This is a genomic window from Aquiflexum sp. TKW24L (assembly GCF_023502205.1).
GTDB lineage: Bacteria > Bacteroidota > Bacteroidia > Cytophagales > Cyclobacteriaceae > Cognataquiflexum.
Genome location: NZ_JAMFLG010000029.1, coordinates 1 through 57671 on the forward strand (window position 1 = coordinate 1; position 57671 = coordinate 57671).

At 40.4% G+C, this 57671-nt stretch carries 49 protein-coding genes and 4 tRNA genes (1 of these 53 running past the window's edge); 23 read left to right on the plus strand and 30 right to left on the minus strand.

Annotated elements, in window-relative coordinates; all coding sequences use genetic code 11:
• From M3O96_RS16495 to M3O96_RS16505, 3 genes are all read right to left on the minus strand, one after another.
• Positions 1 to 2398 (minus strand): hypothetical protein (locus M3O96_RS16495; RefSeq protein ID WP_249722378.1); only part of this gene is annotated, 2398 nt, incomplete at its 3' end.
• Positions 2399 to 2622: 224 nt separating this feature from the next.
• A complete protein-coding gene (gene yaaA, locus M3O96_RS16500; protein ID WP_249722380.1) occupies positions 2623 to 3372 on the minus strand; it encodes a peroxide stress protein YaaA in 750 nt (249 codons plus the stop codon).
• Between the two features lie 14 nt (positions 3373 to 3386).
• On the minus strand, positions 3387 to 8882 hold the full coding sequence (locus tag M3O96_RS16505; RefSeq protein ID WP_249722381.1) for a hypothetical protein: 5496 nt from the start codon (positions 8880 to 8882) through the stop codon (positions 3387 to 3389).
• 82 nt (positions 8883 to 8964) lie between these two features.
• Here M3O96_RS16505 and M3O96_RS16510 point away from each other — a divergent pair, with 82 nt between their 5' ends.
• The 4 genes from M3O96_RS16510 (at position 8965) to M3O96_RS16525 (ending at position 12913) form a co-directional block, all read left to right on the plus strand.
• On the plus strand, positions 8965 to 10011 hold the full coding sequence (locus tag M3O96_RS16510) for a PorP/SprF family type IX secretion system membrane protein (protein ID WP_283774018.1): 1047 nt from the start codon (positions 8965 to 8967) through the stop codon (positions 10009 to 10011).
• A gap of 3 nt (positions 10012 to 10014) precedes the next feature.
• Entirely contained in the window at positions 10015 to 11247 is a 1233-nt protein-coding gene (locus M3O96_RS16515; protein ID WP_249722385.1) for a M48 family metallopeptidase, read from the plus strand.
• 225 nt (positions 11248 to 11472) lie between these two features.
• Positions 11473 to 12336, plus strand: a complete 864-nt coding sequence (locus M3O96_RS16520) for a phytanoyl-CoA dioxygenase family protein (protein WP_249722386.1) — start codon at positions 11473 to 11475, stop codon at positions 12334 to 12336.
• 244 nt (positions 12337 to 12580) lie between these two features.
• Complete coding sequence (locus tag M3O96_RS16525) at positions 12581 to 12913, plus strand: hypothetical protein (protein WP_249722388.1); 333 nt, start codon at positions 12581 to 12583, stop codon at positions 12911 to 12913.
• A 295-nt stretch (positions 12914 to 13208) separates the two neighbouring features.
• Here the strand turns inward: M3O96_RS16525 and M3O96_RS16530 are convergent, their stop codons facing one another.
• Together M3O96_RS16530 and M3O96_RS16535 are read right to left on the minus strand one after the other, a co-directional pair.
• Positions 13209 to 14903 carry a GMC oxidoreductase gene (locus M3O96_RS16530; RefSeq protein WP_249722390.1) on the minus strand — a complete coding sequence of 565 codons (1695 nt, stop codon included), beginning with the start codon at positions 14901 to 14903 and terminating at the stop codon, positions 13209 to 13211.
• A gap of 11 nt (positions 14904 to 14914) precedes the next feature.
• Entirely contained in the window at positions 14915 to 15472 is a 558-nt protein-coding gene (locus tag M3O96_RS16535) for a gluconate 2-dehydrogenase subunit 3 family protein (RefSeq protein ID WP_249722392.1), read from the minus strand.
• A 236-nt stretch (positions 15473 to 15708) separates the two neighbouring features.
• On the opposite strand from M3O96_RS16535, the gene M3O96_RS16540 reads away from it, so the two are divergent.
• From M3O96_RS16540 to M3O96_RS16560, 5 genes are all read left to right on the plus strand, one after another.
• A complete protein-coding gene (locus M3O96_RS16540; RefSeq protein ID WP_249722393.1) occupies positions 15709 to 16545 on the plus strand; it encodes a LytR/AlgR family response regulator transcription factor in 837 nt (278 codons plus the stop codon).
• A gap of 70 nt (positions 16546 to 16615) precedes the next feature.
• Positions 16616 to 17827: a dioxygenase family protein gene (locus M3O96_RS16545; protein WP_249722394.1), complete on the plus strand. Its 1212-nt coding sequence runs from the start codon at positions 16616 to 16618 to the stop codon at positions 17825 to 17827.
• 270 nt (positions 17828 to 18097) lie between these two features.
• Complete coding sequence (locus tag M3O96_RS16550; protein WP_249722395.1) at positions 18098 to 18688, plus strand: inorganic diphosphatase; 591 nt, start codon at positions 18098 to 18100, stop codon at positions 18686 to 18688.
• Between the two features lie 65 nt (positions 18689 to 18753).
• Positions 18754 to 20079 carry an MFS transporter gene (locus tag M3O96_RS16555; protein ID WP_249722396.1) on the plus strand — a complete coding sequence of 442 codons (1326 nt, stop codon included), beginning with the start codon at positions 18754 to 18756 and terminating at the stop codon, positions 20077 to 20079.
• 282 nt (positions 20080 to 20361) lie between these two features.
• Positions 20362 to 20646, plus strand: coding sequence for a hypothetical protein (locus M3O96_RS16560; RefSeq protein ID WP_249722397.1), 285 nt, complete (start codon positions 20362 to 20364; stop codon positions 20644 to 20646).
• A 94-nt stretch (positions 20647 to 20740) separates the two neighbouring features.
• Here the strand turns inward: M3O96_RS16560 and M3O96_RS16565 are convergent, their stop codons facing one another.
• The 4 genes from M3O96_RS16565 to M3O96_RS16580 form a co-directional block, all read right to left on the minus strand.
• The gene (locus M3O96_RS16565) at positions 20741 to 21484 is read right to left on the minus strand and encodes a 3-keto-disaccharide hydrolase (protein ID WP_249722398.1); all 744 of its coding nucleotides are present in this window, start codon (positions 21482 to 21484) and stop codon (positions 20741 to 20743) included.
• Positions 21485 to 21486: 2 nt separating this feature from the next.
• A complete protein-coding gene (locus tag M3O96_RS16570; protein WP_249722399.1) occupies positions 21487 to 21915 on the minus strand; it encodes a c-type cytochrome in 429 nt (142 codons plus the stop codon).
• Between the two features lie 22 nt (positions 21916 to 21937).
• Entirely contained in the window at positions 21938 to 22990 is a 1053-nt protein-coding gene (locus M3O96_RS16575) for a sugar phosphate isomerase/epimerase family protein (protein WP_249722400.1), read from the minus strand.
• A gap of 210 nt (positions 22991 to 23200) precedes the next feature.
• Entirely contained in the window at positions 23201 to 24367 is a 1167-nt protein-coding gene (locus tag M3O96_RS16580; protein WP_249722402.1) for a Gfo/Idh/MocA family protein, read from the minus strand.
• A gap of 274 nt (positions 24368 to 24641) precedes the next feature.
• Here M3O96_RS16580 and M3O96_RS16585 point away from each other — a divergent pair, with 274 nt between their 5' ends.
• From M3O96_RS16585 to M3O96_RS16605, 5 genes are all read left to right on the plus strand, one after another.
• A complete protein-coding gene (locus M3O96_RS16585; protein ID WP_249722404.1) occupies positions 24642 to 25892 on the plus strand; it encodes a nucleoside permease in 1251 nt (416 codons plus the stop codon).
• Positions 25889 to 26761 carry a hydroxypyruvate isomerase family protein gene (locus M3O96_RS16590; protein WP_249722406.1) on the plus strand — a complete coding sequence of 291 codons (873 nt, stop codon included), beginning with the start codon at positions 25889 to 25891 and terminating at the stop codon, positions 26759 to 26761. Before M3O96_RS16585 ends, M3O96_RS16590 begins: the two co-directional genes overlap by 4 nt.
• A gap of 27 nt (positions 26762 to 26788) precedes the next feature.
• The gene (locus M3O96_RS16595) at positions 26789 to 28468 is read left to right on the plus strand and encodes a GMC oxidoreductase (RefSeq protein WP_249722408.1); all 1680 of its coding nucleotides are present in this window, start codon (positions 26789 to 26791) and stop codon (positions 28466 to 28468) included.
• Positions 28469 to 28487: 19 nt separating this feature from the next.
• Positions 28488 to 29048 (plus strand): gluconate 2-dehydrogenase subunit 3 family protein, encoded by a 561-nt coding sequence (locus M3O96_RS16600; RefSeq protein ID WP_249722410.1) that lies wholly within the window; start codon positions 28488 to 28490, stop codon positions 29046 to 29048.
• 61 nt (positions 29049 to 29109) lie between these two features.
• The gene (locus tag M3O96_RS16605) at positions 29110 to 30009 is read left to right on the plus strand and encodes a sugar phosphate isomerase/epimerase family protein (protein ID WP_249722412.1); all 900 of its coding nucleotides are present in this window, start codon (positions 29110 to 29112) and stop codon (positions 30007 to 30009) included.
• Between the two features lie 38 nt (positions 30010 to 30047).
• On the opposite strand, the gene M3O96_RS16610 is transcribed toward M3O96_RS16605, so the two are convergent.
• From M3O96_RS16610 to M3O96_RS16630, 5 genes are all read right to left on the minus strand, one after another.
• Positions 30048 to 30701: an MCP four helix bundle domain-containing protein gene (locus M3O96_RS16610; RefSeq protein ID WP_249722414.1), complete on the minus strand. Its 654-nt coding sequence runs from the start codon at positions 30699 to 30701 to the stop codon at positions 30048 to 30050.
• A 204-nt stretch (positions 30702 to 30905) separates the two neighbouring features.
• A tRNA-Lys gene (locus M3O96_RS16615) sits at positions 30906 to 30981 on the minus strand.
• A gap of 121 nt (positions 30982 to 31102) precedes the next feature.
• A tRNA-Arg gene (locus M3O96_RS16620) sits at positions 31103 to 31176 on the minus strand.
• A gap of 10 nt (positions 31177 to 31186) precedes the next feature.
• Positions 31187 to 31260, minus strand: a tRNA-Pro gene (locus tag M3O96_RS16625).
• Between the two features lie 41 nt (positions 31261 to 31301).
• Positions 31302 to 31374: transfer RNA gene (locus M3O96_RS16630), tRNA-Lys, on the minus strand.
• Positions 31375 to 31381: 7 nt separating this feature from the next.
• On the opposite strand from M3O96_RS16630, the gene M3O96_RS16635 reads away from it, so the two are divergent.
• Both M3O96_RS16635 and M3O96_RS16640 read left to right on the plus strand, forming a co-directional pair.
• Complete coding sequence (locus M3O96_RS16635) at positions 31382 to 31564, plus strand: hypothetical protein (RefSeq protein WP_249722416.1); 183 nt, start codon at positions 31382 to 31384, stop codon at positions 31562 to 31564.
• A 171-nt stretch (positions 31565 to 31735) separates the two neighbouring features.
• On the plus strand, positions 31736 to 32353 hold the full coding sequence (locus M3O96_RS16640) for a tetratricopeptide repeat protein (RefSeq protein WP_349630854.1): 618 nt from the start codon (positions 31736 to 31738) through the stop codon (positions 32351 to 32353).
• A 2-nt stretch (positions 32354 to 32355) separates the two neighbouring features.
• Here the strand turns inward: M3O96_RS16640 and M3O96_RS16645 are convergent, their stop codons facing one another.
• From M3O96_RS16645 to M3O96_RS16675, 7 genes are all read right to left on the minus strand, one after another.
• A complete protein-coding gene (locus M3O96_RS16645) occupies positions 32356 to 32982 on the minus strand; it encodes an LON peptidase substrate-binding domain-containing protein (RefSeq protein ID WP_249722420.1) in 627 nt (208 codons plus the stop codon).
• Between the two features lie 150 nt (positions 32983 to 33132).
• The gene (gap, locus tag M3O96_RS16650; RefSeq protein ID WP_249722422.1) at positions 33133 to 34140 is read right to left on the minus strand and encodes a type I glyceraldehyde-3-phosphate dehydrogenase; all 1008 of its coding nucleotides are present in this window, start codon (positions 34138 to 34140) and stop codon (positions 33133 to 33135) included.
• Between the two features lie 330 nt (positions 34141 to 34470).
• Positions 34471 to 36699: an NADP-dependent isocitrate dehydrogenase gene (locus tag M3O96_RS16655; protein ID WP_249722424.1), complete on the minus strand. Its 2229-nt coding sequence runs from the start codon at positions 36697 to 36699 to the stop codon at positions 34471 to 34473.
• A gap of 235 nt (positions 36700 to 36934) precedes the next feature.
• Complete coding sequence (locus tag M3O96_RS16660) at positions 36935 to 37729, minus strand: amidohydrolase (protein WP_249722426.1); 795 nt, start codon at positions 37727 to 37729, stop codon at positions 36935 to 36937.
• Positions 37730 to 37751: 22 nt separating this feature from the next.
• On the minus strand, positions 37752 to 38306 hold the full coding sequence (def, locus tag M3O96_RS16665) for a peptide deformylase (protein ID WP_249722428.1): 555 nt from the start codon (positions 38304 to 38306) through the stop codon (positions 37752 to 37754).
• Positions 38303 to 38716 (minus strand): Holliday junction resolvase RuvX, encoded by a 414-nt coding sequence (ruvX, locus tag M3O96_RS16670; protein WP_249722430.1) that lies wholly within the window; start codon positions 38714 to 38716, stop codon positions 38303 to 38305. The genes def and ruvX overlap by 4 nt, the downstream gene beginning before the upstream one ends.
• Positions 38716 to 39477 carry a hemerythrin domain-containing protein gene (locus M3O96_RS16675; RefSeq protein WP_249722432.1) on the minus strand — a complete coding sequence of 254 codons (762 nt, stop codon included), beginning with the start codon at positions 39475 to 39477 and terminating at the stop codon, positions 38716 to 38718. The genes ruvX and M3O96_RS16675 overlap by 1 nt, the downstream gene beginning before the upstream one ends.
• Positions 39478 to 39639: 162 nt before the next feature.
• Here M3O96_RS16675 and M3O96_RS16680 point away from each other — a divergent pair, with 162 nt between their 5' ends.
• Together M3O96_RS16680 and M3O96_RS16685 are read left to right on the plus strand one after the other, a co-directional pair.
• The gene (locus M3O96_RS16680; protein ID WP_249722433.1) at positions 39640 to 41283 is read left to right on the plus strand and encodes a S41 family peptidase; all 1644 of its coding nucleotides are present in this window, start codon (positions 39640 to 39642) and stop codon (positions 41281 to 41283) included.
• Between the two features lie 128 nt (positions 41284 to 41411).
• Positions 41412 to 41861, plus strand: coding sequence for a VOC family protein (locus tag M3O96_RS16685; protein ID WP_249722435.1), 450 nt, complete (start codon positions 41412 to 41414; stop codon positions 41859 to 41861).
• Between the two features lie 234 nt (positions 41862 to 42095).
• Here the strand turns inward: M3O96_RS16685 and M3O96_RS16690 are convergent, their stop codons facing one another.
• From M3O96_RS16690 to M3O96_RS16720, 7 genes are all read right to left on the minus strand, one after another.
• Complete coding sequence (locus M3O96_RS16690; RefSeq protein WP_249722437.1) at positions 42096 to 42689, minus strand: porin family protein; 594 nt, start codon at positions 42687 to 42689, stop codon at positions 42096 to 42098.
• A gap of 85 nt (positions 42690 to 42774) precedes the next feature.
• The gene (locus M3O96_RS16695) at positions 42775 to 43848 is read right to left on the minus strand and encodes an alanine racemase (RefSeq protein WP_249722439.1); all 1074 of its coding nucleotides are present in this window, start codon (positions 43846 to 43848) and stop codon (positions 42775 to 42777) included.
• A gap of 1 nt (position 43849) precedes the next feature.
• Positions 43850 to 44290: a GNAT family N-acetyltransferase gene (locus M3O96_RS16700; protein WP_249722440.1), complete on the minus strand. Its 441-nt coding sequence runs from the start codon at positions 44288 to 44290 to the stop codon at positions 43850 to 43852.
• On the minus strand, positions 44283 to 45725 hold the full coding sequence (locus M3O96_RS16705) for a sodium:solute symporter family protein (RefSeq protein ID WP_249722441.1): 1443 nt from the start codon (positions 45723 to 45725) through the stop codon (positions 44283 to 44285). The genes M3O96_RS16700 and M3O96_RS16705 overlap by 8 nt, the downstream gene beginning before the upstream one ends.
• Before the next feature lie 170 nt (positions 45726 to 45895).
• Positions 45896 to 46645, minus strand: coding sequence for a succinate dehydrogenase/fumarate reductase iron-sulfur subunit (locus M3O96_RS16710; RefSeq protein WP_249722442.1), 750 nt, complete (start codon positions 46643 to 46645; stop codon positions 45896 to 45898).
• 25 nt (positions 46646 to 46670) lie between these two features.
• Positions 46671 to 48605, minus strand: coding sequence for a fumarate reductase/succinate dehydrogenase flavoprotein subunit (locus M3O96_RS16715; protein ID WP_249722443.1), 1935 nt, complete (start codon positions 48603 to 48605; stop codon positions 46671 to 46673).
• A 45-nt stretch (positions 48606 to 48650) separates the two neighbouring features.
• Positions 48651 to 49334, minus strand: coding sequence for a succinate dehydrogenase cytochrome b subunit (locus M3O96_RS16720; RefSeq protein WP_249722444.1), 684 nt, complete (start codon positions 49332 to 49334; stop codon positions 48651 to 48653).
• Positions 49335 to 49595: 261 nt separating this feature from the next.
• Here M3O96_RS16720 and M3O96_RS16725 point away from each other — a divergent pair, with 261 nt between their 5' ends.
• From M3O96_RS16725 to fabD, 4 genes are all read left to right on the plus strand, one after another.
• The gene (locus tag M3O96_RS16725; protein WP_249722445.1) at positions 49596 to 52373 is read left to right on the plus strand and encodes a T9SS type B sorting domain-containing protein; all 2778 of its coding nucleotides are present in this window, start codon (positions 49596 to 49598) and stop codon (positions 52371 to 52373) included.
• Entirely contained in the window at positions 52370 to 52777 is a 408-nt protein-coding gene (locus M3O96_RS16730; protein WP_249722446.1) for a thiol-disulfide oxidoreductase DCC family protein, read from the plus strand. Before M3O96_RS16725 ends, M3O96_RS16730 begins: the two co-directional genes overlap by 4 nt.
• Before the next feature lie 96 nt (positions 52778 to 52873).
• Positions 52874 to 53527, plus strand: coding sequence for a carbonic anhydrase (locus tag M3O96_RS16735; RefSeq protein WP_249722447.1), 654 nt, complete (start codon positions 52874 to 52876; stop codon positions 53525 to 53527).
• A 93-nt stretch (positions 53528 to 53620) separates the two neighbouring features.
• On the plus strand, positions 53621 to 54496 hold the full coding sequence (gene fabD, locus M3O96_RS16740; RefSeq protein WP_249722449.1) for an ACP S-malonyltransferase: 876 nt from the start codon (positions 53621 to 53623) through the stop codon (positions 54494 to 54496).
• Between the two features lie 121 nt (positions 54497 to 54617).
• Here fabD and folK read toward each other — a convergent pair whose 3' ends face one another.
• Positions 54618 to 55103, minus strand: a complete 486-nt coding sequence (gene folK, locus M3O96_RS16745) for a 2-amino-4-hydroxy-6-hydroxymethyldihydropteridine diphosphokinase (protein ID WP_249722451.1) — start codon at positions 55101 to 55103, stop codon at positions 54618 to 54620.
• Positions 55104 to 55174: 71 nt separating this feature from the next.
• Between folK and sppA the strand changes: the two genes are divergently transcribed.
• Entirely contained in the window at positions 55175 to 56938 is a 1764-nt protein-coding gene (sppA, locus tag M3O96_RS16750; RefSeq protein WP_249722453.1) for a signal peptide peptidase SppA, read from the plus strand.
• A gap of 25 nt (positions 56939 to 56963) precedes the next feature.
• Here the strand turns inward: sppA and M3O96_RS16755 are convergent, their stop codons facing one another.
• Positions 56964 to 57671, minus strand: partial view of a flavin reductase gene (locus M3O96_RS16755; protein ID WP_249722455.1) — the 3' portion only. 189 nt of this gene lie beyond the right edge of the window; the window shows 708 of its 897 coding nt (coding positions 190–897); the start codon falls outside the window, past its right edge — the gene reads right to left on this strand; it ends in the stop codon at positions 56964 to 56966.

The following is a 57671-nucleotide window of genomic DNA, read 5'->3' on the forward strand; positions in this document are numbered from 1 at the left end:
TAATTTTTTTCGATACGGGACACAATTGGATATTAGGATCTGTACTTTGGGATGTAATGGTATATTCTCCATTTTGGGAAATCAGGATTTTTTCGCCGGGTTGGAACATCCCAACCTCTCCGGTAGGACTCAGAGTGGTAAATATCAACTTTAATGCAGTGTCTGGAATCAATTCAAAATAATCACAGATTACAAATTGCTCCGGAACCTCAAAATCAGCCTTAGCATTGCTTTCTATTACAGTGATCAAGTTTCTTCCGATTTCACAAGCTAGGTCATTATAGACCACGGCTTCATAGGCACCCGGATTGTTGACAGTTATGCTGGTTTTATTTTTGAATTTATCCAAAAACATACTTTCTCCCGATGGACTGATGTATATCCAATTGATAGTTTCAACCTCTTGAAAGTCGGTGGATAAAGTTATTTCAGAATTGCCTCCTGCACAAAGAACTGATGCCGCTAAAGCTACATCCACAGCTAAGACAGGTGCCTCGATGATAAAAGACTTTGTTGGGATTGGACAAGCCTCTGAATTCACCGGCCGTACCTCAAGTTTGAATTCCCCTGATGAAACCGGGAATAAAAATTCCTCGGTGGCTACAACCTGGCCAATTTCATTGATCCATTTGATATAAAATCTACTAGGATCTGCCCCGAATAAATTCGCTCTATATTGTTTATTGCCAAAACAATCCCTGGAAATCAATTCAGGATCAAATTGGATTTGATTGGTAACAGTTACAAATATAGATGTCTCTCTTGGGCAAAACCCTCCTTGGGAATCTTTCTCCACTCCCAAAAGAAAATATTCTCCTGATTGATCCAATCTAAAAGACTCTGCGCTTGATCTGATTACTTGCGAGTTGTCAGGATAGGTAAGGGTGAATTCCAGATTTTGGCTTGTTACCGGAGTAAAATCAAAATATTCGCACACTGTCAACCTTTCTGGGGCGGTAAAAGCGACTTGTCCTTTGCTGCCAATCGTGATTCTCTGAGGTCGGGGAAACACGCAACCTTCATCATTATTTATTTCCAAGAAATAAATTCCTGCAGGAGCATAAATAGAAAAAATAATTTGACTGTCTACAGTTCCTGATTTTATAACCGCTCCATTGGTTCCCAATAATCTGAAGGATCCAATGAAACTTGGGTCATTCATTTTAATTTTTATCTGTCCATCGATTTTACCTGTATCGTTGCAGGTTTCACCAATAACTTCTACTAAATTAAATCTCATATCCGCAGGTGGATTTGCCAATGGAACAACTGCTGCTCTAGTCCTTGAACAACCACCAATTGCTGCAGATGCAGTATATAACCCTGGAGACAATCCCGGTATCCTCAGTTCCTGTCCCTGGACTAGGTTTTCAAATCTTGCAATTTCAATCCCATTTCTTCTAATCCTAAGTAGGTCCAAATCCGTCAATGCAACTACCAAAAGTACTCCGTCATTGGACACACAGCTTGTCGTTTGATTTTCAAAAACAACACTCACTTCTGCTGTTTGATTTACCTTAAGTCCAATCTTCTCAGAAACCTTACAGAAATTATTATCCGCATTATCTACTTCAAAAATGATGTCGTATTCTCCTACCCCGTCTAAATCTCCGGCACTTATGATTTCTATCTTACTACCTTGGCCAAGTAATACTTTTTGATTGACATCTCTCCTTTTGTAAAACCAATTTCCAAAAATTGAATTTCCAGCAGAAACAGTGACTACAGTCCCTCCATTACATACCTGTGGAGTACTTATTGTTAAACTGTAAGTTTTAGACTCATACACAAAGGTGGAAATAGAAAAGGGACAAACTTCCAAACCGATTTCATTCAGTGAAAAAAACTCAGCAGTATATTTTCCAGGTCGATCTACTTGAATACTATTTGTAGTACCAACTAATTGACCGGTACCATCAATCCATTTAACCTGATAAGCGTCAAGGTTTGGGATACTCGGATCAAGTAAAGTAAGTGTGGTATTGTTTCCTTTGCAAAGAAGGTAGGTGTTTTGAATAACCGGGTCGACCCCTTTGTTGATTATAATTTGCTTGGTTCCGTGATAAACCTCATTTAAACCCCTTCTAATATTAAGTTGAATTTCATAAATCCCTACCTCAGAAAAAGTATGGCTGAAAGACTGAAATCCACCCTCCCTTTCCACTATTAATCTTCCATCTGATGAAAGAATTTTCCATCTGAAAACATCAGAAATCAAACCTCCACCAAAAAATTCTCCAATGTTACTCCCATAATAAAGACAAAGCTCACCAGGTCCAACAATTCCAAACTCATTAATTTGGTTGAAAAAAAGCTCAGACTCAATTTTGGACTTCGGGGAAAGTTCATTTTCCAAACCCATTGCCAACGACATTTGGCCCATAGCAATGAGTATCATGAATAGGATCAGGTGATTAGGAAAACTTTTCATTTGCGAGATAGGGTAAAGAATCGTAAGAATCTTTGAACCAAATCTAATGCAAAGTTGAGTTAGAAAAAAATATTTATGTATTTAAAATACATTTTTTTTTATTTGAAAAACATTAAAAAGTATTTTATGCGTTTTTATGATCTTTTTTACCTGATTGTTAACTTTTCTTAATTGGATAAAAAATCAACATATTATCTGACAAATTTCCAGATTCCACCTTCCTCTTCCCCAATCCATTCGTATTTCCCTTCGTTGAAAGTCTTCAACATTTCCGGATCATCGATTCTATTGTGGATGATATGATTCACCATCATCCCCCTTGCTTTTTTGGCAAAAAGCCCAATCACTTCATATTTCCCATTTCTAAATTCCTGGAAAATCGGTGTAATTACTTTTGGTTTCAAAGCCCCGCGATCCACAGCTTTGAAGTATTCCTGAGAAGCCAAATTCACCAAAGTTTCACCTTTGGTTACTTCATTAATAGCTTTGGCAATTCTTGTTCCCCAAAACTCATATAGGTTCTTACCCTTTTTATTTTCTAATCTTATTCCCATTTCCAATCGGTAGGGTTGAATCAGATCCAAAGGCTTAAGCAGTCCATATAAACCAGAAAGTATTCTAAGTTTTTCTTGGGCAAAATCAAAATCCTCAGAAGTATAATTATCAACGTCCATTTGCATGTAAACATCTCCCTTGAATGCCAGCAATGCTTGTTTTGAATTTTCCAATTCAAAGCTTTTCTGAAAATCCATAAACCGCTGTTTATTCAACAATGCAAGGTTTTCACTGATTCCCATCAAATCCTGAATATCCTCAACTGATTTTTTTTTCAGGATTCTTACCAATTCAAAAGTCTCCTTTTGAAAGTCAGGTGAGGTATAAATAGGAAGTTCAGGGGTACTTAAATCAAGTGTTTTTGCAGGTGAAATGAGGGTAATCATACCGGGAAAATTATTTATTCTATAACTAAAATTGACTTTGTTATTCTTTTGGTTACGTTTTGCCTGTTGCTTTTTAAATTAACCACTACGGGATACACTCCAATAGGAACAAATGTACCATTGACACTACCATCCCAACTGCAAACAAAAGTTTCAGCGTTTATGTTTTTTTGCTCGCAATAGAAAATTAATTCTCCCCATCTATTATAAATGAATACTTCAAGCTCATCTACGAAATCATTTGTATACACCAAAAAGTGTCTGTCTGGTTTGCTTGGAACCATAGCTTCAGGGAATACCACCCTCAATGCACAATCCTCAACCACCAGGAAACTTACCGTAAACTCGCAACCCAAATTATCAGATACTGTCAATAGGTAGCTTCCAAGCAAAGTTGGTACAAAAACCGAATCAGTAGAAACTTCAGTTCCATCCAATATCCAAGAATAAAAATCAAAAGTACCTGGCCTGAGCTCCACCGTGACGTTCTCCACTGCACAAATCGTATAACTAGGCGCCAATACTGGAGGAACAATCACAGATCTAGAAATCTGCACTTGTTCTCTTGCTATTTCACAGCCATAAACACTCAATAAAACAACTTCATAAACCCCAACATCAAAAACTGTGACTGTTTCCTGATCTGTAGAGTTCGGTAATGGAGTCCTGACAGCATTCACTACAGTGAACCATTGGATGGCTGAAACATTGGTTAAGTCTGCCTCTACGCTGATGTTTGCGAAGGTATCTCCTTCGCAAAACTGCTGGGCAGTTACGTTAACTTCCAGATTTTCGAGAAACTCTTCAACCTCAAACTCAATTGTTTTTTCAGGACAAAGGCCACCGCTTCTAGGCTGAACTTCAACGGTGTAAATACCCGGGCTTGGTGGGAAGAATTCCTGATTTCTTCCAACAATTACTCCTGCGGCATTTCTCCATAAGAAATTGGCATTATTTGGGTTAAACCCAAATAGAACGACTTGGTAAGAAACTCCAAGGTCACAATCCACTATCGGAGAGGTCAACGAAAAGTCAATCGGGCTGTTGATCACCGCTTGGATCAAACTCAACTCACTTGGACACAACACTCCTTCAGGATCGAATCCCTTAACGGTATACACTCCGGTAAATTCAAACAGATAGCCACCATCTTGATCAGCGTTGATCAGCTGTCCGTTTGGACCTCTCACTTCATAATTAAGCGCTATTTGAGATTGGGGAACCAAGATATAAAGCCCGCATGCAGTCACATTGGTTGGGACTGAAAATACAACCTGATCGGCATTGTCAATTACATATGATACTGGATCTGGAAATGTACAATCGACCAAATCAACCATACTCAATGAGTATGTTCCATCCATCAGGGGAATGTTTATGGAATCTGCTAAAGTAAATGTCCCAGTAAATTCCTGTCCATCCTCTTGCCTGATCAAAATATAAGAACCGCTTTGCGGACCAAGGTTAAAAACAATATCAATAGAGCCTAAATCCACACCCGTCGCTGAACACGTCTCAGGGTTAGCTGTAACTTCATAATCAGAAATTCCAATAGGAGGGTTAAGATTTTGAACAACAACAGGAAGTAAAAATTGGCAACCGTTTTCACTTGTCGCCGCTACTGTATAGACACCCGGCTCGAGTCCGGTAATAACAGGCAGAACATCCCCTGCAAATACATTTGTAAATAACTGTCCCGTCTGACTTATCCTGACTTCATCGGCATCAGCTAACATTGTTATTTCAAAACTTCCGTTTACAGCATCACAATCATCTGCATCTGTCAATACAACCACTTCAAAAGCCGGAAAGGGAAAAATAATCAATTCCAATTGTTTTTCAACGATACATCCCGGCACGATAGGGTCTTCTGTTACGAAAATGATATCATAAACTCCCGGTGAAGGAAGGGTACTGGGCACAAGATTTAATTCAAAGAATTCGCCAAGTGGAACCCTATTTACTGTTCCTTGGACTTGATAAAACCATTGTCCTGAAATCGGAGTATTGGGTGCGAAAATGACAAGATTTTCATCATAACAAACCTGATCGTCTGTTTGGGTAAGGTCAAATTCAAACGCCGGACCCACAAAAACAGAAGCCTCAGAAGGACATGGGTTGAAAAACTCAAGATCATCATCTGCTGCTGGTCTGTAAGACACCACTACAGTGAATATACTTTCCTCATTTACAAAAATCGTATTTGAGTTTTGGTCGCCAAACAACTGCCCTGCGGCATTTCTCCATTCGAAATTATATAGCCCTTCGATAGGGTCGTAACCCTCAATCGCAGTAAGGCTGACTGGAGTTCCCAAGCATAAGATGATGGATTCAGGCAAGGTCAAAACAGGCGGGGCAATTACCATTACCTCGAGTCTTCCTTCATAAAAATCAGGATCGCCACATCTGCCAACCCTCAAATCAACTGTATAAAGTCCAGGTCTTGTAAATAGATGATCATAAAATTGAAATTGATCTCCTGGGCCTCCGAAGTTATTGAGCTCAACGGTCCCATCCTCATGGGTGATCGTCCAGAAATAACTGTCGATATCCGGTTCGCCTCCGCCTTCAAATGAACCCAATGTTCCATTTTGGAGATCCAGACATAAATCTATTGGGCCTGCCAACAATGGATCAGGAATGCTACTTCCGGATTGTTGGACAAAAGATGGCAATCCGAGGTTACTCGTTCCGGTCAATGGAGGTGAACCCATTTCATTGTAAATACTGACCACACAATCAGTACCCGCATTGATGGAGCCAAGCATATTCTGACCTGGACGGGCCACGTATATTTGTCCATCAGGGCCAATCTGCAATGCTCCAAAAGGACCTGATGTACTTAATACTCCCCTGACAGGAGAATTAAGGATACAGGCCTCCCGCTCGGATCTTGAGGTAGCATTTTCAAAACAAGTTGCACAGGCAAGTGCAGTCGTACCTGTTTGTTCGGGAGCCTGAATGAGAAATTCCTCCACTTTTCCGCTACCTCCCCTGTATGATACAAAAACCCTGCTTCCGTCGGGGGAAAACTCCAATCCATAAATCTGTTCATTGTTGCAGCCTAAATCTACCAAAGCATACTCGGTCATTACCCCTGTTTCCGGATCAAAGTCAAAAATCTCCATTTTGCTACAGGCGCCATCCTGCAAAGTGACTGCTACTTTTGTCCCATCAGGGCTAAATTTCATTGTTCCCACTCCGGTATTAAATCCATGATTGGATCCTACAGAAGAAAACACAGGACTGCCGATACCAAAAATCGATACAGGATATGCCCTAAAAGTATTATTGCCAAGCTCATGGAATAAAACCCATGTCGTGTCTCCGGCAGCCAAAGCTGCGGAATGTTCTGTACTTGGACTGAATAGAAAGTTATCCTTACTGACCACATTACCTACTCCGTTTGGATTTTCGACTTTGATATCTACCACAGAAAACTTGACTTGATTACTTCCATCCACCGCAGTCTGGGTAGTAAAAAGGTAAAAAATCGTTTCATCTTGTGGAACAGGTACTGCCAAGACACTTTGTGACGAGAGATTGCTTCCTCCGATGCTGTCCCCATTTTCCATCACATCCCCATTGAGGTCCCAGACAGTTTCTCCATCTGTGAAAAACAAAACCTGCCCAGTCCCATCTGAAATCGTGGTGGTACCTGCTGGAATATTTTGATTATGTCCAACTGCCCTCGGTGTTGGACCATTGGGATTGTTTGGGTCAGGGTTGAAATCCAATCCAGCTCCATCTCCAAAATACCAGATGTTATTGCTTTGGTCATTCAAATCCCAAATCTTAACCCTAACACTACCATAAGCATAGCACTCAGATCCAGGCTCTCTTACGAGTACCCAATACAAACCCGGCAAATCGACACAATTATCTTTGGTAGGTCTCCATTCTCTAATATTTGACCAGAAGTATTCATAAACTTCACCTCCGCCGCCGCCGCCACCTTGACCATCACCAGACTGTACGGTCAGCATGGAACCTATGTCCACACATCCTCCTTCACAGACTGTGGTGTCCTGCGCACTAAATTGCACTTGAAGATCATTGGGAAGTAAGGTGATGGTCTTGTCCACGGTCTGGGTGGTTCCATCAGCAAAAGTCACCGTCAAGGTTACGCTTATGCTTTCATTTGCAGTCGCTTCTTCAGGAATCAAAAGGTGCTCTTGGGTAAAATCAATGTCGATCTCCTGTCCATCTTCATCTGTCAATGGTGGATTAAAAGTCCATTCAAAACTAACCGGCTGAAAATTCTCAGGAGTAATCAAACTTGTCAGCTGGATAGGGTTATTGCTACAGGGTTCTTCGGGATTCCATTCAAAATCTACTGTGGCATCTATATTTTGATTGGGAGCAAACTGAGGAAAAATCCTTCCGCAAAAATCGGTTCCGTTAAATGGATCTTCCTCCAATTCTATCTCGGCTAAGTCGGCAACATCGGGATTTTCAACTCTTCCAATCAATTGAGGCCCACCATCTACTTCTTCATAGATATAATATAACCGGCCATCAGGACCGGTTTTGATGTCATAAATCTGAAAGATGTCATTTTCTAAAGGGACTATTTCGGGTGTTGCGGTAAGGTCGCTAGCCGGAACCCGTACCAATTCATTTCCTCTGGAGAAATAAATAAAATCACCGTCTTCCGAATATGCTGCACCTCCAAAAGCATTCCCGTTACTTGATTCCAAGATTGGAGTTATGTTGCTAAATGTTCCAGTCGCAGCATCAAAATCAAGTATGACAATATTCTCATTGGGATCTTCAGGGATTAGGATGATTTTTTGTGAATCTTCATCAAAAACCATGGACTTAGGTGTAAATGGAATTGCCACATTTGAGCTGACGATGAACTCACCTTCATTTTCTCCGATTCTTCTGGAAACAATTGTTCCTCCTTCAATACTGATGAGATAAGAGGGAGATTGAGGGGTTTTCACCACCATAATCGGACCCGAAACCGTGCCTGCTATTAACTGATCTTTGACAAGGATCTCGCCTAAAGGGGGTTCGTTACCAACTGCCTGCCCCGGTGCGTTCATATCAATCAAAGCATACTGCAAATCTCCTGTAGGACTTAGGTAAAATATGTAATACAACCTATCCCCGGCAGGGTCATAACTCAAAACCCCGATGGCCAATTCTTGTTGTCCATTAATATTTCCATTGATTCCCGGAGCGACTCCTTCAAGTATTTGATCATTCGCATCATAGACCAAAACCCCATTGGTGTAAAAAATAATGTTCCCAGAAATTGGATCGATGGCAACAGCATTGTTATTTTGTCCAACTATCACCCCACTCGGGAGATTCCTGACAATAGGATTTTCCCCTTTTCCAAATGAAAGAATGTTGTTTTGACCTGTACCGCAATCACCAAATATCCATTCATTATTGTTAAATCCTTGGGCAAAAAGGGGTGCGGAATTGAATACAAGGTTCAAAAAGATCAACGCACTAAAAAAAAAGAATATTTTTATGGAATTACTACGGCTTTTCATAATTTACACGTTGCGTTTAAAACAACAAAACGTTTTGGACGTTGCAAAGGTGAATCTAATTGCTAACATAACGAATTACAACTTGCAAAGGTCTCTAATACTCCGTCTTTTTTTTGTTTCCTTCATTTTTATGGAAACAATGACCTTACAAGCCCAAGACCCGCAATTTAGCCAATATTATGCTGCACCGCTTTATTTGAATCCTGCTTTTACGGGCTCTGAAATGCTCCCTAGAATCGGTGCAAACTACCGAAACCAATGGCCGGGATTAGATGCCCAATTCACAACTTTTGCCGCTTATTACGACACTTATCTGGATGATTACAACAGTGGAATAGGGATTATGGTTATGAACGATGTGGAAGGCGGAGCAAAATTAAGATCAACAACAATATCGGGTTTGTATTCTTATGAATTAAGAGTCGGAGAAAATGCTTATTTCCGTCCTGGGATCCAAGCTTCTTATATACGGAGAGATATTGGTTTTTATGAAAACCTCATATTTGCCAATCAGATTGATGAAACAAATCCTTTTGGTCCACTACTTCCAAGTACGGGCCTCCCAGGTTCAGGAGAGCCTGTCGATCTATTGTCTTTGTCTTTTGGTGGACTATTCTTTACTGACAAATTCTGGTTTGGATTATCTGCCCACCATGTCAATGAACCAAACCAATCATTCCTAGAGGGTGTCAGTCCCTTGCCCGCCAAATTTTCCTTCCACACAGGATACAGGATTTCATTAGGTACCGGCAGTTACCGTTCTGATTTTACCCACCAAAGAAAACAACGATATCTCTTACCTACCTTAAATTACAAACGTCAAGGTCCTTTTGAGCAATTGGATATCGGAGCATATCTTCATTTGGAGCCTTTGAATCTCGGACTTTGGTACCGAGGTCTTCCTTATAAGCCTGTAGAAAATCAAAGCAACCGTGATGCCATCGTGATGATGATAGGTTTTAACCTTCCCACTGGAATGAGTCTGGGTTACAGTTTCGATTACACCGTATCACAACTTGGTATTCAGTCCGGTGGAGCTCATGAGGTTAGCATCGCATTCCTTTTGGCTGACAAAAATCAGGCAAGAACACGGAAAAGAGATACCCTCCTACCTTGTCCAAAGTTCTAGGTGATGGAAGCTGAAGAGATCAAGTACCTCATTTTGGGGATTCTTGTTTTAGGGTTTTTGGCTGAAAAATTTCTCAGCTACCTCAACATCAAAAGACCTGTTCCTGCTATTCCGATAACTCTCGACCAATACATCAGTCAGCAAAAGCTTCTTGAATCCAAATCCTATCAATGGGCAAACTTCCGATTTGGACTTCTGACCAATTCGACTGTTTTCATTTTGACAATTGCTTTTATTTATTTCGGAGTTTTCGGGTGGCTCGATACATTTTTGAAAGTATATATCTCCCATCCAATTTTACTTTCTATCATATATTTTGGAGTTGTTTTCATTGGATCAGATTTGATGTCCTTACCTTTTGATTACTATCATACATTCGTGATTGAAGAAAAATTCGGATTCAACAAATCAACCAAAAAAACTTACTTCTCTGATAAAATTAAAGGTTACATCATATCTATTGCTATCGGGGGAATATTACTAGGGATACTTTTATGGTTGATCCATCAGATGGGGAAAGACTTTTGGTGGCAGTTTTGGATTATCTCAGCGGTTTTTATGGTAGTTGTCAATATGTTTTATACTGCCTGGTTTCTTCCGCTTTTCAATAAACTTACCCCACTTGAAGAGGGAGAACTCAAAAACAGCATTGTCAGGTATGCAAAATCTGTTGATTTCCCTTTGGACAATATCTTGGTCATGGATGGCAGCAAACGCTCAGCAAAAGCAAATGCATTCTTCTCGGGTTTTGGAAAAAGAAAAAAGGTAGTCCTTTTTGATACACTTATCGACCAACATACTCCAGATGAGCTGGTCGCGGTGCTTGCCCATGAAATCGGCCATTACAAGAAAAAGCACATCGTCTGGAGCATGGTGACTTCTGTGGTACAGGTTGGAATTCTACTATTTATTTTGGCACAGTTTATACACAGTGGACAGATGAGTCTTGCTCTTGGTGGTACAGAGATGGCCATTCATCTGAATATCATTGGGTTTACGATCCTTTTTTCGCCCATATCCAGCATTCTTGGAATAGGGATGAATATGATGAGCCGAAAAAATGAGTTTGAGGCAGACGCTTTTGCCAAGGAAACTTTTGATGGCAAACCTCTTGCGGAAGCCCTAAAAACCCTGTCCGTCAATAGCCTTAGCAATATCAATCCACATCCCTGGTATGTTTTTTTCAATTACAGCCATCCCCCCCTGCTTGAAAGATTGGAAAGGCTGGAGAAGTAGAGATGTAGAGTGTCCGATGACCGATGACCGATGTTGCGTCCTTTTTTGGAGCCACATTATTTCTTTTCTATAACATCTCTATCGGTATTTATTTTTTCAATTTTGCAATCTTCACAATTTTTCCAATTTTGTAATTTTCCAATCTTCACAATCTTCCAATTTTGTAATCTTCCAATTCTCCCTACTTTCTATTAACTTCAAGGATTGTCCCAAAATACTGTTCCTATGCAAGACCTATCGCTGATTCACAATCCCATTTCAGGACTATTCCACTATCCAAAAACCAAGGAAGATTGGGAACCATATCTCCTCAGCAAAGAGCAGGTTGATTTTTTTCATGAACAAGGTTACCTCAGTGGCATCAAACTCCTCGATGAAAAACAGATTGAAACTCTCAAAATAGAACTTGAAGAAGTAGCGGATCCAAAGCATCCACAACACCACCTTTTTCATGAATTTCACAGCAATGAATCGGATGATCCCAATACGGTTTTGTTTCACTCTTTGGGACATTGGAGGATTTCCAAAGCTTTTCATGATGTGATCTGGAATCCGGCTTTTGTCATGGCAGCGAGTCAGCTTCTTGGCAATCAGAAAGTCAGGTTTTGGCATGACCAATTGTTTTGCAAACCTGCCCATCATGGCGGTGTAGTGGCTTGGCATCAGGATTATTCCTACTGGACCCGCACGATCAAAATGCAGCACCTTACCTGTTGGTGTGGACTTGATGAAGCTACTACCGAAAACGGCTGCCTCTATTATGTTCCGGGAAGCCACAAATGGGGCCTGTTGGAAAAACCTGCCCTTGCAGGCAAAATGGACGGATTGATGGAGTTTATGACTGAAGAACAAAAAGCAGCATTCAAACCTGTCGCCATCGAACTTAAGGCTGGATATGGAACATTCCACCATCCGCTGATGGTACACGGAAGCTATGAAAACCGCTCCCCGCGAAGCCGAAGGGCTTTTGTTTTGAATGTATTTGCCGACGGCACCATCTCCAATACGGATGACGAGTTGCTCAAAGGTGTACCCGTAATAGCAAAAGGCCATAAAATGGAAGGGCAGTTTTTTCCATTGCTAAATTGAAAATCCACCTCACTTATTAAGCTACTCCTGACTATTATATATCTCAAATACAAGTATTTCCTGTCTCCGGAGAGAAAATTTTCATTTATAAATCTGGTGTGGGAAATCGGTAAAATTGCTGACAACTATTAAATCTATAATAGCCGTGAATTTTATATCATTTGTGAAAGGTCTTGTAACACAATGAGTTCATAGGTAGGGTAATTTTGGTGTAGAGTTTTTATCAACCTAAACCCAAGAAAATATGAACCGGCAAATAAATGAAAACCAAAATCCTCAAAATGAAGATAGGCCTAATCAGCAAAGTTCAACCCAGAGAACCAATCAAGAAAGGGGAAGATACGATTTGAATCCAACCGATCGCGATGAGAAAGGAATAGATCGTGAATTTGATCTTGATGAAGAAAAGGAAGAAAAACTTAAAGTTACTTCTAAAACCACGGACCCTGCTAAAGACAAACATGAAGACGAAGAAAATCCCGAAATAGAGCTACCGCCAAATGAGGATCCAAACGTAAATGCTGAAAATGAAAACCAGAAGGAAAAAACCGGCACCATGAGACCAATTGGTCATTAAAACAAACACGAAAAATATCTTATGAACAACCTGTTTAAAACATTGATCGCCGGCTATGGTGCAAAAAAATTAGGTGGCGGATGTATCAGCACCATCATTGTATTTGTTATCATTTACTTTTTGTTAGGTCAGTGCAGCTAGCTCAATCAAGAGGAAAAGACAAAAGGGACATATACTGCTTGTAAAATCTTCTAACCCAAAAACCGTCAGCCTCATCACTGACGGTTTTTTTTTATTTCCTTCTAAATCTAAAGACAATCACCTTCCATCAATGGAATTTTCTTTCCATACATACTTACAAATTCCCTTTATTCAATTCCTCCACCGCATGGTTTGCGGCACGGGCAGTAAAAGCCATAAACATCAGCGTAGGATTTTGCGTGCTTGTACTCGTAAAGCTGGCTCCGTCTGTCACGAATACATTTTTGCAGGTATGCAGCTGATTCCATTCATTCAATAAAGAGGTCATTGGATCTCTGCCCATGCGGACACCACCCATCTCATGGATATCCGATCCAGGAGGTGCTTTGCTGTCTTCAACTTTGATGTCCGTAAATCCGGCTTTTTCAAACATAGCCTGTTGCTGCTGTAGGAAATCAGCCGTCATCTTGTCGTCATTTTCAGTCCATTCGACAGAGAGGATTATTTTCGGGATACCGTATTTGTCTTTTTCTTCTGTGCTGAGTCGGATATGGTTGGTTTCGATGGGAATGGTTTCTCCCTGCATCCAAGCCGACATGCGCCAAGTACCATGTTTTTGATTAAGCAGACTGTCCCGAAGGTCGTGGCCAATGCCGCTTGTATCCGAACCGAGACCTCTTCCTCCTGCCATCCCGATAGAATAGCCTCGGAGAAAGTTTGTATCCTGTCGGAAAACATTCCTGAACCTCGGCACATAAGCATGACCTGCATGCCTGCCGTCGGTAGCTTTGTCTGCAAATCCCTCATAGGTCGCATTTCCTTTTCCTCTATAGTTATGACAAGCAAGGAACTTGCCCATCAAACCGTTGTCATTTCCGATCCCATTTGGAAACCTAGATGATTTGGAGTTGAGCAAAATGGCATTGCTGGCGATGGTCGATGCATTGACAAAGATGATCTTGGCATAAAATTCCATTGAATCAACCGTATTCCTGTCAATGATTCTCACGCCTGAGGCTTTTCCATTTGCTTCATCATAGATAATGGATTCTACTACCGAGTCAGGACGGATAGTCAAGTTTCCGGTCTTTTCTGCCCAAGGCAAAGTAGAAGCATTGGCAGAAAAATAACCTCCATATACACAACCTCGGTTACACATTCCCTGATTTTGACACTTGTAGCGTCCCTGCTTTTGGTGAATTTCCTGTGGGTCCGTGAGGTGTGCACACCTGCCTTGAATCAGGTGTCGGTCACCGTAATTTTGCTTTAGCTGTTCTTTATAATATTGCTCGATACAATTCAACTCAAATCCCGGCTGCACGATGGAATCAGGTAATTCAGGCAATCCATCCCTGCCTCCGGCAATTCCTGCAAATGTCTCTACATAATCCAGCCATGGCTCGAGGTCCTTGTATCTGACAGGCCAATCAACCGCAAAGCCATCCCGCGCAGGACCTTCGAAATCATAGTCAGACCAGCGCTGTGTTGCCCTTGCCCAAAGCAACGACTTACCTCCGACATGGTATCCACGAAACCATCGGAAGGGTTTTTCTTCAATAATCGGTTGCTCATCTTCGGCCAAAGCCCAATGCATGGTCTCTTCTCTCGCCCACCTTGCGGCACCGATTCCGGATCGCTTATCCACAGGCACTGCACCGCGGAACTCAAACTCCCAAGGTGCTTTGGAGGCGGTGGGGTAATCTTCCACATGACGGACCATCCTGCCCCTTTCGAGCACAAGAGTCTTTAGTCCTTTTTCTGTGAGTTCCTTTGCTGCCCAGCCTCCGCTGGCACCTGAACCAATCACGATCGCATCATAGGTGCGCTTATCTTTTGAATCCTGTAACATGTCTCTTGGGTTTAAGCTTGGGAAGGAACATCGACACAACCATTGAAATAACCCGGAGCTACCTTGTAGCCGCGGTAATCAGCCATCACCTCTTTGACTGTGGTGAATCCTGTGATGGTCTGTGATTTTATAAGGTCAAAAAACTTTTTCTCCTCCTCATTTTCTGAGGAAGCAAAGGAAAGTAAAAGTCCTTCTCGCTCTTCTTGGGAAGCTTTGTCAAAGGATTTTCCGAGGGTTGATTTTGACTTTACTGCGAGGGATGCCAACTGTGCTTTGATCATGTCCTGATCTTCCTTTTCGTAGCAATGCTCAAAAAGCCTGATCAAATACTTATCCGTGCCGGTACTCAGCGCACCTATGGGTTGTGCATCTGGTGTAGGAACTCTGGGTGGCAATCCTGCGGGAATGATCGTGTCGGCGATGGCAGTGATCAGTTGCTCTTCATCGAAAGAGAAAAAACCCTTGTGTGTCAACAGGTCCACGAGTTGCCATTTCCAGTCTACAAGGACTAGCCCTGCGATACCGACTGCTGTACCACCAAGGATTTTAAGCGATTTTCTTCTGTCCATAATTGTTATTTCGGGGTGCAATACTGCTGTAATATAGGGCATTGACTTTTAAAATAACAGCCTCGAAACCCCAAAATCTACCAATGGAAAATGAAAGGGATCGGTGGAGAATAAGAGAACAACCACCTTTAAAAGGTAGCGTAATTAGCTTTATAGAAAATTTACCTGAAATTTTTTGGTTGGTGTTTATTTTATAAACTTGATGATATTCTGTTGCTCAATATCAAAATTTTAAAATGAAACAGTTTTTTAAAAAAGGACTATTTGAATTTTCGTTGTGGAAACCAATCATTTTGTTGGGGTTTTTGGTCACCTGTATTTTGCTGACAGTAGTGATTGATTTGATTGAATCCAGATTCCAAAACTCTGGCTTTTACATTTCCGAATCTTTGTTGTTTAGTTCATATTGGTGGATTTTCTTTCCGCTTTGGTATTTGCAATTACTTTTTGTGGAAGCCTCCAAAACCAAGTTTAAATTTGCACTGCTCATTATCATTCCGATCATCCTCCACCTTTTTGCTTTTCCGGGATTGGTATGGCTCATTTCTTCGGTCTTTTATAATCATACATTTAAGTTTGGCCAGACCTTTCAGTTTGGCCTTACCCAACATTTCTTCAAAGTTTTTATTTTATATACCGTTCCAATTATTCTGTATTCCTTTTTTAAAGACAGATTGAACAATTTCCAAAGCCAATACAAATCAAAAATCAATGGTCAAAATGAATTTTTGACCAGTCTCACAATCAAGGAAGGAAACAAGCAACTTCATATTCCAACCCAGGAGGTTCTCTATTTTTCTGCCAATACTCCCTATGTCAATGTCTATTATCAAGGGAGTAAATTCCTTTATAGCCAAACTTTAAAGTTCTTATCAGAAAAATTAGACAACAGGTCTTTTGTGAGGATTCACAAATCTGAGGTTGTGAACTTATTTCATGTGCAATCTTATAAATCGCGACAAAACGGGGATTATGATGTAACGATGAGAGATGGAACTGTCCTGCGGTTAAGCAGGAATTTTGCAAAGGACTTCAAAGCCAAACTTGTACTCCTTACTCAGGATAAGCTATAATTCCCTCCTGTTGTCGCTTTTGATTTGCAAACCAGGTTTTTAATGACTGATTTTTACAGAAAAAAATCAAATGAAAAAGGGTACACTTATTTGGATACTATTCTTGTTTATTGTTTTCGGTTGTAAAGGCCAAACTGGAAGTTCTGAACACAGATCAAATCCAGGTCAAAAAAACGTTGTTGTCGGAGGTGGTTGTGACGGCTGTGAATTGATGTATATCGGCACCCCAAATAAAATAAGCTCTACGGATACCAGTGCCGGTTGGTACGAAGAAAAAGGACAAAAGCTTCTGTTGACAGGAACTGTTTTCCAACCAGAAGGTAAAATACCTGCTTCAAATGTAATCATCTATTATTGGCATACCGACACCGAAGGATATTATACTGCGGACACCAAAACTGATCCAAAAGCCAAAAGTCATGGAAGGCTTAGAGGTTGGGTAAAATCCAATGAAAACGGAAAATACAGCATCTACACGATCCGACCTGCCCCTTATCCCAATGAGGATATGCCTGCCCATATCCACCTTTCAATCAAAGAATCTGATATCAAAAATGAGTACTATACCGATGATGTCGTTTTTGATGATGATCCGCTTTTGATTCCCTATTTGAAAAAGAATCCATCCGAAAACCGGGCAGGAAGTGGAAAAGTAAGAGTTCTTTTGAAAGGCAATTTGCAGATCGCCGAACATGACATCATTTTAGGATTGAATATCCCCAATTATCCGCAAAAGGATGTTTCGAACAAAAAGTCAGGATTAAACATTGGCGAGGACCAACCCTCTTTTATCCCATTCCACGCCTTTGGACCGGATAAGGGAAGCCAAGCCTGCCCTGTCTGCAAGTATGGAAGGTACCACGGGATCGTATTTTTCGTGGGAAATAATCCTGATTGGGATGACATCAAAAAATGGCTTGGGTTTTTAGAATTACAGAGCATGTCGAGACAAAAATATCTCAAAGCTTATTTTGTATATGGAAATGAAAACGCATATAGCAAATCTAAAAGAGAAAATGAACTTGAAACCATTGGCAGAGAACTGAATCTTAAAAGGACTGCTTTGACTTTCGTTCCCTCCTTCAGTGATTCCAAAACAGAGGCTAACCTAAACAAGATCAATCCTGAAACAGAGAACACATTCATCATTTATAAGAACCGGAGGATTGTCGATAAGTACATTGACCTGAAAGCGAATTCAAAAAATTTTGCATTAATATCAAATTCCTTGGACAGATCTCGGGGAGATTTTTTTGATTTGGATGGAATGCCTCATAATTGAAAAATTCACAGATTCCATTAACTCAATATTTTCCCTTCAAAAACATGGTAATAAATTCAAAAATATTAATTGAATTAAAAAATGACTTCGATAAACCCAAACCATAACTCTATAAAAGTGTCCCCATCGAATTTAAAAAACTACTTTTATACCTTCAACGTTTTATAAAGGTTTATGAATAAGGTAACTGTTAGATTCATTTTGTTTTTGGGAATTGCTTTATTTTCCTGTCAAAATACGAATGAAAGATCTATACCTGTTTTGCAACCAATGCCTCAAGTTGAGGAATATTCGATCAGGGATTCTGTCCATTTTCTTCATGGTTATCCAGCTTTGGCTGAGGATTCATTGGTCAATGTAGTGATCGAAATCCCAACAGGAACTTTAGAAAAATGGGAAGTCAACAAAGAGAGCGGCCAGCTTGAATTACCCGAAATAGACGGTGTCAGGCGCATTGTAAATTATCTTGGCTACCCAGGAAACTATGGTATGATTCCGCAAACCTTACAAGATCCTGCTGTGGGTGGAGATGGAGATCCCCTTGATATTTTGATTTTAGGACCGCCGCTAACCCGAGGAAACCTCGAAGAATGTCGTGTCATTGGAATTATCAGAATGCTGGATAATGGGGAATTGGATGACAAGTTGATCGCCTTGCCTGCAAAAGGATACCTTGAAAATATTCGCACTATAAAAGACCTAGAGGCGGAGTATCCGGGGATGATTACAATATTGACTATATGGTTTGAAAATTACAAAAGAAAAGGTCAGGTGGAAATCAAATCAATAGGTGAAAAAAAAGAGTCCTTTGAAGTTCTAAAGGAAGCCATTGCAGCATATCAGAAGAATAGGGATAATTGACAGCTATTTATTGGCCAAAATTCTTTTTATCTTCATAGGGTTCCATTACCCAATGACCTTGTCAGATGAGAGATGACCGTCCAATCCTCGTGAAGAATGACCCAAAAACCATTAATGCTTGGGCCATGTATGATTGGTCCAACTCCGCTTATTCCTTAGTGATCGCATCGGCGATTTTCCCAGCTTATTACAACTCTATCACAACTACCGAGTATGGGAGCAAAATCACAGTTTTCGGGTTGGAGATCGAAAACACTGCCGCCTACTCGATCAACCTAGGCCTTGCTTTTGGGATCATTGCCCTGGTTTCTCCCTTGCTTTCTTCGATTTCAGATTACTACAGTATTCAGAAAAGGTTCATGCAGTTCTTCTGCTACCTTGGAGCTATTGGTTGTTCTTTGCTGTTCTTTTTTGATGGGCCCGAAATGGTTCACTTCGGATTGGCCTGCATGATGTTGGCTACGATTGGTTATTCGGGGAGCATCGTTTTTTACAATTCATACCTTCCTGCGATTGCTACCGAAGACCAACAGGACAAAGTCAGCGCGAGAGGCTATGCTTTTGGCTACATTGGTTCGACGACATTGCTACTCCTCAATCTTGCTGCCATCCTCAATCAGGAAGCGCTTGGCGTAGAAGATGGTTCGCTGCTGCCAAGGGTTTCTTTTCTCCTTACCGGCATATGGTGGTTTGGATTTGCACAGATCCCTTTTCGAAAACTCCCAAAAGGAATCTATACCAAAACAACCACCGAGAGGAAATTTCTCCTCAACGGATATCAGGAATTGGCAAAAATATGGGAAACGCTAAAAAATGAGCCCAAATTAAAGATGTACCTGATGAGCTTTTTCTTCTATATCATGGGAGTTCAGACGGTGATGTTTATGGCAGCTTCCTTTGGAGAAAAAGAAGTAGGAATGGGAATGACGCAATTGATCATTACAATCCTTTTATTGGAATATGTAGGTATTGTCGGCGCTTTCCTGTTTGCTTGGATTTCCAAAAAGTTGGGAAACCTACAGGCTTTGATCATTGCGGTGACCATCTGGATTTTTGTATGCATCGGCAGTTATTTTATTCAAACGGCCTTCCACTTTTACATAGCAGGATTTTTTATTGGGATGGTGATGGGTGGTATCCAATCTTTGTCACGATCAACCTACGCCAAGTTTATCCCCAAAACGGAAAACAATGCTGGCTATTTCAGCTTCTTTGATGTCTGCGAAAAGTTGGCGATGATGTGCGGACTTGTGATGTGGGGATTTATGGACAACCTCACCGGAAGTATGCGCAATTCTATCATTGCATTGGCCATATGGTTTTCAGTTGGGCTTGTTCTTCTGATTGTCGTCCGGAAAATAGAGAAGCGGGAAATACCTGCCCTGGCTTGATTTTATAAATCCACAAATATTTCTGATTTGAAAAGATCTTGGTAGGAGATCAAATCTAAAGGCGAAAAACTGAAGACTTCCAAGTTTAGAGGAAATATTGTAGGTTATAAAAACCCTAATCAGAAACTAACAATTTAGCAAATTGTGTAAAAAAAATAATAGCGGAATTTCCATAAATTGGACCTTCACTTTAATCAATCAACATGAAAAAAATTAGCCTTTATTTTCATTCTAATATTTGCCACAGGAACTGATTTTCTTTTTGCCCAAACCTCCACCAACGTGAAAGGAACTTGGATCATGAATGTCGAAACAAGTGCCGGCAGCGGTTCACCTACTTTTGTCCTTGAGCATCTGGATGCCACCAATCTAAAGGGGACTTATTCCGGTCAATTGGGAGATTATGATGTAAGAGGAACACTCAAAGGCAATCACATTCACCTTGAATTCAGCATAAGTGGGGAAATCATTGAATATGATGGGACCGTAACAGGAAATGAGATGAAGGGAAAAGTGAAATTGGGAACGATGGCTGAAGGAACTTTTACAGGAAAAAAGAAGGAATAAAAATATATTTTTGGAAAGGATGAGCAAATCCGAAAACAACAAAACCTGAGCATTTGCCCAGGTTTTGTTGTTTGTCAATGAATTTTATAGATATCTACAGCTTTTTGATTCTGATGTTCTTAAACCAAACTTCGTCTCCATGGTCCTGAAGAGCAATTTTACCCCTCTTGTATGTACCAAAACCTGGCATGTCTTTGAATTTGCTTTTGGCGATCAAAGCTTCCCACTCAGGAGTCCAAAGAGTGGTAGACACGATCATGACACCGTTGAGATGAAGCTCAAGCTTACCATCTTTAGAAATGATCTCTGCTAGATTCCATTCTCCTACCGGTTTTACAGTCTCTTCACTGCTGACGATCAAGTCGTAAAGATCTCCCGCACGGTGGCTGACAATCTTTGCATCTGGATGTCCGTCATTGTCGAGAACCTGCATTTCCATTCCTGTATTCCAAGGGTAAGTATATGCCGAATCTTCATGAACATATAAAATTATCCCGCTGTTTCCTTTGGAAGCTATTTTCCACTCTACCTGAAAGTGGAAATTGTCAAATTCCTCATTGGTCACGATGTCACCACCGTCACCTGTCTGCCAACCGGCTTTGTTGGTAGCATCAAGGTAAATAGCACCATCCTGAACTTTCCATGCTTTGCCGACTTCTCCTCCACCATACTTGGACCATCCATTGAAAGAAGTACCATCAAAAAGACTGATCCATTCGTTTTCAGTATCAGTTTCTGTTGCCTCAGCAACTTCAGTTTCTTCGGTCGCCTCTTGATTTCCTCCACAGGCAAATGCCATAGATGCTGAAATCAGGAATATTAAGCCTTGTTTTTTCATCCTTATTTTTTCAAAAGGAGAACATATTTAACCATTTCTTCTACATCCGCAGGAGCAAGTTGTGGATGGGATGGCATCATGATTTCACCCCAAGTACCCACATGGCCTTCAATCACATGCTTGGTCAATAAAGCAATGTTTTCAGGTGTGTTTTCATATTTGGCAGCCACATCAGCATAGGATGGGCCTACGATTTTTCTCTCTACCATGTGACAAGCTGTGCAGCCTGCTTCTTTGGTTTTTGCTTGACCTGCGATGAATATCGGGTTGTCTTTGTATTTGTCCTCCAAACTAACAGGAGCTACTGCAGCCGGAGGGGTTGTGACCGCAGACTCAGTGGTAGTGGTTTCGGAAGTAGAACCTCCACCACAGGAGTAAGTCAACGCGGATACGGCTATTAAGCCAAGAGTCAATGATTTAAACAGTTTCATAATATATAGGTTAATGGTAATTTTAAATTCCTAAGATTTTTTTATTGAAGGCTTCATCAGCACCCGCCGCAGCAAAATCATCAAAAGCTTTTTCAGTTACCCTGATGATATGGTCTGCGATAAATGGCGCTCCTTCAAGTGCTCCCTGCTCGGGATGTTTGATGGCACATTCCCATTCGAGTACCGCCCAACCTGAATAGTCGTACTGCGAAAGTTTGCTAAAGATACCACTAAAATCCACCTGACCATCTCCCAAGGACCGGAATCTTCCTGCACGCTGCACCCAGCCTTGGTATCCTCCATAGACACCTTGCTTGCCTGTCGGATTGAATTCAGCATCTTTGACATGGAACATTTTGATTCTTTCGTGATAGAAATCAATGAATTGCAAATAGTCTAGGCACTGTAATACAAAGTGGCTTGGGTCATACAGGATGTTTGCGCGCTTGTGGTTGTTTACTTTCTCCAAAAACATCTCGAAAGTAATCCCATCGTGTAAGTCCTCGCCCGGATGAAGTTCATAGCAAACATCTACTCCATATTCTTCGAATGTATCCAAAATAGGCATCCATCTTTTTGCCAATTCGGTGAATCCAGTATCAACCAAACCAGCCGGACGCTGTGGCCATGGATATACAGTCTGCCACATCAGCGCACCGGAGAAAGTGGCGTGAGCATTCAACCCGAGATTGGCGGAGGCTTTGGCTGCGAACTTCAACTGTTGGGTCGCCCATTCTGATTTTGCTTTGAGGTTACCGGCAAGGTTTGCGGGGGCAAAGCCATCGAAAAGCTCGTTGTAAGCAGGATGCGTTGCTACCAATTGACCCTGAAGGTGGGTTGAAAGTTCGGTGATTTCCATACCTGTGGCATTGACGATGCCTTTGATTTCATCAGCGTAGGTTTTGCTTTCAGCGGCTTTTTGGAGGTCGATCAACCTTCCATCCCAAGATGGAATTTGTACGCCTTTGTATCCGGCAGCAGACATCCACTCACAAATACTCTTCAGGCTGTTGAACGGTGCTTTGTCATCAGCAAACTGCGCCAAAAATACCGCTGGTCCTTTTATAGTTTTCATAGGTTTATTTATTAATGATTAGAAAATTTTAAGATTGGAAAATTGGAAAATTATAATGTTAGAAGGTTTTAAGGTTTCAAAGTTTAGGGGGAGATAACATATGCTTCAAGTGAATTTGGTACTCAGTACTTGATACTTGCTACTAGAATCTTGAGACTTTTTCTTGTCTCTCGCTTCTCAACTCTCGGTTCTCGCCTCTCTCTTCTAATTTTAATATTCTACTGTAAACGGTGTCCATTTCTGATCGGAAGCTGAGCTTGCCAATACATTTTCGATAAAGGCCATCCCCCGGATTCCATCTTCGGCTCCCGGGAAATCCAACCATTCTGCCTTTGGCTCCTCTCCTTTTCTCAAGGCATAAATAGACCTCGCAAAGTTTCTGTAAATATTGGCAAATGCCTCAATATATCCTTCCGGATGTCCGGCTGGGGTTCTAGTATTTTCATTGGCCATGGAGCCTAAATATCCATTTCCAGCACGATATATTTCATCCGGCCTGTCCGACCATCTAAGTCGCAATGTATTGTTATCTTCCTGCATCCATTCCAATCCACCTTTTTCTCCATAAACACGGATTTTGAGGTTATTTTCACATCCGGCGTCTATTTGGGATGCTGTCAGGATTCCAGAGGCGTTGTTTTCAAATCGCATCAAAACTGCTCCATCATCATCTATCGGACGTCCTGCTACTTTGATATCAAGGTCTGCACAGATTTTAGCGACTTTGATTCCGGATACATATTCCGCAAGATTAAATGCATGCGTACCAATATCGCCAAAGCAACCGGCTTTGCCATTTCTGGCAGGATCGGTTCTCCATTCCGCCTGTTTATTTTCGTATTCGAGCAGCTTATGTAACCATCCCTGTGGATATTCCACATAGACTTTTCTGACTTCTCCGATGACACCTTCTGCGATCATTTGCTTCATCTGCTTGATCATGGGATATCCTGTATAGGTATGTGTCAGGCAAAAAAGCTTGTCACTTTTTTTGATGATTTTGTACAACTCCTTGGCTTCATCATAAGTCAGCGTCATCGGTTTGTCCAAGACAACATGGAACCCCGCTTCCAAAGCTTTCTTGCAGGGATCAAAATGTACATTGTTAGGAGTGACGATGCTGATGATGTCGATTCTTTCAGATTCGGGCAAAGCCAGTTCTTTTTGGATCATTTCATCATAGGAGGAATAAACTCTTGATGGATCGAGCATGAGTTCTTCTCCAGCTTGCCGGGTTTTTTCAGGATTACTGCTAAATGACCCAGCGGTAATTTCTATCAGTCCGTCCATCAGTGCTGCACTGCGGTGGATGGCACCGATAAATGCACCCGGGCCGCCACCGACCATTCCCATTTTGAGTTTTTTCTGTGCTGCCATATTTATTTGGGATTATTGTGATTCAATCTTTGATTTATAGGATGAAATTATTTGTAAGATAATTTATGATTTGTTTTCCATGAGAAAAGGAAATAAAATAAATGACCAATTGCAGTAAGATGTTATAAACGGTAAAGCGAGCAACCACATATTTATTTATTTCAACCACGGTTTCGGAAAAACTAAAATTAAGGCAAAATCCCTGAATTTTAAACAGAAAATTGATACTTTTCAGTTTCGTACTCTACGTTTACAAACAAAATAACCACGATTTATGCACGCCAAAACCAGAGCCCAGCTTTCATTCATGATGTTCTTGGAATTCTTTGTTTGGGGATCTTGGTATGTGACTATGGGTACTTTTTTGGTTAACAATCTCGGTGCAACATTTACACAAGTCGGTGCCGCATTTTCCACCCAATCATTTGGTGCCATTATCGCTCCTTTTATTATCGGATTGATCGCAGACAGGTATTTCAATGCAGAGAAAATTCTTGGATTTCTGCACTTGATAGGAGCAGTCCTTCTCTATCTGTGCTATCAGGCCACGAGTTTTGAATTGTTTTATCCATATATTTTCGGATATATGGTGCTTTATATGCCGACTTTGGCTTTGGTCAATTCTGTTTCCTTCAGGCAAATGAAGGATCCTGAAAAAGAGTTTTCTCCGATTAGGGTTTGGGGAACCATTGGTTGGATCGCATCTGGACTTTCTATCAGTTATATTTTTTTATGGGACGAAGTTGGAAATATGTCCGAAGGACTTCTCAAAAACACTTTCCTGATGGCCTCCATTTCCTCAATGATTTTGGGGTTATTTTCATTTACACTTCCAAAAACCCCTCCAAGAGCCAATAAAAATGAAAAGGTCAAAATAGGAGACTTGATCGGTTTGGATGCTTTGAAGCTACTCAAAGACAAAAACTACGCTATTTTCTTTATTTCCTCCATTTTGATCTGTATTCCTTTGGCTTTTTATTTTCAGAATGCTAATCCGTTCTTAGCTGAAATCGGCGTGTCTGACCCTACAGGAAAGATGACCATCGGACAGGTTTCTGAGGCATTCTTCCTTCTTTTGCTTCCTTTTTTCTTCAAAAGATTTGGATTTAAAATGACCATGGTGGTAGGAATGTTGGCATGGGTAGTAAGGTATGCTTTGTTCTCGTTGGGAGACGCGGGGGACGGACTTTACTTGCTAATTATTGGGATAGCACTCCATGGAATATGTTATGATTTCTTCTTTGTCTCTGGACAAATCTATACAGATTCCAAGGCCGGGGAAAAATTTCAATCATCTGCACAGGGACTTATTACCCTAGCAACCTATGGTTTGGGGATGCTGATAGGATTTGCTATCGCCGGACAAGTCACTGATTTATATTTGAATGCAGATGGTACACATGATTGGAAGTCCATCTGGATGATTCCATCGGGTATTGCTATATTAGTGGTACTGATTTTCCTGATTTTCTTTAAGAATGAAACAATGAACAAAAAACCTGAAATTAAACCTCTTGCATCATGACCCAACTCAGTAGAAGAAACAGCCTCAAAAAAATACTCATGGGAACTGTAGCAGCCTCGAGCCTGCCTCTTATAAGCGCCCAGGCCGAAAACCTTCCTTACCAGCTCAAAGGCAATGTCAACCATGCAGTATGTCACTGGCCATTTAATCCAATGACTATCGAGGAGTTATGTATAGAGATCAAGAAAATCGGATTTAATGCCATTGACTTGATCGGCCCAAATAATTGGCACATCCTCCAAAAACACGGCGTAGTCTGCTCCTTGTGCAACGGCGCGGATATGGGAATCGTCAAAGGATGGAATGACCCCAAAAACCATGAACAGTTGATCAAAGGCTATGAAGAGGTGATTCCATTGGTAGCAAAAGCAGGTTATAAAAACCTGATTGCTTTCAGCGGCAACAGAAACGGTATGGATGATGAGACAGGTTTGAAAAATTCTGCCGAAGGACTTAAAAAAATCATGGCCACAGCTGAAAAACACGAAGTGATGATCATCATGGAATTGCTCAATAGCAAAGTAGACCATGCTGATTATATGTGCGACAAAAGTGCCTGGGGGATAGAACTCTGCAAAATGGTAGATTCTCCAAACCTCAAATTGCTATATGACATCTACCACATGCAGATCATGGAAGGTGACCTTATCAGGACAATCAAAAGAGACCATCAGTACTTTGGCCATTACCATACAGCAGGTAATCCAGGAAGAAATGAAATAGATGAAACGCAGGAGATCTTTTATCCACCGATCGTAAAGGCAATATTAGAGACAGGGTACAAAGGGTATTTCTGTCAGGAATTTGTACCAAAGAAGGCGGACAAAATGGCTTCACTTGCCGAAGCAATCAAAATATGTGATTTATAAGTTAAGTAACCTCAACTAATTATTATTATGGCAGAAAATACGTATGACGCTATCGTTGTAGGCTCCGGTATAAGCGGCGGATGGGCAGCGAAAGAGTTGACAGAAAAAGGATTAAAGGTTCTCATGCTCGAAAGAGGACCTAATATAGTACACAAAACAGATTATAAAACCGCAACACTTGCTCCTTGGGAAGTACCTCACCGAGGGAGAAGAACAGTTGAGATGGTAGAAAACCATCCTAATCTTAAAAGGGATTATGTACTGAACGAGCTTAATCTAGATTGGTGGGCACATGAATCAGAGTCACCTTATATTGAAACCAAACCATTCACTTGGTTTAGAGGATATCAAGTCGGAGGAAGATCGTTGTTATGGGGAAGACAAAGTTACAGACTTGGGGATATTGATTTCGAAGCCAACCTCAAAGAAGGCATTGCTGTTGATTGGCCTGTCAGGTATAAAGACCTAGCTCCATGGTATTCGTATGTGGAGAAATTTGCCGGAATATCAGGAAACAAAGATGGACTTGCCCAGCTTCCGGATGGGGAATTCCAACCTCCAATGCCGCTAAACTGCGTGGAAAAAGATGTAGCTGATAGAGTGAAGAAAGCATTTGACGGAAAAAGACTCGTCACTATCGGAAGGGTAGCCAATTTAACCCAACCATTGGAAGGAAGATCCCAATGTCAGTTTAGAAATAAATGCTCCTTAGGATGTCCTTTTGGAGGATATTTCAGTACCCAAGCTTCCACCATGCCTGCTGCAATCAAAACCGGGAACTTGACTTTGAGACCATGGTCCATTGTCACCAAACTGATTTATGACAAAGACAGCAAAAAGGCCACTGGGGTTGAAATCATAGACGGGGAGACGAATCAGACGTATGAATTCAATGCCAAGATCGTTTTTCTTTGTGCATCGGCATTTAATTCCACATCCATATTGATGAGATCTGCGACAGATATTTGGCCTGAAGGCTTGGGCAGCAGCTCCGGGGAATTGGGGCATAATGTGATGGATCACCATTTTAGATTAGGTGCAAATGGAACTGCCGAAGGATACGATGACAAGTATTACTTTGGAAGAAGACCTAATGGTGTGTACATCCCAAGATTTAGAAACATCGATGGAGATAAGAGAGACTATATTCGTGGCTTTGGGTATCAGGGCGGCGCTTCCCGGTCAGGGTGGAGCAGGAATGTCGCTGAAATGAACTTTGGAGCTCCAATGAAGGAAGCATTGAGCGAGCCGGGACCTTGGAGTATGGGAATCACTGCTTTTGGTGAAATCCTACCTTACCATGAAAACACCATCAAACTCAGCAAGGACAAGGTCGACAAATGGGGCATTTCCATCCTAGAGATGGATGCCGAAATAAAGGAAAACGAGAAGAAAATGAGGGTGGACATGATGAATGATGCTGCCGAAATGTTGGAAGCTGCAGGATTGAAAAATGTCAATACTTTTGACTCAGGCTACACTTTCGGTCAAGGAATCCATGAAATGGGCACAGCAAGAATGGGCAGAGATCCCAAGACATCTGTTTTGAATGGAAACAATCAGGTATGGGATGCAAAAAATGTATTTGTCACTGATGGAGCCTGCATGACATCAGCAGCGGCCCAAAATCCATCCTTGACTTATATGGCTCTGACAGCCAGGGCAGTAGATTTTGCTGTCACCGAACTTAAGAAAGGTAATTTATAATCTTTAAAAGAATTGAATCATGGCAATGAATAGAAGAGATGCATTGAAAAGCGTCATTTTGATGATGGGAGGAACAATGGTCGGGGCCAATGTAATCCTGACGGGATGTGCCCCGGAAGACCAAATTGTAGGTTTGGAGTTTTCGCCAAAAGACATAGCTTTCTTGGATGAGATCGGAGAAGCAATCATCCCAACCACAGATACTCCGGGTGCCAAAGCTGTAGGAATTGGTAGCTTTATGGTTATGATGGTAAAGGACACCTATAATGCTGAGCAACAGACAGCCTTTGTAGATGGATTGAATTTTATCCGAAAGGATTTCAAATCATCCAAAGGAAGTGATTTTATGGAGGCTACTTTAGATGAGCGAACCGCTTACCTCAATGAACTAAAAACAAAATCAACAGCAAATTCAGAAGACAAAAATGCAGCAGTGGTCAAAATGCTGCAAGATTTGACAGTTTTGGGATATTTTACTTCTGAGGTTGGTGCTACACAGCAATTGAGATATTACGAAGTTCCTGGCAAATACGATCCTTGTATCGAGTACAAGCTAGGCGATAAGGCTTACGCTATTTGATTAAATCCAAATCTAGAGACTGTCCAAGGACAGTCTCTTCTCCGTTACACAAAAACCCAGTATGAAAAACAGAAGAAAATTTATCAAATTAAGTGCGGCCTTGAGTGCAGGTGCATTTTTACCCTTGCAATTTTGCTCGCCAAAAAAAGAAAGTGACACCCTTATGGAAGCAGAAATAGATGCCCTTCCCGGGATTTTGGACAACTTTGGACTCCAGCTATATTCTGTAAAAGAAAAAATGGCAGAAGACCCTGTAGCGACAATAAAAGCTATTTCAAAATTTGGATACACCCAAATTGAAGGATTCGACGATGGAAAAGGAATTTTTTGGGGTATGAAAAATACCGAATTCAAAAGCCTGACAGATGACTTGGGTCTCGATTTCTTTGCGTCTCACACCGATACTTATGAAAACTTAGAGAAACAGGCTGAAGAGGCTGCAGCTATTGGAATGAAATACCTGATCAATCCTTGGGTGGGACCTCAGAAATCCATGGATGATTTTAAGCGGATCACAGATGATTTTAACAAACATGGTGAAATCTGTAAAAAGCATGGAATCAGGTTTGCCTACCATAACCACGGTTATACTTTTATAGACGTGGATGGTCAGATTCCGCATGATTATATGTTGAACAATACTGATCCAGGCCTGGTAGATTTTGAAATGGATACTTATTGGGTTTATACCGCTGGCAAAGACCCAATAGAATACATCAAAAAGTATCCTAATAGGTTTACATTAGGTCACGTCAAAGATAAATCCGGTGAGCTCGAATTTTCAGAACCCAATGGTTCTACCATTATCGGGACAGGAATAATGGATTTCCCAAGCATTCTCCGGGCGGGAATGGATAATGGAATGGACTATTTTATCGTGGAGCAAGAAAGATTTGATGGAACCAATCCCATGGAAGCTGCTGAAAAAAATGCTGCTTTTATGAAATCATTGGTGTTTTAAAAAGAACGGCCTGCAATATCTTTTGCAGGCCTATTTTTCTATTCCACAAAATTTGATTTGATCGACCTTGAAGTATATATCAACAAGTAAATAATCACAATCAGAATTACCAAAGCAGCTACTTCAAACTGGGCCCATATTTTGGACCTATTTACGATACGTTCAGAGTTAGATGCCAAATTTTTCCCTTCATCCAATTGGATTTGAGATAGTCTCTCAAGATCTAAAATTGCCCGCTCAATCGAGGCATTATATTCTTTTACCTTATTGGCATTGATCCCTGTCTCAGTTGAAAAAAGAGATTGGTAATCTGCTATTCTCAGATTTTCCTGGATAATCTTTTTGAAGTCTGTCAAAAACCCGGCTTCAGCAACCGTCAGTTTAGTATCTTCAAATTCCTTGACAAGGTTCAAAATATCAGTCTCGTAATTACTGATATCTTCCACCACATGGCTATAATCACTCTCAAATTGACAGTGGTTTACCAATAGTTTTATTCTAAAAAGCTTTTCTGAAATGGAAAATATATAGCTCTCAACTACCAATCTATCCTCATAAAAGGAAACGAAAGAATTGCCGAGTTCATTAAAATTTCTTCTTTCGAGGATATTTTTGCCAAAAATCATGATAATCAAAACTGTCAGGATTATGGCTACCTTAAGCTTTCTTCGTTGGGTTATTGTTCTCGACATAGTTTGGGACTTGTAATGAGATAGATTCCAATCCTTACCAACCAATTTTATTAAAGTTGGCAAAGATTATTGGAGAAATTTAAATCGAATTAAATTTTTTAGATTCAAATAACCTAAGATTCCGTGCAATATTTAATTTTTAATCCTTGAGAAAAAAGTAGCCAGGTCAAAAAAAAGAAAAACCTCCCTAATTTGAGGAGGTCTTGGTGATCCCGCTGGGATTCGAACCCAGGACCCATACATTAAAAGTGTATTGCTCTACCAGCTGAGCTACAGAATCAATTGTTTTGCTCTACCATCCCGATAGTTATCGGGATACGGAATCATTCAAATAACTGAATTGAAATTCTCTTTAATAAATTGAGCATCCCCTCAGGAGAGATGCTCATACAGTCTTTTCGTGATCCTGTCAGGAATCGAACCTGAAACCTACTGCTTAGAAGGCAGTTGCTCTATCCAATTGAGCTACAGGACCGGTAATTAAGTCGGGGTGGCAGGATTCGAACCTACGACCTCCACATCCCAAATGTGGCGCGATACCGGGCTACGCTACACCCCGAACTGTTTCAATCTATTTTGAAAAACCCTTTGATTTCTCAGTGATCCCGCTGGGATTCGAACCCAGGACCCATACATTAAAAGTGTATTGCTCTACCAGCTGAGCTACGGAATCATTTGTTTTGCTCCACCGTCCCGATAGCTATCGGGATAAGGAATCATTTGTTTTGCTCTACCATCCCAATAGCTATCAGGATAAAGAATCATTTGTTTTGCTCTACCGTCCCGATAGCTATCGGGATACGGAATCATTTGTTTTTCCTGACACTTCGATATTTCTAGGTGGGGAATCAGTTACGATTTGATTTGTTTTTTTTTAAATCATTCCCGTAATTGGAGTGCAAATTTAAGCCTCTGATTTTAAAATGCCAAACCTAAACCGAATCTTTCTCACAAAATTTATAATATTTTTATTCGCTTTTATACAAAGCTTTAATTGTCAGGCCAATATATCCAAGCTCCAAAAAGCAGATTCTTTGTTTTCTACGAAGAATTACCAAGAAGCAATGTTAGTTTATGAAGATTTGCTTAGTAATGAAGAAACTTTCTCGCCGGCAATGCTTTTGAAGATGGCTTTTATATCCGAAGGAAAGGGTGATTATTCAAGCGCTAGCTTCTTTTTGGCAAAATATTATGACAAAAATCCCCACCAAAGGGTGATAACAAAAATTAAATCCTTGACCGAACAAGCAAACTTAATCGGCTATGAATTGGATGACAGAGATCGACTTTTCAAGTTTATATCAGATTTCCAAACCGAACTTGCAAGCACGTTTTCTTTTTTATTATTCCTATCTCTGATTCTTTTGTTCGTCTTTAGGTTGAAAGCCGATAAACCGATGTATTACCTACCTACAGTTATCTTAATCGTGTTGGTATTTGTAATCAATAATTTCCTTTCAGAGCCCAAAACAGGTATTGTTACAGGAAGTCCGACGCTGATCATGGACCAACCAACTGCCGGGGGAAAGCTGATTCAAGTCGTAGAGCCAGGCCATAGGGTTATCATCAAATCCACCAAAGACGTGTGGTATGAGGTAACTTGGGGAGAAAAGGTAGCATTTGTCAAAAAGGACAATATCACGAGATTATAATCCTAAAAATCCAAAGGTTCAAGATTTTTGAAATGCCCATTCATTTGGATTTTTTTCTTGGCAATTTCGATTTCACGCAAAACCGGGATTATTTTCATCATGTGAGTAGTAAGAAACTTGATTCTATCTGATTCCTTTGTCATCAGCATAAGTTCATATTCTTCTGTCAGATTTAATCCGAGTTTATGGGCATAAGTAAAGGAATTGATTTTAAGAGGAATTATTTCAATATGGTACTCCATCAACCTGAACAGCTCCTTTAAGTAAAAAATAAATTCTGCATAATGGTTTTCTGCAACTCTGGGGTCATTGTCATAAAAAATCACATTACCGCCGGCATATAATTTATCTTTCATGGGATTTTCAAAGGAAAGCATTTCGAAAATTCTCCTGCCCCGTGTTTTGATATCCATCCTACCATCATCATATTTCATAGTCACCTCTTCCAACTCCACCTCAGTGCCAAATGGCATTAAGTTATCGATATATACTGCAATCCCAAAGGCACTCTTTGTAGCTAAAACATCCTCAATAAGCTGTTTATATCTTGGTTCGAAAATATGGAGATTCAATTGTTCGCCTGGGAATGCAACAAGCTTTAAAGGAAATAAAGGCAGATAATGGTCCATATCTAACTAACCTGTGGGATTGGATTTGGTTTGCTATAATTACAAAACCTCTTTTTTAGATTACGGATTTACAGTTATTTGGGTAAATTATTTAACAAAAAAGGCTGTCCCAAATTTGAGACAGCCTGTTTCCGCAATGCATTTTATCCCTTAAGATTTGCTTGCAATATAGGTCAATAGGTCTACGACTTTGTTGGAATAACCCCACTCATTGTCATACCAAGCAATAACCTTCACGAAGGTATCACTCAATTGGATACCTGCTTCTGCATCAAAAATGGATGTTCTTGGATCTCCGTTGAAATCTGTTGAAACCACTGAATCTTCTGTATATCCTAGTACACCTTTCATAGTGGTTTCAGATACTTCTTTCATTTTAGCACAAATTTCTTTGTAGGTGGCAGGCTTCTTCAATCGTACAGTCAAATCTACCACTGATACGTTTGGAGTAGGCACCCTAAATGCCATACCTGTCAATTTGCCGTTCAATTCAGGAATAACTTTTCCTACTGCCTTGGCTGCACCTGTGGAAGACGGAATGATATTTTGGGCAGCGCCCCTACCACCTCTCCAGTCTTTGGCCGATGGTCCATCAACTGTCTTTTGGGTAGCTGTGGTAGCATGCACTGTCGTCATCAAGCCCTCCTCAATTCCCCAGTTGTCATTCAATACCTTGGCTATTGGCGCAAGGCAATTGGTAGTACAAGAAGCATTGGAAACAAACACCATGTCTGAAGTATAAGAATCTTCATTTACTCCCATCACAAACATCGGGGTGTCGTCTTTGGAAGGGGCTGACATGATTACCTTTTTGGCACCAGCATCGATATGCCCTTGTGCAGTTTCTTTGGTAAGGAAAATCCCAGTCGATTCTACCACGTAATCAGCACCTACTTCTCCCCACTTAAGGCTTGAAGGGCTTTTTTCTGATGATACTCTTATTTCGTTTCCGTTCACTACCAATTTGCCATTTTTCACTTCAACACTCCCGTCGAATCGGCCATGTGTAGAGTCATATTGCAACATGTAAGCCATATAATCTACATCGATAAGGTCATTGATAGCCACGACCTGAACATCACTTCTGCTCTGTGCTGCTCTAAAAACTAATCTACCGATCCTTCCGAATCCGTTGATTCCTACTTTAATTTTGCTCATAGTTATTTAATTTATTGTTGTACTGGTTAGTATCCAAAAAGAAAATTTGAAGTTTAAAATTTCATCTAATTCTATTGGTTCAATAATTAGATTGGGTTAAAATTACCAAATATATCTTGCTCCCCAAAATTATTAAAGCTTTGAAAATGAACATTTTAAAATAACTTCAAAATACAATCGATTGCGAAAAACCACCTAAAATCAAAACTCTGATAATCAGAAGAATAAATTTTTATGTGAAATTTTTGATCAAGGTTTCAACACTTGACTGACATCAAGGCAGTTACAAAAAAAAAGCGACCGAAGCCGCTTTTCATAACTTATTCAAAATCAGATTTTCTCTAATATATCGTTGAAGGTTTTGCTTGGTCTCATGACAGCGGAGATTTTAGCTTCATCAAGTTTGTAATAACCGCCAATGTCAACTTTTACCCCTTGAGCATCATTTAATTCGGAGACGATTTTAGACTCATTTTCCAGGAGTTCCTTGGCTACAGGACCAAATTTGGTTTTGAGATCCAAGTCTTTGTCCTGTGCTGCCAAAGCTTCCGCCCAATACATTGCCAGATAGAAATGGCTACCCCTGTTGTCCAATTCCTTTGCGTCACGGGATGGAGATTTGTCATTCTCAAGGAATTTGCCTGTGGCTTGATCCAAAGTCTCCGCCAATACTTTCGCCCTTTCATTAGAGAAAGTATCTCCCAAATGCTCTAATGATACAGCCAAAGCCAAGAATTCGCCCAAAGAATCCCATCTAAGGTGGTTTTCTTCAATCAATTGCTCCACATGCTTTGGTGCAGAACCACCCGCTCCGGTTTCAAAAAGGCCACCACCATTCATCAATGGAACAATTGATAGCATCTTGGCGCTGGTGCCCAATTCCAAAATCGGAAACAAATCTGTCAAATAATCTCTCAATACATTGCCTGTAACCGAAATAACATCTTTGCCAGCTTTGATTTGCTCCAAAGAGAATTTTGTAGCTGCAGCAGGTGTCATGATGCGGATATCCAGTCCTTTAGTTTCAAAATTGGGGAGATATTGGTTTACTTTTTTGATGATTTCAGCATCATGGGCTCTATTTTCGTCGAGCCAGAAAATGGTAGGAACTCCGGTGGCTTTTGCACGATTGACAGCCAATTTCACCCAATCTTGCACAGGCGCATCTTTGGTCTGACACATTCTCCATATATCTCCTTTTTGTACCTGATGTTCAATCAATAATTCCCCTGACTCAGACACAACCTTAACGACTCCATCGGCCTCAATCTCAAAAGTCTTATTATGCGAACCGTATTCTTCAGCTGCCTGCGCCATCAATCCAACATTGGGCACACTTCCCATTGTAGATGGATCGAAAGCACCGTTTTCCCTACAGAAATCAATTGTCTCCTGGTAAATTCCCGCATATGCACGGTCAGGAATTACCGCTTTGGTATCTTTCAATTTCCCTTGTTTGTCCCACATCTTACCTGATGTCCTGATCATCGCAGGCATAGACGCATCGATGATGACATCACTAGGCACATGCAGGTTTGTGATTCCCTTGTCTGAGTTGACCATGGCCAATTCGGGACCATCAGCAAGACATGCTTCTATATCAGCCGCAATTTCTTTTTTCTTATCAGCAGGTAAGGACGATAGCTTCGCTACCAAATCTCCAAAACCATTATTCACATCTACGCCAATTTCTTTCAGAGTAGTTGCATGTTTTTCAAAAACCGGAGCAAAGAAAACTTTTACTGCATGACCAAAAATAATCGGGTCAGAAACCTTCATCATCGTGGCTTTCATGTGCAGGGAAAACAAAACACCTGAGGCTTTTGCATCTTCGATTTGCTCCTTAAAAAATTGTTTCAAAGCCTTTACACTCAAAACAGAAGCATCAATAATCTCTCCTTTTTGCAAGGCAAGTTTTTCTTTCAGTTTTACCACATTACCTTCCTTGGTATGCAATTCAATATTTATGGAGCCTGCATTTCCCAAAGTGACTGATTTTTCACTTCCATAAAAGTCTCCGTGACTCATACTTGCAACGTGGGTTTTGGAGTCTGAAGACCACTTACCCATGCTGTGAGGGTTATTTTTAGCATATTGCTTCACTGCCAATGGTGCTCTTCTGTCAGAATTCCCTTCTCTTAGGACCGGATTGACAGCACTTCCTTTTACTTTATCATATTTTGCTTTTACAGCTTTTTCATCCTCGCTTTTTGGATCATCCGGATAATCGGGTAAGGCATATCCCAAACCCTGTAATTCTTTGATTGCTGCTTTCAACTGCGGCATGGAAGCCGATATATTCGGCAATTTGACAATATTCGCCTCCGGCAAAGTAGCAATGCTGCCCAATTCCAACAAATCATCCTTAATCTGCTGCTCAGGTTTCAAAAACTCCGGAAACAAAGCGATTATCCTTCCGGACAACGAGATATCTCTTGTCTCCACCACGATTCCGGCAGAATCTGTAAAGGCTTTTACAATAGGTAACAAAGAATAGGTTGCCAAAGCGGGGGCTTCGTCAGTCAGAGTATAAAGAATTTTAGCTGTTTTTGTGGTCATCTTCAATAGCATGAGATAGGTGTAACAATTAATAAATGAAAAAGCACATGGTCCCAAAATTGTATCCTGAATAATCGGCTTCAATCCAAAATGACATGGGTGGCTTTTAAAATTCCGCCTAAATTAATCAATTTATTGCGGTTTCAAATAAGGATTATACCAAGGGGAAATCAGGAAAAAGAAAGGGCAAATCCCGTGTGATGCATTAAAAATTCTCCCTTAATCCCCATAAAAATCAGGTTAATTCAAACCCATCAGCATCCATCCAAGCAGGGAATTTTATTCGGTATTCCTGCAGGGAATTTAGGTCAAAGTCAACATAAAGTATTTCTTCTTTATTATCAGAAAAAGTTAAAGCTTCTCCTTTGTAATTATAAGCTGCTGAATGGCCTGAGTACAGGACACCATTTCCATCTTCACCTATTCTATTGACTCCTATGACAAAAGAGAGGTTTTCAACTGCTCTTGCCTTCAGTAATATGTCCCAAGCATTGATTCTTGGGCTCGGCCAACTTGCCACATAAAAAAGAAGGTCGTATTCAAGTTCGCTTGCGTTTACCCTATTTCTGGACCAAACAGGAAACCGAAGGTCATAGCAAATCTGCGGCATGATTCTCCAACCTTTCCATTCAAAAATTTTTCTTTCCCTACCCATGTCAAAATGAGCATCTTCCTCCGCCATCCTAAAAAGGTGTCTTTTATCATACCAGTCAACTTTCCCATCCGGTGAAACCCAAAGTAAGCGATTGTAAAAACTTCCCTTTTCTGCCACTACCATACTTCCTGTGACAACTGCCTGAGTTTGGGCCGCTATCTGTTTCATCCATTTTGTGGTGGTGAAATTCATGGGTTCACTTACGTTATGAACATCCATTGTAAATCCTGTATTGAACATTTCTGGAAGAATGATCAAGTCGGCTTCGTAGTCGAGGTTCAATAACTTTTCCTCCAGCATTGCCATATTGGCTGTTTTGTCCTTCCAAAAAATGTCAGTCTGAACCAAGGCAATTTTAAGCGAAGTTGAAGTCATTGGGAGATTAGGTATTGGGTTCTTATTTCAATGGATAAACCATCCTGTAATCAGTGGAAACTTTTCCTTTACTGATGTCTACGAGTTTGCTTTGAACCATCCTTTTCTTGAGGCCTTTGAGATAGTCAATAAAAAGAATCCCTTCCAAGTGGTCATATTCATGCTGAATGACTCTTGCTGTCATTCCTGAAAATTCTTCTTCCTTGAGGTTCCAATTTTCGTCAAAATACTCCAAAGTGAGTTTTTCCGGTCGGATTATCTCGGCCCTTATATCCGGGATGCTTAGACAGCCTTCCTCAAAACTGTAATCATCTCCGTATTCATCCAAAATGATGGGATTGATAAAAACTCTTCTGATTCCTTTTTCCTCATCTTTCTCGTCGAGCATCAAGGTACTGTCAATTACAAAAAGCCTGATGCCTTTATTGATTTGGGGAGCAGCCAATCCCACCCCACTGGCATTGTCCATGGTTGTGAACATGTCCTGAATCAATTCATTGATGTTTTCACCTTCATGGATTTCTTCAGCCTCTTTTTTGAGGATTGGGTTTCCATAGGCGACTATTGGATAAATCATATTTGTTCTAAGTAAGATTGGAGGATGATGGCAGCACTGATTTTATCTAAATTTCCTGCTTTTTCTATTCTGTCTTTTTTCTTGCTCCCCATGGCAATCATGCTTTGCATGGCCATTTTGGAGGTGAAACGCTCATCAACAAAAACGAGTTTCTTATCGGGAAATAATTTTGAAAGCCTCTCTTTGAAGCTGATGACTTTGGGTGTCATTTCATTTGGATTCCCGTCCAAATGCTTCGGGTAACCCAAGACAATGGTTTCCACATCTTCTTTTTTGAAATAGGCTGTAAGAAAATCCAAGAGCTTGTGGGTTTCCACCATTTCAAGGGGATTGGCGAGCATCTTGAGCGTATCCGTAACTGCGATACCCGTTCTTTTGGTTCCCAAATCAATGGCTAAAATTCTCCCCATCAGTTATTTCGGATTTGTTTTTTTACTTTTCTAAGCACTTCCTTTTCGAGCTCAATGGCCTTAGGAAATAGCAGCTGATCTTCAATCTGTGCATGAACTCTCAACTCCTTTTCAAAAACCTGCAGTTCATTGTAGAGCACCTTCATGCTGATGGGAGCATCTTCGGGCAAAAAGTATTCTTTGGTCAGTTTTCTGATCCCTTCCATTTCATCATCATGGGCATCATGCGCTTCAGAAAGTAAAGTAATAGGGCTTTTTTCCAAAATATGAAGGGCATCGTTGAGTCGGTATTCATCGGATTCAATTTGATGCAACAACTTGATTCTATTAAACAGTCGGCTTTCCTCTTCGTGAATGTGATGAATAAAATCATCCACAAAAAGAGGAAACATAATCCTTAAATCAGCCAAAATCGGAGAGTATGCCTCTTCTTGGACTTTTATGCCAGAAATCATATTGGACAAAAAAGGCAATTCCTGTCTCACAAAAAAGTAATGCTTCCTTTTAAGGTAAGATACAAGGACTTCTATCGGATGAAAGTATAATTCTTCTGAGGTTGGTTCTTTTATTTTTGCCCAAGATTCAAGTTCATCGATCAGGTGTTGGGGATTTATTTTAAACTTTTTGCAAACTTCAAAAAGGGAATTGTGTTCATATTGAAAAAAGCTGATACCGAAAAAATGAAGGACAGCCGCAAACACATAATTCTCGGAAACGAGTTCTTTGATGGGGCTTTTTTCGATATCTTTGGAATCAAACATGTTTGCAAAATTAAGGTAAATTAACCAATAACACTTAGACTATTGGCCAAAAATGAATTTATTGCATGAATCAAAACGAAATGGCCCAAATATCAGTTTACTAGTATACTTGAAATAATTCCATTGCTAAAATAGAACAGAATTTACTAACCGGAGGATATCGTGAGCGAAATCAAAAACACCAAACAACAGATAAGATTGCCATTAATTTTGGCATTGGCCATTTCTGCCGGCATCTGGATAGGAGCCACCTTTGCAGAACCAAAAAGTGACACCAATGACCTCAAAGCGGCTATTTACAAGCTTCAGGAAATAATCACCTACATCAACCGGGATTATGTCGACAGTGTCAATACAAACGAACTCGTAGAATTTGGCATTGAAAAAATGCTGGAGAAACTTGATCCGCACTCTACTTACATCCCTGCAAGAGATGCTACTTTGGCAAAATCTGAATTGGATGGTGAATTTGACGGCATCGGTGTTGAGTTTGGTATAATCAGGGACACCATATATGTAGTCGCTCCATTGACAGGAGGACCTTCAGAAAAACTTGGAATCCAATCCGGAGACAAAATCATCAATGTGGATGGAAAGACTGTCGCAGGTACAGGAATCACCAACCGCGATGTTTTTGACCTATTGAGAGGACCTCGAGGAAGTAAAGTGGTCGTGGATATCAAAAGAAAAAATCAAAATGACCTGATCAGCTATGACATCATCAGGGACAAAATCCCCCAATACAGTATCAATGCCACATACATGGTAAATGATGAGGTTGGCTATATCAAGGTGACAAGATTTGGGGCCACCACCCATGAAGAATTCAAAAAGTCAGTGACTGAACTGAAAGAAAAGGGAATGAAAAAACTCATCCTCGATCTTCAAAACAATCCGGGCGGATACATGGGTGCTGCAATTAATATTGCGGATGAAATCCTGAATTCAAATTCACTGATCGTATCTCAAAAAGGAAAATTAAATAGATACAACCAAAAAGCTTACGCTGTGAAACCCGGATTATTCGAAGATGGATCGGTTATAGTCCTGATCAATGAGGGAAGTGCTTCAGCATCAGAAATTGTTGCCGGTGCTTTGCAGGACAACGACCGAGGTCTGATAGTGGGAAGAAGGTCCTTTGGCAAAGGATTGGTACAAATGCCGATAGACCTTTCAGACGGTGCGGAGTTGAGGCTTACAATTGCTCGATATTATACCCCTTCAGGCAGGTCTATCCAAAAACCATACGGATCTGATGAGGACTATAGCAAGGATTTTACCAACAGGTTTGAGCATGGTGAATTCTTTTCTGCAGATAGCATCAAATTCGATGACAGCTTGAGATACGAGACTGTTTCCGGAAGGTCTGTATTTGGAGGAGGTGGAATCATGCCTGACTTCTTTGTTCCATTGGACACCACTATGGCAAGTTCTTATGTGAATAGACTTTTCAATTCGGATTCTTCAAGGGAATTTATCCTTGATTATCTTGAAAAGAACAAGAAAAAATTTGACGGTATGAGTTTCGAAGATTACTATAAAAAATACCAAATCTCAGAAGAAATGCTTCAGGATTTGGTTAAAGTAGGCGAAAGAAACAAAGTGAAATTTGACGAAAAGGATTTTAAAAAGTCAAAAGATTATCTTAAAGTCCTGATGAAAGCACATATGGGAAGACAGATTTATGATGACAATGCCTTCTATAAGATAATCAATGACATCAATGAGGTTTACCTTCAAGCATTAGGACTATTTGACGAGGCAGAAAAACTTGCATTTTCTTCCAAAGACAAGAAGGAAGAATAAGATAAATCAACTTTAAAATGGGGTCTAAACAACCCCATTTTTTTTTGACTCTTGCGCAACGACTTACCCGTAAAATCGGAAAAATTTAATAAAAGCATTACCTTCAGATATACCAAACCCAAAATCCTATGAGAAAGCCTATTGCTTTGGCGTTGATTATTTTCATCTTGCCGATCATCTCCTCCACCCTTATGGCACAACAATCAAAAATCACACATATCGCTGTCTATGTCAAAGAACTGAAGAGAAGCAGTGATTTTTATAAAAACATATTTCAGTTTCCTGAAATAGAAGAGCCATTTAAAGATGGGCTTCATACATGGTTGAATATTGGCAATAACTTGTCACTGCACATTATCGAAGCGCCATGGGAACCTGTCACCATCAATAAGATCAATCATATCTGCTTTAGTGTTACTAATATGGATTTGATCATTGCCAATCTCAAAAAGCAAGGAGTTGAATATGAAGATTGGCCAGGAAATAAAAATTCAATCAATGTAAGACCTGACGGGATCAAACAGATTTACGTGCAAGACCCTGATGGATACTGGATTGAAATCAATGATGAGTATTAAAAGTACCTAGACAATAGTTGACAGTCCATGGCCCGCTATAAGGAAGTTCAAGCCGAGTTTATGTGATTTCAAAATGTATATTCACTTAAAAAAAAATAGCTTGTTCACAATTATGAGCATATAATATCCACTCAAAAAAAATAAAGAAGTGCCGTCAAAGAAGCGTATAACCATTAAACAAAAACACCCCTTCCAAAATTGAAAGGGGTGTTTTTGTTTTAAAGGAATATTGGATTAGAATGTAAATCCAAGAGAAAGTTGGTATCCTCTGTTGTAAACATCCACATTGCTATTTTTGAATACAGGACTCAATCCGTAATTATAAGAGGCTTGAATGTTCAAACCTTTGGGAAGGTTGTAACCAACTCCCAAAAGCATACCCATATCAGTGCTTCTTACTGATTCAGTGTCAAAAGCGACCGTAGAACCAAATAAATCTCCTTCAAATTTGGATGAAGTAAGAAAAGATACCTGCGGTCCTAAAAATATATTCAATCCGTCAGTTACGTACAACCTTAATAAGACAGGAATGTCGACGTAATTCAAAACTGCTCTTGAATTAGCAAAATCCTCATTTTGGGTTCCTTTGATTGAATAAAATACTCCAGGCTCAATGGCTATAGAACTTCCAAGAAAGAATGTATTGTACAATCCGACATGATAACCTATCCGATTGTCATAATCATTATTGGAAGCATCTTCTCCCCCAAAGCTGAAGAAGCCTGCACCGGCCCTGATTCCAAGTCCACCCTTTTTGTCGGAATCCTGGGCTTGTAATTGTAGGGAAAATGCTAAAAACAAAGCGAAAATTAACGATACTTTTTTCATAAGAAATAATAATTAGTTTCTAGACAAGAGTCCAATACCATGCCAAATAAGCCCAAAAACCTTTAAAAAGTAGAAAATGATTAACTCAGGTGATTATTACTTTATCTATATAACTGGAATTCATGACTCCTAATGCACCCATATATTTCATGTTGAACTTGACAAGATCTCCTACCTTATATCCCTTGGGATTACGGCCCAGATTAAGAATCAACATATCAGAACTAGCACCCAAAATCTCAAACTCTTCGTCATTTGGAATGAGGTACTTGGGATCGATATCCAGCAATCCTATATCTAAGATCGCCCGAAAAGAAGTCCTTCCATATAAACTTTCATCTATTTCCACTATTTCACCCTGAGGATTAGCCGCCAATGTACCGGTAGGCAGTAAAGACTTTTCCTGCATTTCTATGATTTCGGCATTCAGTTCGAATACATCAGGGTGCATTCCTTGGATTGTTTTTTCTTCGAAAAGGTCTACACCAAAATAAAGGGTCTCCCCTACCCTGAAATGGTTAATCCCTTTGGGAAGTTGTCGGGTTTTGATCAATGGAATGGTAACAGAAGTACCTGCCGAAACCCAAGGGATTTTCTTGTTGAATTTCAGTTCAATAATCTGCTTATACAATGAAAGTTGAATCAATTTATCCGAAGAGGGCATCACGCCATTAAGGCAATTCAGATTAGTGCCCAAACCAATAATTTCGATATTTGGCAGTTCAAAGATCTGTTCGTAAAAATCGACAATATGCTCACCTACAACTCCTTCCCTGAGATCTCCTGTTTCCACCATGATGATAACCTTGTGGTTCTTTGATTGATTTTTTGCTTCTTCAGAAATCCACCTGATGGTATTCAATTCACTGTTTAGACTCACATCTGCATACTTGACCATTTTGGGAATATTTCGTTTCGAAACAGGCTTTATGTACACAGTTTGGATATCTGGGGCAATCTCCTTGACTTTTGCAAGATTGCTGATCCGTGAGTCGTGGATTTCATTAACACCGAGTAAAATCAGTTCTTTGAGGAAAGATCTATTACCGCATAATAATTTTGATACAACACCCCAAGAGATATCATTATCTTCGAATATCTGCCTAAGGAAAGAAAAATTTTCTTGTAGCTTAGTTCTGTTTAAAGTCAAAAATGCCATCTTATTTTTTTAATCTCATTTCAAGATATTTGTTGGTAAACCCTAATTTCTCATAGAGTTTTCTTGCCGGATTATCCGGTTCCACATGCAAGGCAATGTCTCCATGTGCCAAATCAATCACTGAGTTCATTAAAGTTTTTCCTACTCCTTTTCCGCGTTGAGAAGCATCAACAGCAATATAAACCAAGATGTTTTCCGGGATATAGCCTGACATGCCGGTTTTATTGACGACCACAGCACCGACAATTTCTCCATTATCTCTCGCCATGACTACAAATCCACCTTTGTCCCCAGCCTGATCTAATGCGTAATCCAAACATTTTAGAATTTGATCAATGGGGTCTCCATATTGTTCCAATTGGACAAAAAGGAAATCTGCGATTTCCTTTTTCTGCAAGTAAGTGGCTTGGTCAAATGAGGATAATATTTCGATTTTAAGCATATGCCTTTAATTTTATTTGGTGATTAGGTTTTCTTAATTTGAATACAAGCAAATAGATCACCAACGCTGTAGTAATCCCATAGAAATTAGGATCAAGTCCCAAAGGGAGTTCTGAGCCAATGAAACCCAGAGTTAAGGTCACTAGACCTCCGCAAATCATCGAGGCAATTGCGGCATCTGGGTTTCTTTTGTTTGTAAATAATCCAAACATAATGGGTATAAATAGCCCCGAAACCATAAATGCATAACTATACAACATCAATTCCAGAACATTGGTCATCTGAAGCGCAATCATGAGAGCTCCTGATCCTAAAATGAAAGTAAACAGCTGACTGAACCGCATCTGCTTGTCTTCACTTTTGAACTTCATCCATTTACCAAAAATATCAGTCGTCAAATTTCCTGAAGCCGCCATCAGACAGGAATCTGCCGTGGATAATACTGCAGAGAAATAAGCTGCCATCATCAATCCCAAAATACCAGGGGGAAGAATGGTACGAAGCAATATTGGTATACCCATCTCAGGATCTAACATATCCACATCGACAAATAACAATCCCTGCTCAAAAGCAACCCGTGAAAGCAATCCTAAAGCGACACCCATAAAGGCCATAATAGGCCATTCGAAAATGCCAGCAATAAACCAAGCTTTTTGGGCTGACTTAACATCCCTACTCGCAAAAATTCTCTGATACAATGTCATCCCAATAAACCAAATTGGTAAGATTGTAATCCCCCAATTGGCGAAATCCTGCCAAGTAAGATTGTCCAACCGGAAAAACTCGGGAGGAAGCGATGACTGAATGACTTCCCATCCACCTACATGAAAATAGGCTATGGGCAATCCAATAAAAATAAATCCCAACATCAGGATAATCCATTGGATTGTATCAGTATAGATGACAGCTTTCAATCCACCCAATACTGTATAGATCACAGCAATGGCTCCCATAAAAATCAGTGCTTGATTGAGTGAAAGACCTTCAAATGTACCGGAGGCCAATTTGGCGCCTGCAAGCAATTGTGAGGAAGTAAATCCCAAGTATCCGATAAGGGAAATAAAAGCCGCTACCAATCCGACTTTTTTGGAAAATAAATATTCGAAAATCTGGGGAAAGGTATAAAAATTTGCAAAGGCCCTGTCCTGTTTAATCCGTGGAATCAAAAATACCCCGGCAAGCCAAGCTCCTAATAAACCCGTAAACAGCATCCAGCTTCCGGATATCCCCATTAAAAACCCTAACCCACCAAGACCTACAGAAAACCCACCTCCAACATCTGTGGCTACTACAGAAAGTCCTATGTGCCAACTTCCGATATTTCGTCCACCGACAAAGTAGTCATCCTGATTCTTGTTTTGATGCATGAAATAATATCCTATCCCAAGCATCAGCAACATGTACCCGACAAAAATGCCGAGGTCTATGTAATGCATCCTTTTTTTGATTAAAATCTAATAAAAAACTTATATAAAATAATTTTTCAAAGATACAAATATTTAATTTAGTATAAAAGAAAGAATTCATATAATTACCCCGATACGACTTAGCACAAAGGCAAAAAAAAAGCCGGATAAACCGGCTTTACGCATTATGGTATAAGTTTTTAAACATTTTGACTGCTGAGAGCAGCAGAATAATATTCCCTGTTCATTCGGGCTATATTTGAAATGCTGATTCCTTTGGGACATTCAGCTTCGCAGGCACCGGTATTGGTACATGCACCGAACCCTTCCGCATCCATCTGAGCAACCATTTTTTCAGCTCTCGTTTTTCTTTCCACCTGACCTTGAGGTAATAAGGCTAATTGGGATACTTTGGCGGAAGTGAACAACATGGCTGAAGCATTTTTACATGCTGCTACACATGCTCCACATGCAATACATTGCGCCGCATCCATAGCAAGATCAGCAATGGTCTTAGGAATTGGAATTTCGTTGGCATCAGGTATTCCTCCTGTCCCCACTGAAACATACCCTCCAGCCTGGATAATTCTATCAAAAGCTGACCTGTCCACAACCAAATCCTTCAAAATCGGGAAAGCTTTGGCTCGCCAAGGTTCAATGGTGATGGTCTCACCGTCATTGAAAGAGCGCATGTGCAATTGGCAGGTTGTTGTTTGCAGCGGTCCATGAGGTTTACCGTTGATATGTAAAGCGCAAGTCCCACAGATTCCTTCACGACAGTCATGGTCAAAGTGAACCGGATCATCCCCTTTTTCTGTCAAGTCTTCATTCAACACGTCCAACATTTCAAGAAAAGACATGTCTTTGGAAACATTGTCTACGGGATAGGTAGTAAAACCACCTTTATCCGATGCGTTTTTCTGTCTCCAGATTTTTAAAGTCAATTTCATGTAGGTATGAATTTTTGTCTTAAAATTATTTGTACGAACGCTGGGTAAGCTTCACATTTTCGAACACCAACGGTTCTTTATAAAGTTCTTCTTCTTGATTTTCGCCCACATATTTCCATGCAGCTGCATATGCAAAATTTTCGTCATCCCGGAGGGCTTCTCCTTCGGGGGTCTGGTATTCTTCACGGAAGTGACCGCCGCAGGATTCATCTCGGTCTAGTGCGTCATCGATCATCAATTCTCCAAGTTCGATAAAATCTGCAACCCGATGGGCTTTTTCCAGTGACATATTAAGTTCTTCATTTGCCCCCAAAACTTTTACATCTGACCAAAAATCTTTCTTCAATTGTTTGATCTCGGCTTTTGCCTTCCTCAAGCCTTCGGCAGTTCGCGACATACCACACTGATTCCACATGATTTTTCCAAGTTTCTTATGGAAGTGGTCAATGGTTTTCTTTCCCTTGATATTAAGCAATTGACTGATTCTGTCCTTTACTTCTTTTGCGGCTTTAGTAAACTCAGGGTGATTTGGGTCAACAGGCTTTGGAGGTGTCTGTGCCAAATAATCCCCAATGGTATATGGAATGACAAAATAGCCATCAGCAAGCCCCTGCATAAGTGCAGAAGCACCTAGTCTATTGGCTCCGTGATCAGAGAAGTTGGCCTCCCCAAGGGCATAAAGACCAGGAATGGTAGTCATCAAGTTGTAATCCACCCAAAGGCCACCCATCGTATAATGAACAGCCGGGTAAATCATCATCGGTACTTCATATGGATTTTCCCCTGTGATTTGCATATACATATCGAAAAGGTTCCCGTATTTGGACTCGATCAGTGCCTTGCCGTCACGGTTGATGGCATCACGAAAATCCAAAAATACTGCTTCACCGGTTTCATTGACGCCTCTTCCGGCATCACAAACCTCTTTTGCATTTCGGGAAGCCACATCACGTGGAACAAGATTTCCAAAGGAAGGATACTTTCTTTCTAAGAAATAATCTCTGTCTTCTTCCTTGATATCATTGACTTTGATTTGACCTTTTCTAAGCTTTTCAGCAGTATCTGTGGTGGCAGGAACCCACACACGCCCATCATTTCTCAATGATTCCGACATGAGTGTCAACTTAGACTGATGATCTCCTGAAACAGGAATACAGGTAGGGTGAATTTGGGTAAAGCAAGGATTGGCAAAATAAGCTCCACGTTTGTGAGCTCTCCAAGCTGCTGTTACATTACAGCCCATCGCATTGGTAGAAAGGAAGAATACATTTCCATATCCTCCCGTACATAGCAATACTGCATGTGCAGCATGGGTTTCTACAGCTCCTGTGATCAGATTTCGTGTAACAATTCCCCTAGCCTGTCCATCTATCATCACCACGTCCATCATTTCTGTACGCGGATACAATTTCACTTTACCATTGGCAACCTGACGACTCAATGCCGAATATGCGCCCAAAAGTAATTGCTGTCCTGTTTGTCCCCGTGCATAAAAAGTACGGGACACCTGAGCACCACCGAAAGACCTATTTGCCAATAGACCCCCATATTCACGTGCAAAAGGAACACCTTGGGCTACACATTGGTCAATGATTTTAACAGACACTTCTGCTAATCGGTAGACGTTAGATTCTCTTGCCCGGTAATCCCCCCCTTTGATAGTATCATAAAACAATCGGAATACGGAATCCCCATCGTTTTGATAATTTTTTGCAGCATTGATTCCTCCTTGGGCAGCAATAGAGTGGGCTCTACGGGGGCTATCATGGAAAGTAAATGCTTTGACATTATAACCCAACTCAGCCAATGAAGCAGCTGCTGATGCACCTGCCAAACCCGTACCCACAACAATTACATCATATTTCCTCTTGTTGGCCGGGTTGACCAACTTCACATTAAATTTATGTTTGGTCCATTTTTCTGCCAATGGGCCTTCAGGTGTTTTAGAATCTAGTATCATCTAGGTCAGATTTAATTTTCTACATTCATTTTTCAATCAATCCAATCAAAGCGATTGGATGTACATCACAATAGGAATCAGGGCAAATAGCGCCGGAACAATGATCGAAAAGCCAAAACCGACCCTTGAGATCAATGGAGAATATTTCACGTGATTGAGACCAAGTGTCTGGAATGCACTGGCAAATCCGTGGGATAAATGAAATCCAAGGAAACCCATAGCCACCACGTAAAATGCGACATATAAAAGATTGGAATAAGCTGCGGCGACTATCGCAAATACATTTTTGTATGTGACTCCTGCGTAGTCCACCACAGGCATTTCCCCAAATTTGATTTCGTAATAAAATCCTTTTAAGTGTACTAAAAGAAAAATTAAAATAATTGTTCCAAGAATTCCCATGTTTCTTGATGACCAAGAACTGTTTGTGGAGGCTTTACTTACCGCATACTCAATCGGTCTAGAACTCTTATTGTATCTCGACAACAATATAGAATAGATGACATGAAGAAGTATAAAAGCAAAATTACCTATGGAAACCACTCTGATCAATGGATTACTAGCCATACTTTCAGCGTATAGATTGAATGATTCACCATTGTCGGGTAATAAAAGCTGCAGGTTACCAATAAGATGGACAACCAAGAATAGTATTAGAAACAATCCGGTAAGGGCCATTATTAATTTTCGGCCCAAGGTGCTACTTAAGGTTTTTGATACCCAACTCATATGATTTTTCTTAAGTGTTCGATTGAAAATAGGTTTTTGAACTTCGTGGCCAAATTTACATTTGGAAAGGTTAGTAAACAATCCGAGAACAATCGATTGAACTTATTTTAAATTATTCTAAATAGACAATTATAGGTGCTTCTTTTCGTTAATTTTGAACACTTGTCTAACCAACTGTTTATTTTTATTGTTTGGTTTAAGTATATAATTATATCCTGATTTATTTATTTTCGTATATCTTGATGATCAAATTCTACCTGCATGAGATTTAAATATTCATTTTTAATTTCGCTTTGCATTTTCATCCTTTCTGCCACACAGGCATATGCCACGCACATCCGTGCAGGGGAGATTACAGCAGAGCGGGTATCCGTCCAGACATTGACTTACAAGATCACTGTGGTCGGATATACTGACACAAGATCAAGTGTCATTTTTGGGCCCGGTTTTATCAATTTTGGTGATGGAAGAGAAGTAAGCCTGAATACTGAAAGTGATTTTGTATTGGTTGAATCTTTGGGGAATCAAATCGAGAAAAACACATTTGTCATTGAGCATACTTTTCAGGGACCCGGTAAATACACAATCTGGTTTAGGGAGTTCAATAGGAACGACAAAACATTAAACATGGACAATTCTGTAGAAACTCCATTTTATGTAGAAACTCTTATTACCATTGATCCTTTTATCGGAGTAAATAATTCTCCGGTGCTGACCATTCCACCGGTGGACAACGGGGTGGTGAATAAAAGATTTATCCATAATCCTGGGGCATATGATCCTGACGGAGATAGTTTGTCCTATAGTCTTGATATCCCAAAACAGGCTTTCCAAAGACCTGTCAATAATTACAGAAGCCCCGCTACATCCGAATTCAGTTTTAACAGAGAGGACGGCTCACCTAATCCATTTTTGACTGTTGATCCATTTACAGGTGATCTTGTATGGGATGCCCCAGGTCTTGCCGGTCAATATAATGTTGCATTTCGAATAATTGAGTGGCGAAGAATCGCGGGAGAATGGCAGATTATAGGATACGTGGTGAGGGACATGCAGATCATTATCGAAAACTCAAATAATAACCGGCCTGTTCTAATTCTTCCTGATGACCTTTGTGTGGTAGCAGGTACCAAAATCGAAGAAATCATCCAAGGATCTGACCCTGACGGGGATCCTATCAAAATTGAGGTTTTTGGAGATCCAATTGAGATTTTGAGTTCTCCGGCTACCTACTCCCCGCTTTCTGTATTCCAGCCAACACCCGGAGTGATCAATTTCGAATGGCAGACCATCTGTAGCCATGTCAGGGAAAGGGAATATCAGGTGAGGATCAGAATCACCGACCAACCTAGATCAGGTCCGGCATTGATTGATATCAAAACATGGAATATCAAAGTAATCGGCCCACCGCCTTTGCTTGAAACCGCCGAACAACAGCAGGGTAGATCAGTCAATGTAGTCTGGTCACCTTACTCATGCAGCAGTTCTGCCCAGACCATGCAAGTTTGGAGAAGAATCAATTCTGACCCTTATGAACCTGATTCCTGTGAAACCGGAATACGGGCAGGATATGAGTTGGTTGGAACAACTAATATGTCCACATTTAATTTCTTGGATACCAATATGGGGGAAGGTCTGGCACCGGGAAACACTTATTGTTACAGGTTGGTAGCAGGATTTCCCGCCCCAAGGTCAGGACAAAGTATTGTATCCGAAGAAATCTGCATTACCATTGATGTAGACGTGCCATTGATCACCAATGTCAGTGTAGAAGCGACAGACAGCGAATCAGGTGAGATTTTTGTAAAATGGACTCCTCCATATGATATCGATAGGACTCAGTTCCCCGGTCCTTTTACTTATGAATTGTTAAGGAATAACGGGTTTACAGGAAGCCAAAATAGGGTTTCGGTGATCAGCACATCAGACACTACTTTTACAGACACAGGGTTAAATACAGAAAATCTTGTTTATAACTACAAGGTCATCCTCAAAGAAAATTCCACGACGATTGACAGCTCCAGTTCCGCATCTTCGGTCAGGTTGGATTTGATTATCATCAACGAAGCCATTGAGTTGAAGTGGCAATTCAATACTCCTTGGAACAACTCTATTTCTCAATACAAACACGAAGTTTACAGAAATAGAAATGATGCCAATGCTGCGGATGAAAACACGTTTCTGTTGATTGCTGAAGTTGACCCAACAGTCACAGGATTTACCTATTTCGATGACGGAAGACACAATGGAGTGGGTTTGAAAAAGGACATTGAATATTGCTATTATGTGATCACTAAGGGTGCGTATAATGTGAATAAAATAGAATATCCTTTGGAAAATAAATCCCAAGTAATCTGTGCAAGACCGGATGATGACAGGTTGCCGTGTCCACCGGTTTTGGTTTTTGAAGGTCCTGAGTGTTCAGCATACCTTTCTGACAAAGGCTGTGGAAACAATACCTATGAACATGAATTAAGTTGGGAACCGGATTTTAGCGGAGTATGTGATGATGAACTGAGTGCCTTCAGGCTCTATTTTACTTCAGAAGGTGAAGACGGTCAATTTGAATTGGCAGGAACTTATTCAGCATTTGAGAGAAATGCCCTGATAAGGGATCTTTCAAATTACAGAGGATGCTACTATATCACTGCAGTCGATAGGTCTGGAAATGAGAGCGAACCTAGCAATATCGTCTGTGTAGACAATTGCCCGAGTTATTTCCTACCAAATGCCTTTACTCCAAATGGTGACGGAATCAATGAAACATTTATGGCATTTGACAATCCTTTTGCCAAATGCCCAAGGTTTGTACTTGGCGTAGAAGTATTTATTGTCAACAGATGGGGTGTTGAGGTTTTCAAATACAACAGTCTCTCTTCCAATGAAAATGACATTTACATCAGATGGAATGGTACTGATAAAAATGGCAATGAACTTCCTTCAGGTACTTATTTCTATACCGCGACTGTTAAGTTCGACGTTTTAGACCCTACAAAGCAAGAGCAAAAACTCAAAGGAACAGTTCAGATCATCCGATGAGAATCCAAGACAGGCATGATATCATTCTTTTCGACGGGGTTTGTAATTTGTGTAACAATGCCATTGATTTTGTAATCAAAAGGGACAAAAAGGAAAGGTTTAAGTTTGGGGCACTCCAAGACAATGCTACCAAAAGTATTCTGAAAGACTATAAAATCAATGAGGCTTACCTTGACTCTATCATTTTGATCAGGGGAGATCAAGTATTTTACAAGAGTAAGGCAGCGCTGGAAATTGCAAGAAATCTTGGTGGCATTTGGCCTCTTTTGTATGTTTTCAATTTTATTCCATCCGCAGTTCGTGATCCGGTTTATGATTGGATTGCGAGAAACAGGTACAAGTGGTTTGGAAAAAAAGAAACCTGTAGAATACCAACGACGAAAGAAAAAAGGAAATTTTTGTAGTAGAGAAACCAAAAATCAACCGCTCGGGATAAAAATCTTGTTTGATCTTCCTTTTTCTCAGTATCTTAAAAAATAATAATAATAACAATTATAGTTATGGATATAACCAGAGTTTTTGAAAACAACCAAAACTGGATCACCTCAAAGCTTGAGATTGACCCACATTATTTTGAGAATTTGTCTAAAGGGCAAAAACCCGATATTTTATACATTGGCTGTTCTGACAGTAGGGTTACGGCAGAAGATTTGATGGGTGTACAGCCTGGTGAAGTTTTTGTGCATAGAAACATCGCCAACATGGTCATCAGTATTGACCTTAATGTAATGTCAGTATTGAACTATGCGGTGCAAAATTTGGAGGTAAATCATGTAGTAGTGTGCGGGCATTACTTCTGTGGCGGCGTAAAAGCAGCGATGAATGCAGCCGACCTGGGATTATTAAACCCTTGGCTGAGAAATATCAGGGATGTATACCGGATCCATAGGAAAGAATTGAATGCCATTACTGATGAAAATGAAAAGTATAATAGACTTGTAGAACTGAATGTCCAAGAACAGTGTGTAAACCTGATCAAAACCGCCGCAGTCCAAAAAGCGATCAAAGAAAGGGATATGAAAGTACATGGTTGGGTTTTTGACATCCAAACCGGAAAACTGATAGACCTGAATATAGATTTTCAGGCCATTTTAAAAGACATTATGGAAATCTATAATCTTGGAGATTTCCATCATTCGGAGGTGAATAGTTAAGTATAATTCAAAACATTGGAATGAATCGGTGGCCTAGAAATGGGCCACTTTTTTTGATATATTTGCCGTTCATTTATCAAAAAACCACGAGATATGAAAGCATATATTTTTCCCGGACAGGGAGCACAGTTCCCCGGAATGGGAAAAGACCTCTATGAAAGCAGTGAAATAGCAAAATTACTTTTTGAAAAAGCCAATGAAATTTTAGGATTCAGAATTTCTGACATCATGTTTGAAGGCTCTGATGAGGAATTGAAACAGACCAAAGTTACCCAACCAGCCATTTTTTTACATTCCGTAATTCTTGCCAAAACTGATCCAGATTTCAACCCGGATATGGTGGCAGGCCACTCCTTGGGAGAATTTTCTGCCTTGGTGGCTAATGGGACCTTAGAATTTGAGGATGGATTAGACCTGGTCTACCAACGTGCTCTTGCCATGCAGGAAGCCTGCGAAATCAACCCATCTGGAATGGCTGCTATATTAGGACTTGAGGATGCAAAAGTGGAAGAAATCTGCGCTTCCATCAAGGAGGAGGTTGTAGTGCCTGCCAATTATAACTGTCCGGGTCAGTTGGTTATTTCTGGAACTAACAAAGGAATAGAAATCGCCTGCGAAAAAATGAAAGAAGCCGGTGCCAAGAGAGCTTTGCCACTACCTGTCGGAGGTGCTTTCCACTCGCCGCTGATGGAACCTGCAGGCGAAAAACTTAGAAAGGCCATTGAATCCACTACCTTCTATCAGCCAAAGTGTCCCATTTATCAAAACGTGGGTACTACAGGAGTCAATGACATAGATATAATCAAGCAAAACCTAATCGCCCAATTGACCGCACCGGTCAAATGGACACAGTGCATCCAGCAAATGGTAGCCGACGGTGCTGTACATTTTGTGGAATGCGGACCGGGGAAAGTACTTCAGGGCCTTGTCAAAAAAATTCATAAAGAAGCAGAGGTCAGCAGCATTTAGAGTTGTTAATTGGTTAATTGGTTAATTGGTTAATTGGTTAATTAATTTCAAATAAAATTGACTGAAAATTAGATGAATGAATTTGAAGTGAGAAGCCATTCCAAATTTTGGGAGGGCTTCTTTATTTTGTAAAGGCCTTTACGCTTGAATTATCCAAACAGAGCTCTAAAAGTTCTTTGTTGGTTTTTATTAAAACTGGATGCTCCAAATCAGGGAGGATTTCTACCAAAGGTTCTAACACAAATCTTCTATCCTGAATATATGGATGAGGAATTTTAAGCCGATCTGAGTTGAAAATTTCATTTCCAAAGTATAGGATATCTATATCCATTGTTCTGTTTCCCCACTTTTCATCACGTCTCCTACCCAACAGTAATTCAATTTCAAGGATGATGTCCAAAATTTTCTCAGGATTGATTGACGTATCAAATACTAACACCTGATTGAGGTAATTTCCTGTAGATTTGCCACCCCAAGCCTCAGTTTCAAAAATGGAGGATTTTTGTCTTAACGGACCAAAATAGGAAACCAAATTTTTAACAGCCACCTGTATAAATCCTAGCCTGTCACCAAGATTCCCCCCTAATATAAAAACTACTTGGTTCATTCTTCTGTTATGAGTTGTATTGGATAAACATAAAGAAAAAAGCAGTAATTTAGTCCCTAAAAATAAAGATTATGAGATTTCTTGGTAACGTTTTGGCAGTCATCGTTGGCTTGCTGATATTTTCAGTAATGAGTTTTTTTATTCTTGCCGGCATCATTGCAGTCATTTCCTCCTCATCAAGCAGTGATGTGGATGTGAAAGAAAATACCGTATTGGTATTAAATCTAGATGGCAGAATTTTGGTGGAAAGAAGCAGTGAAGATGATCCTGATTTTTCATCCATCAATTTATTCGGGGGAGTTTCGACAGTTGGGTTGACTTCATTGAAAAGGGCTATCGAAACTGCAAAAAACAATGATAATGTAAAAGGGATTTTTATAAAAGCAGGAACTTTTTCAGCAGGTCAGGCAGGAATCAAAGAATTGAGAGATGCACTCAAGGATTTTAAAACTTCCGATAAATTTATTGTGAGTTACGGTGAATATTATACCGAAGGTGGCTATTTTTTGAGTTCAATTTCAGATGAAATTTACATCAACCCTTCAGGATTGATGGAATTCAATGGCTTTGCTTCGGAAGTGGTTTTCTTCAAAGGGATGTTTGAAAAGCTTGAAATTAAGCCTCAGGTATTCCGTGTCGGCGATTTCAAAAGTGCAGTAGAGCCATTTATTTTGGATAAAATGAGTGATTCGAGCAGAATGCAGACGGCCTCTTTTCTAAATGATCTTAATAATTTTGCCTTAAATGAAATCAGCGAAAGCAGGGGTATTTCTCTTGATTCCATCAAAGAAATCAATTCTAAGATGCTCGTTAGGAAACTTAGCGATGCCTTGAAATACAAACTCATAGATGGATTGTGGTACGAAGATCAGGTGATCGAACTTATGAAAGAAAAACTTGGGTTAGGTGAAGATGATAAAATTAATACGATCAACATGACGGGCATCAACAAGTCTTCAAAAACCAAGAACCTCACTTCCAAAAACAGGATCGCAGTAATCGTGGCAGAAGGAGACATAGTCAGTGGCAAATCCGAAGGTTCAATCGCTTCGGACACCTTCAAAGAAGAAATCAAAAAGGCAAAAAACAACAAGGACGTCAAAGCCATTGTCTTGAGAATCAATTCTCCAGGAGGATCTGCTTTGGCATCAGAAGTAATTTGGAGGGAGCTTGACTTGGCGAGCAAAGAAAAACCGGTCATCGCTTCTATGGGTGAAGTCGCTGCATCAGGAGGTTATTATATTGCAGCAGCAGCAGATACGATTGTCGCACAGCCCAATACCATAACAGGGTCTATAGGAATTTTTGCCCTTTGGTTCAATGCCCAAGGTTTTCTAAACAACAAAATGGGAATTACCACCGATGTGGTCAAAACTGGTGAGCTTTCCGACTTCCTTACACCAACCAGAGAAATCACTGAAATGGAAAGGAGTATTTTCCAAGCTCAGGTAGAAGAAGGGTATGACGTCTTTTTGACAAGAGTGGCTGACGGAAGAAACCGAAGCAAAGAGGAAATCAAGAAAGTCGCTTCAGGCAGGGTTTGGTCAGGAAATCAGGCATTGGCAAATGGTTTGGTGGATGTGTTGGGGGGATTGGATGATGCGGTAAAAATCGCAGCTGAAAAAGCTGGAGTGGCAGACGATTACCGTGTGGTTTATTACCCACAAACCAAGCCTTGGTTTGAAAGATTCTTGAGTGAATTTACCAATGATGTGCAGGTATTTTATCAGAAGCAGCAGCTCGGAACTTTTTACCCCATTTACAAACAAGTTGAAAGTGTTAAGAAATATGAAGGTATGATGGTCAGGATGCCATATGACATCATTATCAGATAAAAAAAGGAGCTATACGCTCCTTTTTTTATTCTTTCTCTTGAAGCAAAATCTTCCAGGCAGTGATTACATCCCCAGATTCCAACACTTGTTTGGCATATTCGTGAAGGTGAAAATCAAAACTCTCCCTGTCATTTTTAAACCTTATTTTCATTTCCTGAATCACGTGATTACCGGAATAGGCTTCCACTTCAACAGCTTCAGGGATTTGCTCACAATTCCCCAATCTACCGAGGTTATTTCCTGTCAGTACAGTACTGTTTCGGATGTAAGGCGGAATGTTATCAACACCAATGCCTTTATTCCTGATAGGTTTGGCAATTTCAAATAAGGCTTCCCCATGGGCTCGGCAATACCAGTCTCCTCCCATTCTTGCCACAGCATCCAATTTGAAAGGGTTTATCTGATCTTTTTCATCCAAAATCTGCTCGGAAATATGCGCAAGCAAAACCTCACAGATCACCAGATTGGCTGACCCTCCCCCTTCACCAATTGGTAATACCTGCAGTACTTTACATTCGAAAGCCACAGGAGCTTCCTTGACTCTTGGGGGTTTTACCAAAATAGATGAAGCTTCCGAAAACCCGGATTTCACAAATTCATTGACTCCTTTTTCGTATTCGGTACTTGCCAGAGACATTTGTTCCACCATACAAAAGCTGACCATATTGATGACTACCTCGGGTACTTCCAATACATTATCCAAGCTGTGCTTTGTCGTATTATCCCTGACCCT

Excerpts from the sequence above, each read along its gene's own strand:
- yaaA (WP_249722380.1), bottom strand. The coding sequence starts at position 3,372 with ATGATTACCCTCATTTCACCTGCAAAAACACTTGATTTAAGTACCCCT.
- M3O96_RS16505 (WP_249722381.1), bottom strand. The coding sequence starts at position 8,882 with ATGAAAAGCCGTAGTAATTCCATAAAAATATTCTTTTTTTTTAGTGCG.
- M3O96_RS16515 (WP_249722385.1), top strand. The coding sequence starts at position 10,015 with ATGGAAGCTGAAGAGATCAAGTACCTCATTTTGGGGATTCTTGTTTTA.
- M3O96_RS16520 (WP_249722386.1), top strand. The coding sequence starts at position 11,473 with ATGCAAGACCTATCGCTGATTCACAATCCCATTTCAGGACTATTCCAC.
- M3O96_RS16525 (WP_249722388.1), top strand. The coding sequence starts at position 12,581 with ATGAACCGGCAAATAAATGAAAACCAAAATCCTCAAAATGAAGATAGG.
- M3O96_RS16530 (WP_249722390.1), bottom strand. The coding sequence starts at position 14,903 with ATGTTACAGGATTCAAAAGATAAGCGCACCTATGATGCGATCGTGATT.
- M3O96_RS16535 (WP_249722392.1), bottom strand. The coding sequence starts at position 15,472 with ATGGACAGAAGAAAATCGCTTAAAATCCTTGGTGGTACAGCAGTCGGT.
- M3O96_RS16540 (WP_249722393.1), top strand. The coding sequence starts at position 15,709 with ATGAAACAGTTTTTTAAAAAAGGACTATTTGAATTTTCGTTGTGGAAA.
- M3O96_RS16545 (WP_249722394.1), top strand. The coding sequence starts at position 16,616 with ATGAAAAAGGGTACACTTATTTGGATACTATTCTTGTTTATTGTTTTC.
- M3O96_RS16550 (WP_249722395.1), top strand. The coding sequence starts at position 18,098 with ATGCCTCAAGTTGAGGAATATTCGATCAGGGATTCTGTCCATTTTCTT.
- M3O96_RS16555 (WP_249722396.1), top strand. The coding sequence starts at position 18,754 with ATGAGAGATGACCGTCCAATCCTCGTGAAGAATGACCCAAAAACCATT.
- M3O96_RS16565 (WP_249722398.1), bottom strand. The coding sequence starts at position 21,484 with ATGAAAAAACAAGGCTTAATATTCCTGATTTCAGCATCTATGGCATTT.
- M3O96_RS16570 (WP_249722399.1), bottom strand. The coding sequence starts at position 21,915 with ATGAAACTGTTTAAATCATTGACTCTTGGCTTAATAGCCGTATCCGCG.
- M3O96_RS16575 (WP_249722400.1), bottom strand. The coding sequence starts at position 22,990 with ATGAAAACTATAAAAGGACCAGCGGTATTTTTGGCGCAGTTTGCTGAT.
- M3O96_RS16580 (WP_249722402.1), bottom strand. The coding sequence starts at position 24,367 with ATGGCAGCACAGAAAAAACTCAAAATGGGAATGGTCGGTGGCGGCCCG.
- M3O96_RS16585 (WP_249722404.1), top strand. The coding sequence starts at position 24,642 with ATGCACGCCAAAACCAGAGCCCAGCTTTCATTCATGATGTTCTTGGAA.
- M3O96_RS16590 (WP_249722406.1), top strand. The coding sequence starts at position 25,889 with ATGACCCAACTCAGTAGAAGAAACAGCCTCAAAAAAATACTCATGGGA.
- M3O96_RS16595 (WP_249722408.1), top strand. The coding sequence starts at position 26,789 with ATGGCAGAAAATACGTATGACGCTATCGTTGTAGGCTCCGGTATAAGC.
- M3O96_RS16600 (WP_249722410.1), top strand. The coding sequence starts at position 28,488 with ATGGCAATGAATAGAAGAGATGCATTGAAAAGCGTCATTTTGATGATG.
- M3O96_RS16605 (WP_249722412.1), top strand. The coding sequence starts at position 29,110 with ATGAAAAACAGAAGAAAATTTATCAAATTAAGTGCGGCCTTGAGTGCA.
- M3O96_RS16610 (WP_249722414.1), bottom strand. The coding sequence starts at position 30,701 with ATGTCGAGAACAATAACCCAACGAAGAAAGCTTAAGGTAGCCATAATC.
- M3O96_RS16645 (WP_249722420.1), bottom strand. The coding sequence starts at position 32,982 with ATGGACCATTATCTGCCTTTATTTCCTTTAAAGCTTGTTGCATTCCCA.
- gap (WP_249722422.1), bottom strand. The coding sequence starts at position 34,140 with ATGAGCAAAATTAAAGTAGGAATCAACGGATTCGGAAGGATCGGTAGA.
- M3O96_RS16655 (WP_249722424.1), bottom strand. The coding sequence starts at position 36,699 with ATGACCACAAAAACAGCTAAAATTCTTTATACTCTGACTGACGAAGCC.
- M3O96_RS16660 (WP_249722426.1), bottom strand. The coding sequence starts at position 37,729 with ATGACTTCAACTTCGCTTAAAATTGCCTTGGTTCAGACTGACATTTTT.
- def (WP_249722428.1), bottom strand. The coding sequence starts at position 38,306 with ATGATTTATCCAATAGTCGCCTATGGAAACCCAATCCTCAAAAAAGAG.
- ruvX (WP_249722430.1), bottom strand. The coding sequence starts at position 38,716 with ATGGGGAGAATTTTAGCCATTGATTTGGGAACCAAAAGAACGGGTATC.
- M3O96_RS16675 (WP_249722432.1), bottom strand. The coding sequence starts at position 39,477 with ATGTTTGATTCCAAAGATATCGAAAAAAGCCCCATCAAAGAACTCGTT.
- M3O96_RS16685 (WP_249722435.1), top strand. The coding sequence starts at position 41,412 with ATGAGAAAGCCTATTGCTTTGGCGTTGATTATTTTCATCTTGCCGATC.
- M3O96_RS16690 (WP_249722437.1), bottom strand. The coding sequence starts at position 42,689 with ATGAAAAAAGTATCGTTAATTTTCGCTTTGTTTTTAGCATTTTCCCTA.
- M3O96_RS16695 (WP_249722439.1), bottom strand. The coding sequence starts at position 43,848 with ATGGCATTTTTGACTTTAAACAGAACTAAGCTACAAGAAAATTTTTCT.
- M3O96_RS16700 (WP_249722440.1), bottom strand. The coding sequence starts at position 44,290 with ATGCTTAAAATCGAAATATTATCCTCATTTGACCAAGCCACTTACTTG.
- M3O96_RS16705 (WP_249722441.1), bottom strand. The coding sequence starts at position 45,725 with ATGCATTACATAGACCTCGGCATTTTTGTCGGGTACATGTTGCTGATG.
- M3O96_RS16710 (WP_249722442.1), bottom strand. The coding sequence starts at position 46,645 with ATGAAATTGACTTTAAAAATCTGGAGACAGAAAAACGCATCGGATAAA.
- M3O96_RS16715 (WP_249722443.1), bottom strand. The coding sequence starts at position 48,605 with ATGATACTAGATTCTAAAACACCTGAAGGCCCATTGGCAGAAAAATGG.
- M3O96_RS16720 (WP_249722444.1), bottom strand. The coding sequence starts at position 49,334 with ATGAGTTGGGTATCAAAAACCTTAAGTAGCACCTTGGGCCGAAAATTA.
- M3O96_RS16725 (WP_249722445.1), top strand. The coding sequence starts at position 49,596 with ATGAGATTTAAATATTCATTTTTAATTTCGCTTTGCATTTTCATCCTT.
- M3O96_RS16730 (WP_249722446.1), top strand. The coding sequence starts at position 52,370 with ATGAGAATCCAAGACAGGCATGATATCATTCTTTTCGACGGGGTTTGT.
- M3O96_RS16735 (WP_249722447.1), top strand. The coding sequence starts at position 52,874 with ATGGATATAACCAGAGTTTTTGAAAACAACCAAAACTGGATCACCTCA.
- fabD (WP_249722449.1), top strand. The coding sequence starts at position 53,621 with ATGAAAGCATATATTTTTCCCGGACAGGGAGCACAGTTCCCCGGAATG.
- folK (WP_249722451.1), bottom strand. The coding sequence starts at position 55,103 with ATGAACCAAGTAGTTTTTATATTAGGGGGGAATCTTGGTGACAGGCTA.
- sppA (WP_249722453.1), top strand. The coding sequence starts at position 55,175 with ATGAGATTTCTTGGTAACGTTTTGGCAGTCATCGTTGGCTTGCTGATA.